Source organism: Subsaximicrobium wynnwilliamsii (genome assembly GCF_007997225.1).
Taxonomy (GTDB): Bacteria; Bacteroidota; Bacteroidia; order Flavobacteriales; family Flavobacteriaceae; genus Psychroserpens; species Psychroserpens wynnwilliamsii.
Map to the genome: position 1 here is coordinate 173,015 of NZ_VORM01000001.1, position 57,671 is coordinate 230,685.

48 protein-coding genes, 1 pseudogene and 1 CRISPR repeat array (2 of these 50 running past the window's edge) are annotated in these 57,671 nt (G+C 39.2%); of the genes and pseudogenes, 27 read left to right on the forward strand and 22 right to left on the reverse strand.

Annotated elements, in window-relative coordinates; all coding sequences use genetic code 11:
• From ESY88_RS00720 to ESY88_RS00750, 7 genes are all read right to left on the reverse strand, one after another.
• Positions 1-1,364, reverse strand: partial view of an amidohydrolase family protein gene (locus ESY88_RS00720; protein WP_147084934.1) — the 5' portion only. 85 nt of this gene lie to the left of the window's left edge; only the first 1,364 of its 1,449 coding nucleotides appear in the window; it begins with the start codon at positions 1,362-1,364; the stop codon falls past the left edge of the window.
• A 302-nt stretch (positions 1,365-1,666) separates the two neighbouring features.
• Positions 1,667-2,347, reverse strand: coding sequence for a hypothetical protein (locus ESY88_RS00725; protein WP_147084935.1), 681 nt, complete (start codon positions 2,345-2,347; stop codon positions 1,667-1,669).
• Between the two features lie 19 nt (positions 2,348-2,366).
• A complete protein-coding gene (locus ESY88_RS00730) occupies positions 2,367-2,738 on the reverse strand; it encodes a hypothetical protein (protein WP_147084936.1) in 372 nt (123 codons plus the stop codon).
• A gap of 174 nt (positions 2,739-2,912) precedes the next feature.
• Complete coding sequence (locus ESY88_RS00735; RefSeq protein WP_147084937.1) at positions 2,913-3,506, reverse strand: hypothetical protein; 594 nt, start codon at positions 3,504-3,506, stop codon at positions 2,913-2,915.
• A gap of 237 nt (positions 3,507-3,743) precedes the next feature.
• Positions 3,744-4,430: a DUF6090 family protein gene (locus ESY88_RS20805; RefSeq protein ID WP_189702478.1), complete on the reverse strand. Its 687-nt coding sequence runs from the start codon at positions 4,428-4,430 to the stop codon at positions 3,744-3,746.
• Between the two features lie 157 nt (positions 4,431-4,587).
• A complete protein-coding gene (locus ESY88_RS00745; protein ID WP_147084938.1) occupies positions 4,588-5,592 on the reverse strand; it encodes an App1 family protein in 1,005 nt (334 codons plus the stop codon).
• Between the two features lie 71 nt (positions 5,593-5,663).
• Positions 5,664-6,401: an SOS response-associated peptidase gene (locus tag ESY88_RS00750; protein ID WP_147084939.1), complete on the reverse strand. Its 738-nt coding sequence runs from the start codon at positions 6,399-6,401 to the stop codon at positions 5,664-5,666.
• 369 nt (positions 6,402-6,770) lie between these two features.
• Between ESY88_RS00750 and dtd the strand changes: the two genes are divergently transcribed.
• From dtd to ESY88_RS00785, 7 genes are all read left to right on the forward strand, one after another.
• On the forward strand, positions 6,771-7,220 hold the full coding sequence (dtd, locus tag ESY88_RS00755; RefSeq protein ID WP_147084940.1) for a D-aminoacyl-tRNA deacylase: 450 nt from the start codon (positions 6,771-6,773) through the stop codon (positions 7,218-7,220).
• A 138-nt stretch (positions 7,221-7,358) separates the two neighbouring features.
• On the forward strand, positions 7,359-7,685 hold the full coding sequence (locus tag ESY88_RS00760) for a nucleotide pyrophosphohydrolase (protein WP_147084941.1): 327 nt from the start codon (positions 7,359-7,361) through the stop codon (positions 7,683-7,685).
• A gap of 37 nt (positions 7,686-7,722) precedes the next feature.
• Positions 7,723-8,949 carry a 3-phosphoshikimate 1-carboxyvinyltransferase gene (locus ESY88_RS00765; RefSeq protein WP_147084942.1) on the forward strand — a complete coding sequence of 409 codons (1,227 nt, stop codon included), beginning with the start codon at positions 7,723-7,725 and terminating at the stop codon, positions 8,947-8,949.
• Positions 8,950-9,326: 377 nt separating this feature from the next.
• The gene (queA, locus tag ESY88_RS00770) at positions 9,327-10,376 is read left to right on the forward strand and encodes a tRNA preQ1(34) S-adenosylmethionine ribosyltransferase-isomerase QueA (RefSeq protein ID WP_147084943.1); all 1,050 of its coding nucleotides are present in this window, start codon (positions 9,327-9,329) and stop codon (positions 10,374-10,376) included.
• A gap of 379 nt (positions 10,377-10,755) precedes the next feature.
• Complete coding sequence (gene rlmN / locus ESY88_RS00775; RefSeq protein WP_147084944.1) at positions 10,756-11,796, forward strand: 23S rRNA (adenine(2503)-C(2))-methyltransferase RlmN; 1,041 nt, start codon at positions 10,756-10,758, stop codon at positions 11,794-11,796.
• A gap of 532 nt (positions 11,797-12,328) precedes the next feature.
• A complete protein-coding gene (locus ESY88_RS00780; protein ID WP_147084945.1) occupies positions 12,329-14,428 on the forward strand; it encodes an amino acid carrier protein in 2,100 nt (699 codons plus the stop codon).
• 1,140 nt (positions 14,429-15,568) lie between these two features.
• Entirely contained in the window at positions 15,569-16,411 is an 843-nt protein-coding gene (locus ESY88_RS00785) for a bacteriorhodopsin (RefSeq protein WP_147084946.1), read from the forward strand.
• Positions 16,412-16,711: 300 nt separating this feature from the next.
• On the opposite strand, the gene ESY88_RS00790 is transcribed toward ESY88_RS00785, so the two are convergent.
• The 5 genes from ESY88_RS00790 to ESY88_RS00810 form a co-directional block, all read right to left on the reverse strand.
• Positions 16,712-17,359 carry a DUF2459 domain-containing protein gene (locus ESY88_RS00790; RefSeq protein ID WP_147084947.1) on the reverse strand — a complete coding sequence of 216 codons (648 nt, stop codon included), beginning with the start codon at positions 17,357-17,359 and terminating at the stop codon, positions 16,712-16,714.
• Between the two features lie 411 nt (positions 17,360-17,770).
• The gene (locus ESY88_RS00795) at positions 17,771-17,962 is read right to left on the reverse strand and encodes a helix-turn-helix transcriptional regulator (protein ID WP_147084948.1); all 192 of its coding nucleotides are present in this window, start codon (positions 17,960-17,962) and stop codon (positions 17,771-17,773) included.
• Between the two features lie 67 nt (positions 17,963-18,029).
• Positions 18,030-19,298, reverse strand: a complete 1,269-nt coding sequence (locus ESY88_RS00800) for an MgtC/SapB family protein (RefSeq protein WP_147084949.1) — start codon at positions 19,296-19,298, stop codon at positions 18,030-18,032.
• Between the two features lie 174 nt (positions 19,299-19,472).
• Entirely contained in the window at positions 19,473-21,908 is a 2,436-nt protein-coding gene (locus ESY88_RS00805; protein WP_147084950.1) for a sodium-translocating pyrophosphatase, read from the reverse strand.
• Between the two features lie 117 nt (positions 21,909-22,025).
• The gene (locus ESY88_RS00810) at positions 22,026-22,553 is read right to left on the reverse strand and encodes an inorganic diphosphatase (protein ID WP_147084951.1); all 528 of its coding nucleotides are present in this window, start codon (positions 22,551-22,553) and stop codon (positions 22,026-22,028) included.
• 421 nt (positions 22,554-22,974) lie between these two features.
• On the opposite strand from ESY88_RS00810, the gene ESY88_RS00815 reads away from it, so the two are divergent.
• Positions 22,975-23,406 carry a DUF4174 domain-containing protein gene (locus ESY88_RS00815; RefSeq protein ID WP_147084952.1) on the forward strand — a complete coding sequence of 144 codons (432 nt, stop codon included), beginning with the start codon at positions 22,975-22,977 and terminating at the stop codon, positions 23,404-23,406.
• 3 nt (positions 23,407-23,409) lie between these two features.
• Here the strand turns inward: ESY88_RS00815 and ESY88_RS00820 are convergent, their stop codons facing one another.
• Both ESY88_RS00820 and ESY88_RS00825 read right to left on the reverse strand, forming a co-directional pair.
• Positions 23,410-25,920 (reverse strand): DUF5686 and carboxypeptidase-like regulatory domain-containing protein, encoded by a 2,511-nt coding sequence (locus ESY88_RS00820; protein ID WP_147084953.1) that lies wholly within the window; start codon positions 25,918-25,920, stop codon positions 23,410-23,412.
• Positions 25,921-26,002: 82 nt separating this feature from the next.
• Positions 26,003-27,025 (reverse strand): pyruvate dehydrogenase complex E1 component subunit beta, encoded by a 1,023-nt coding sequence (locus ESY88_RS00825; RefSeq protein WP_262713047.1) that lies wholly within the window; start codon positions 27,023-27,025, stop codon positions 26,003-26,005.
• A gap of 76 nt (positions 27,026-27,101) precedes the next feature.
• Here ESY88_RS00825 and ESY88_RS00830 point away from each other — a divergent pair, with 76 nt between their 5' ends.
• The 7 genes from ESY88_RS00830 to ESY88_RS00860 all read left to right on the forward strand — a co-directional run bounded on the left by ESY88_RS00830 (position 27,102) and on the right by ESY88_RS00860 (position 34,800).
• Complete coding sequence (locus ESY88_RS00830; protein WP_147084955.1) at positions 27,102-28,208, forward strand: T9SS type A sorting domain-containing protein; 1,107 nt, start codon at positions 27,102-27,104, stop codon at positions 28,206-28,208.
• A gap of 124 nt (positions 28,209-28,332) precedes the next feature.
• Positions 28,333-29,079 carry an electron transfer flavoprotein subunit beta/FixA family protein gene (locus ESY88_RS00835; RefSeq protein ID WP_147084956.1) on the forward strand — a complete coding sequence of 249 codons (747 nt, stop codon included), beginning with the start codon at positions 28,333-28,335 and terminating at the stop codon, positions 29,077-29,079.
• A 181-nt stretch (positions 29,080-29,260) separates the two neighbouring features.
• Positions 29,261-30,223, forward strand: a complete 963-nt coding sequence (locus tag ESY88_RS00840) for an electron transfer flavoprotein subunit alpha/FixB family protein (RefSeq protein WP_147084957.1) — start codon at positions 29,261-29,263, stop codon at positions 30,221-30,223.
• A gap of 207 nt (positions 30,224-30,430) precedes the next feature.
• Positions 30,431-31,039, forward strand: a complete 609-nt coding sequence (locus ESY88_RS00845; protein ID WP_147084958.1) for a bifunctional nuclease family protein — start codon at positions 30,431-30,433, stop codon at positions 31,037-31,039.
• Positions 31,040-31,161: 122 nt separating this feature from the next.
• Positions 31,162-32,916, forward strand: a complete 1,755-nt coding sequence (locus ESY88_RS00850; protein ID WP_147084959.1) for a nucleoside transporter C-terminal domain-containing protein — start codon at positions 31,162-31,164, stop codon at positions 32,914-32,916.
• Positions 32,917-33,285: 369 nt separating this feature from the next.
• Positions 33,286-34,137 (forward strand): thymidylate synthase, encoded by an 852-nt coding sequence (locus ESY88_RS00855; protein WP_147085067.1) that lies wholly within the window; start codon positions 33,286-33,288, stop codon positions 34,135-34,137.
• A gap of 213 nt (positions 34,138-34,350) precedes the next feature.
• Positions 34,351-34,800: an energy transducer TonB gene (locus ESY88_RS00860; RefSeq protein WP_189702479.1), complete on the forward strand. Its 450-nt coding sequence runs from the start codon at positions 34,351-34,353 to the stop codon at positions 34,798-34,800.
• 234 nt (positions 34,801-35,034) lie between these two features.
• Here ESY88_RS00860 and ESY88_RS00865 read toward each other — a convergent pair whose 3' ends face one another.
• A complete protein-coding gene (locus tag ESY88_RS00865; RefSeq protein WP_147084961.1) occupies positions 35,035-35,334 on the reverse strand; it encodes an isoamylase early set domain-containing protein in 300 nt (99 codons plus the stop codon).
• Positions 35,335-35,635: 301 nt separating this feature from the next.
• On the opposite strand from ESY88_RS00865, the gene ESY88_RS00870 reads away from it, so the two are divergent.
• The 5 genes from ESY88_RS00870 (at position 35,636) to lspA (ending at position 40,607) form a co-directional block, all read left to right on the forward strand.
• Entirely contained in the window at positions 35,636-36,565 is a 930-nt protein-coding gene (locus ESY88_RS00870; protein ID WP_147084962.1) for a dihydrofolate reductase, read from the forward strand.
• Between the two features lie 30 nt (positions 36,566-36,595).
• Positions 36,596-38,155 (forward strand): NAD(P)/FAD-dependent oxidoreductase, encoded by a 1,560-nt coding sequence (locus ESY88_RS00875; RefSeq protein WP_147084963.1) that lies wholly within the window; start codon positions 36,596-36,598, stop codon positions 38,153-38,155.
• Between the two features lie 418 nt (positions 38,156-38,573).
• Complete coding sequence (locus ESY88_RS00880) at positions 38,574-39,131, forward strand: sugar O-acetyltransferase (protein ID WP_147084964.1); 558 nt, start codon at positions 38,574-38,576, stop codon at positions 39,129-39,131.
• An 80-nt stretch (positions 39,132-39,211) separates the two neighbouring features.
• Positions 39,212-40,093 carry an ACP S-malonyltransferase gene (fabD, locus tag ESY88_RS00885; RefSeq protein WP_147084965.1) on the forward strand — a complete coding sequence of 294 codons (882 nt, stop codon included), beginning with the start codon at positions 39,212-39,214 and terminating at the stop codon, positions 40,091-40,093.
• A gap of 16 nt (positions 40,094-40,109) precedes the next feature.
• Entirely contained in the window at positions 40,110-40,607 is a 498-nt protein-coding gene (gene lspA / locus ESY88_RS00890) for a signal peptidase II (protein ID WP_147084966.1), read from the forward strand.
• 61 nt (positions 40,608-40,668) lie between these two features.
• Here lspA and ESY88_RS00895 read toward each other — a convergent pair whose 3' ends face one another.
• The 4 genes from ESY88_RS00895 to ESY88_RS00910 form a co-directional block, all read right to left on the reverse strand.
• Positions 40,669-40,860, reverse strand: a complete 192-nt coding sequence (locus ESY88_RS00895) for a hypothetical protein (RefSeq protein WP_147084967.1) — start codon at positions 40,858-40,860, stop codon at positions 40,669-40,671.
• Positions 40,861-41,020: 160 nt separating this feature from the next.
• Complete coding sequence (locus ESY88_RS00900; protein ID WP_147084968.1) at positions 41,021-42,307, reverse strand: metal-dependent hydrolase family protein; 1,287 nt, start codon at positions 42,305-42,307, stop codon at positions 41,021-41,023.
• 10 nt (positions 42,308-42,317) lie between these two features.
• Entirely contained in the window at positions 42,318-43,340 is a 1,023-nt protein-coding gene (gene galE / locus ESY88_RS00905; protein WP_147084969.1) for a UDP-glucose 4-epimerase GalE, read from the reverse strand.
• A gap of 6 nt (positions 43,341-43,346) precedes the next feature.
• A complete protein-coding gene (locus ESY88_RS00910; protein ID WP_147084970.1) occupies positions 43,347-44,501 on the reverse strand; it encodes a DegT/DnrJ/EryC1/StrS family aminotransferase in 1,155 nt (384 codons plus the stop codon).
• Between the two features lie 88 nt (positions 44,502-44,589).
• Here ESY88_RS00910 and ESY88_RS00915 point away from each other — a divergent pair, with 88 nt between their 5' ends.
• Positions 44,590-45,825 carry a 3-deoxy-D-manno-octulosonic acid transferase gene (locus ESY88_RS00915; RefSeq protein ID WP_147084971.1) on the forward strand — a complete coding sequence of 412 codons (1,236 nt, stop codon included), beginning with the start codon at positions 44,590-44,592 and terminating at the stop codon, positions 45,823-45,825.
• Between the two features lie 181 nt (positions 45,826-46,006).
• Positions 46,007-46,264 (forward strand): hypothetical protein, encoded by a 258-nt coding sequence (locus tag ESY88_RS00920; RefSeq protein ID WP_189702480.1) that lies wholly within the window; start codon positions 46,007-46,009, stop codon positions 46,262-46,264.
• Between the two features lie 322 nt (positions 46,265-46,586).
• On the opposite strand, the pseudogene ESY88_RS00925 reads toward ESY88_RS00920, so the two are convergent.
• Positions 46,587-47,087, reverse strand: a pseudogene (locus ESY88_RS00925) (ATP-binding protein); the annotation flags it as partial.
• A gap of 528 nt (positions 47,088-47,615) precedes the next feature.
• On the opposite strand from ESY88_RS00925, the gene ESY88_RS00930 reads away from it, so the two are divergent.
• On the forward strand, positions 47,616-48,617 hold the full coding sequence (locus tag ESY88_RS00930) for a type IV toxin-antitoxin system AbiEi family antitoxin (RefSeq protein WP_147084973.1): 1,002 nt from the start codon (positions 47,616-47,618) through the stop codon (positions 48,615-48,617).
• 37 nt (positions 48,618-48,654) lie between these two features.
• Complete coding sequence (locus tag ESY88_RS00935; protein ID WP_223270675.1) at positions 48,655-49,449, forward strand: nucleotidyl transferase AbiEii/AbiGii toxin family protein; 795 nt, start codon at positions 48,655-48,657, stop codon at positions 49,447-49,449.
• A 953-nt stretch (positions 49,450-50,402) separates the two neighbouring features.
• Here the strand turns inward: ESY88_RS00935 and ESY88_RS00940 are convergent.
• Entirely contained in the window at positions 50,403-51,224 is an 822-nt protein-coding gene (locus tag ESY88_RS00940; RefSeq protein ID WP_147084975.1) for a hypothetical protein, read from the reverse strand.
• Between the two features lie 3 nt (positions 51,225-51,227).
• The gene (locus tag ESY88_RS00945; protein WP_147084976.1) at positions 51,228-52,112 is read right to left on the reverse strand and encodes a DUF488 domain-containing protein; all 885 of its coding nucleotides are present in this window, start codon (positions 52,110-52,112) and stop codon (positions 51,228-51,230) included.
• 188 nt (positions 52,113-52,300) lie between these two features.
• Here ESY88_RS00945 and ESY88_RS00950 point away from each other — a divergent pair, with 188 nt between their 5' ends.
• From ESY88_RS00950 to cas2, 3 genes are all read left to right on the forward strand, one after another.
• The gene (locus ESY88_RS00950; protein ID WP_147084977.1) at positions 52,301-52,498 is read left to right on the forward strand and encodes a hypothetical protein; all 198 of its coding nucleotides are present in this window, start codon (positions 52,301-52,303) and stop codon (positions 52,496-52,498) included.
• Positions 52,499-52,749: 251 nt separating this feature from the next.
• Positions 52,750-53,634 carry a type II CRISPR-associated endonuclease Cas1 gene (gene cas1, locus ESY88_RS00955; protein ID WP_147084978.1) on the forward strand — a complete coding sequence of 295 codons (885 nt, stop codon included), beginning with the start codon at positions 52,750-52,752 and terminating at the stop codon, positions 53,632-53,634.
• Entirely contained in the window at positions 53,625-53,954 is a 330-nt protein-coding gene (gene cas2, locus ESY88_RS00960) for a CRISPR-associated endonuclease Cas2 (RefSeq protein ID WP_147084979.1), read from the forward strand. Before cas1 ends, cas2 begins: the two co-directional genes overlap by 10 nt.
• 105 nt (positions 53,955-54,059) lie before the next feature.
• Positions 54,060-57,671: direct repeats of the CRISPR family, unit length 36 nt; unit sequence AATATCGTGTCTTCTAATCTTTAATCAAACCACAAC; it runs 1,096 nt beyond the window's last position.

The window sequence follows — 57,671 nt, forward strand, 5'->3', positions numbered from 1 at the left end:
AGGAAATTGGCAATTTTGCCTTCGTTGATACTTCCGATTTTATTCTCCAATTTTAAAAATCTAGCAGGAGCAATAGTTGCTGAGCGAAGAACTTCTGCATTAGACATGCCCGCTTCTGACATAAATTGTAATTCCTTGTGTGCACTATATCCGGGAATGATTGAGGGGTTTCTCGCATCTGACCCCATGAGCACGTTGACACCTGCCTTATACATTGCCGTAAAGTTTTTAATGTTATTCTCTTTATGCAAATCCAGATCAATACCGTAACTACTAACCATCATTTGTCTTACGGGCCAGTTTTCAAGGCTGCGATTAGTTCTCTCAGAACTGTATTGCATCATAAAAGGATCCTCTAAAATTTCAGCAGAGCCAACATATTGAAAGATATACGCTACAGAAAGTGTAGGTGTGTAAAAGATAGAATCTCTGATCATTTTTTCTAAGAAAGGCTCAGCACCCGTTAGTAACTCATCTTCTACGGTATGAACAATAACATCTACGCCCGCATTCACAGCATCTTGCAAGTCGGCTATACGGGTTACATGGGCAAAAACGGGTAGATTGTATTGTGATGCTTTCTGGACGATTTTCCCTGTCAATTTATTTGATAATCGGGGTTCTTCTGAAGCACCACCTAAGCCAGATTCCACCATGACTTTTACGCCGTTGAGGCCAAGCTTTTTCTTTTTAGAAAATATAGCGTCTAAATCAGTTTCATCTGTAATAGTAAATATGCCTTGTTCATCAAGATCTATTTCATCTTCTGATAAGCCTGTCATACCAGATACAAATGGAATGGGATAACCACCTGGTGCCGTTAGTATACTTCCAGTTGCTAAAATCATTGGGGCTACAATTTTGTGCTTCCGTTGTTTTTCTTTCAGTTCTGTGGTGGTTTCCTCATTAAATCCGTGGCCTCCTAAAGTAAAAATTGTACTCACACCGTATCTTGCAAATTGCTCTAATGCCATTGGCCGAGTAGATTCGTCTGGCGGTAACAGCCCACCGCTATTCAAGTGGGTGTGCATATCGATCATTCCGGGCATGAGGTAACGATTTTTTGCATCTACAATTTCATACTTCGTTTTTAGGCTATCAGTAACTTGACCTTCAAAAATTAGCTTGAAAACACCGTCCTGTATGATTAGATTTTTATTTTTAAGGACTATACCAGCTTCAACATCAATAATATTTGCGTTGGTTATCAAATAACTATTGCCTTTCTCAGGGCTATAAACTTCCGAAGCTTGAAGTTTGAGGATGTGTTCTTCTGTATTATGGAACCAAAAGAAATAACTCGTTAAACCAATTAGTAAGAGGATACCTACTGCAATGCCAATAAACTTTAAGACTTTTTTCATATTTTTTTTGCTCTTTATTTCAAGTGGGTTATCACTTTTGTTATTTAATTGAATAAACTTTTTTCAATTTCAATTGATGAGTAATTCCAAAATTTGCCAACTACAGTATTCAGGTCGATCTTATCCTTTTCAATTCAGCTGTTAGTACAGAAAATTTACTAAAATTCTGATATTTTCATTGAACCCGTTCTTCAATGAATGCCAACGGGCCTTGAGTATGATTAGCGGCATGGCTAAGCAACGAATTTAGCAAAAATAGAACCAAGCAATTAATCATACACGGCTTTGTTACCTGCGTTTTTTTAAGAATCCTTTTTAAACACGATTAGCTTTAATGCTTTCTCCGAATCTTCTAAAATCCAAATTTTATAATGCTTCCATTCTATAGTTAGTGCCTTCTCTTCATGCTTATTTAGTGACATAAACGACACGGTTTTCTGCTTATCTTCTTCTGATAATGAAATAGTATATGAATTAAAGGCGTCTGTCTGATTTCCATTTATATCCTCTGACCTTTCTCCAACACAATCTTCAAACAGAATTTCAAGCTTACCAATAACTGCTGTTTGCCCTAAATCAATAAACATTGTTTTTCCAAAGTCTAATTTTTCAACAACTAACGCAACTTCCTCTTTATCAATTTTTAAATCAAAAGAGTAGTTTTGATATGCTTTAGGATAGTTTGCTTTTTCACTATCACTAGACGCATCATAACACCAGAGAAAAGTAGTGTATTTAGTGTTGTTTTCAAATACATTCAATTCTAGTTGAATATGTGGGGAGTCCTTGTTTATTGGTTTTGATTGAATGAATAGATTCGCAGGTTCTATAACTAATTTCTCAAATAGAGAACTAGGGTTTTTCCCAGTTTTTAGAGGTATTATAATAGAACTATTTATCATATTATGTTCTGATTGTGCATATCCTGTAAATTGAATAAATACAAGTAGTAGAATCGATATATTAGTTTCAAAAACCTTCATTATTCGGTATGATTTATCTTTAAAAAAGTCTGTCAAATTTAAATGCTAACATATAATAAAGCATTCCTGTTGTAGCCAATAAATGATTTCCAAATCCAATGAAATTTATGACTTTTACATAGGTTTTATTATGAAAACCTATAATAGCGTAGAAAGCGAATATCAAAATACAAGCTTCCAGACATATTACTAATAATTCTCTTAATTCAAAGTTATGTTGTTTTAAATTCGGGCTAGTGATCGCCCAAAAAACAAATATACCTATCACAATAACGGTATTTAAATAAGAAATTATTAAAGTTGTTTTTTGCATTTTATACCCGATGGCAATGGCTGCTAAATGGCTTATCAGGATAATGGTTATTGCTGTGCTTACGCATATATCATTCATAACTATGTTGCGGCATTTTCATTTTTTGTTACGGTTGTAGGTAACGTCTTATGTATTGAACCGTTGCGTGTCTAAAGGCACTAATTTAGCAAATAATGATAAACTAGGGAATCTGCCAGGATTTCCGTAGGCAGCTTTGCTTTACCAATTAATCATACACGATGTTAGCAAACGTTATTCTGTTTTTACATCCGGTAATTTAATTTCTTCAACTTTCTTTATCAATTCTTCTTTCAGTTTTTTTATTTCACTCAGAAATTTTATTTTTTCTTTATCATTCGATATATAATTCCTGTAAGAGTAGGAATATAAGACTAAATAATTTCCAGATTCATTATTTTGATTTTGATAACGATAAATATTCCATTCGTAGACACTTTTACCGTCACTCAAAACAAAATCAAGGATTATTTCATTGTTTTCTTTATTTTCAAATTTTTCATAATTCACAACTGGATTTCTTTTTTTTCTATTTTCTAATTCATTAATTTTTCCAGCTACTACATTTTTTGCGGGTATATTCCCTTTTACAGCTTCGACCATTATCATTTTTTCGTGTCTAGGCAGTTTGTCATCTTTCCTTAAGTATTCTTGTTTGTAATATTCATTTGATGGATGAGAACTCCATTTCAATTCGAAATTTTCTCCGTTAAATTCAATTTTATTCCCTACTGATAAATATTCAGTTGGTTCAGATTGAGCTTTTGTAGTTGAAATAAATAATAAACTTAAAAATCCTATTGTAAACAATCTATAGATGCTTTTCATTCTTTGCGTTTCGTTTTTTTATATTTGCTAACGTTTAGTGTATGAAACGTAGCGTTTAAAAATACGCTGACTTTTCGATTTAGCAAAAGCCAAAACTTTTGCATTTTGTTTTAATTTTTCACTCTAAAAGCTAAATCAAAAGATTTGGCGACTTTGTAAATAGACACGAACCTTTGGAAAAGCCTGAATTAGCTATGTTTTATACACGCTGTTGTGCTTTCGTTATTTTTTTCCGCTTTATTTTTCTACAATTATTTTATCAATTTCGGTTGTGGCTAACTTTAACTGGTTTAGATACCATTCCATTTGCACATAATGATGATATAAGTCATCAAGAAATTCAGTCAACTGTTCAGGTTTCATTTCTCGGAAATGTCCAGTTCTTCTCTCGTAACTATATTTTTTACTTAAAAAAGCCCACCTTTCGTCCAAAATTTGACCGTTATCAATTAATCTATCATATGTTGAATTATATAATTTAATAATCTTTTGTATTAATTTTTTATTTCTAAAAACAGTAATTTGATTTCCTGAAACCGCTGATTCATAAGAGCCAGATATCGGATAGAATGTGCGTTGACTTTTAAAATAATGATGAAAAATGACATCTAATGATTTTCTGTCATTATTATATAAATTCGGTAAGTCACTATTTAAGGCATTATAAGCTTCTATTCTTGGTTCTATAATTTCTACTATCAGTTGAATAAAAGCTTTATCTTGTTTGAGGTCATTTTTTACGCTAGTAATGAATTCCTTTTCTGATTTAGATTGTTTTCTGGTTTCGTTCCAATTATTAATGCTTAATGCAATTAAAATTCCAATAACAACAAGAATAATCTCACCAATTGCGTATTTCAGATACTTTCCAGTTTTTCCTTCTGAAAGTAAATTTTGACGAATTTTTCTATAAAATTTTATCATTGGTTATTGGTTGGTCATAATGAAGCACAACAACTTATATAAGCACTAAATATACTAATATCACTCCAAAATAGGACACAATTTTTAAGTATCTCAAACATCGACCCACCAATCCAACAGTTCACAATGGTCCTGCAATCCACTTCTTTCGCACACACTATTTTATAAACCCCTGCTCCCGAGCATGCGCAATGGCCTGTTTACTGCTCTCTACCATTAAAAACGCAGTTGTTTTATAATTTTCAACAAGGCCTTTTACCCGCAACATGCGCTTTTTATGTTTGACGCTTCTCAAGTAAATGGCTAAAATACGGTCTGGGAATTCTTCAGCGATCTCCATGTAAATATCGGGATCATGCTCGCCACTGTCCCCAATCAAAATGAAAGGCAATTTGGGATAGGTCTTTAGTAGATCTAGAATTTCCTTTTGCTTTTGGGGTTTCTCGCCCTCGGGTTTTTTCCGAAGAAAATTACTGAGACTTCGAAGCAAAATCGGGCCTTTCGGGAAATTGTTCTGCTTGAGAAACACTTCCAAATAACGGTACAGATTCCAAGGGCTGTGGCTCACATAAAAAATGGGATTCGCATTTTCGCCCGAAACACCTTGATGCAATTGCTGGTAGAAATCTGCAGCACCTTCTAAAGGCGTTCTGTTTTTGGCATTTTTAAAGATGGAATTATAGATGACCCGCCATTTGAGCAAAGACACAATACCTGTTTGTAAAATGGTGTCATCAATATCGCTGGCCACTCCAAATTGTGCAGTATCGGCAGGAATCAACAGCTCGCCAGGAAAGCGATTTTCGTTTTGAATGCTGCGCTTGATATTCACATCGTCGTAAGACAATTCATAGGCCAACCAACCTTGCTCGTTTGTTAGCGCTTCCAATGCTTTGAGATTGGCTTCTACTCTAAAATACCCATCGGCATCTGTGGTTGTTTTCAGGATTTTTCCGTTGGGCAGTTTGATGTTCACGCCCACATTTCTGATTTCGTCGGTCTTAAAGCGCTTCCAGGTATTGACTGCCAAATGCCATATTTTCTGGGATTCCAGGTCTATGGATTCGTCTTCCAAGGTTCTTCCGCGCGCAAAAAAATGAGAATCGGTTCCGTAGCTCTGAAAACTAATAATCTGTAAAGGATCCTTTTTGAACCAGCCCATAAGCAATGCATGTCGTTATATTAGATTTTAAATTTAACCAAAATAAATCACTTCACGGTTGAGCCCAGCGCCTATTGAAAACTAAGGAGCTCATCATAAACCACTTTATCGGTAATACTTTCAATGTTGCTATCTGTTTTAGGGCTGAATAAGGTTTTGCTAACCGAATAGGCCTCCAATTGCGATTCTGGAAAATTAAAACCAACAATGGTTTTAACGTCCGTTTCGGTAAGATCGGAAGACAACCAATTATGCGTCTGCACCTCGTCTAGAATGAGCGGCTGACGCTTTTTGAGATTGTGGATCTTTTCAAACAGAGGCGAAGCCGATTTTGTAAGAATGGCAAAAGTCACATAGTTTTCAATGACCGTGTAAATCCCGGCGAGTGCCATGGGCTCCTTGTTTTTTTGATGGATGTAAAAAGGGTATTTCTTGCGTTTATGGGTATGCGGTTCAAAAAAACCAGATACAGGGATGATGCAGCGTCGAGTCATGGCCGATTCGCGATATACAAAATGTTCAAACAATTTTTCCGATCGTGCATTTAAGCCGCCGCCAAATTTAACCGCCTCTTTTTGATAGGCCTTGATTTCATTGGCCAATTTATCTTGAGGCACAATGCCCCAAATTCCTGGAGCAAGCACATTCGACTTTTCCTGCGGAATAAGCAACACATTGGGATGCGCAAAGCCATTGAGATGATACTGAGCTTTACTGAATTGAGCTCTCAGCTGCTCATCATGCAACTTAACCTTGAAACGCCTTTCGGTCTTTTTTAATGGCAGCGCGATACTGGTATGAAAACACATAATTGGAAATTTAAAGGAGCTTCCCCAAAATTAACCATATGATTCCGGATTTCGAAAAAATTCTTGGCTGCGGAAATTGGCTGCGGAAAGTGTAGAACTTATAAACACAAGTTCTGAAGTTTTCAAATTACTGCGCTTTCTTCCGAAGAAAAACGCCGGAAGCATGATATATTTTTTTAGAAAAATCTCATTATCACATTAAAAATCCATAGCCTAGCACACCGTTTTCAAAAAGAATTCAATAAGCTCGAGGCATAAAACCCTCTGGAGAGATTCAAACTAAAACAAGCTTCTATTTTGAAAAGTCATTTTTTTGTTGAATCTTGAAAATTCGATCCAAATGCATCAAACCATTAAAATCCTTAGATCTTGAAAGCAGTACTCCAAAGAGTTTCAGAAGCCCGTGTTAGCATTCACAATGAGGAGGTCGCCTCTATAAAACAGGGTTTGCTCATCCTCATCGGAATTGTCGCCAACGACACGCCTGACGACATCAAATGGCTATCCAACAAAATCGTGAACTGTCGCATTTTTCCAGATGATGCCCAGGTCATGAACAACTCCATCTTGCAAAACCAGGGCGATATCATTGTGGTAAGTCAGTTTACCTTGCACGCCAACACTAAAAAAGGCCATCGTCCCAGTTACATCGCTGCTGCAAAGCCCGAAATAGCCATCCCAATTTATGAGGCGTTTATCAAACAATTGGAGTCCGATTTGGGCAAACCCGTTCAAACTGGAGCGTTTGGTGCCGACATGCAGGTGCAATTGATCAATGACGGCCCCGTAACCCTCATCATAGATACCGAACATAAATGACCATTTTAAACTGCGCGTCATTTTCCCAGGCTTAAATAAAACACTAATTTTACCTTTTGCAAAAACTTAATCTTTCAATGAAAACGCTTTGATCTCGGTTAGGGTCTTCGTGGAATTACACTTAAAAACAAGCTAAAGATGAACATAGAAAACTCCCAAAAAGCAGTAGACCATTGGATTAAAGAACACGGTGTGAGGTATTTCAATGAGCTTACCAACATGGCGCAGCTCACTGAAGAAGTTGGCGAGGTTGCCAGGATCATAGCACGTCGTTATGGTGAACAAAGTGAGAAAGAAAGTGACAAAGATAAAGATCTGGGCGAGGAACTTGCCGATGTGGTCTTTGTGGTGCTTTGCCTCGCCAATCAAACAGGCATCGATCTGCAGCAGGCCTTTGATAAAAAAATGGATGAAAAAACCAAACGTGATCACGATAGGCATCACAATAACAAAAAATTAAAATAAGCGCTGGTCTTTCTTTGCTGAAAACCGAACACCAATTATGACAATATCCCTACAGAAATCCAGTATCCATAAAACCAACAGTCTCACCATAACAGGATCTAAAAGTGAGTCTAACAGACTCCTATTGCTACAAGCCTTATTTCCTGAATTGACCATTGAAAACGTGTCCAATTCCGACGATTCCCATGTGATGCAACAGGCACTTGAGACGACTTCCGAAATTATCGATATTCATCATGCAGGTACGGCCATGCGTTTTTTAACCGCCTATTTTGCCAGCAAATCGGGTAGCGAAGTGGTCTTGACAGGTTCTCCTCGCATGAAAGAACGCCCCGTTGAGATCTTAGTCGAAGCGCTTACACATTTGGGCGCAGACATTGCATATCTCGAAACTGAAGGCTGCCCACCCTTGCGCATCAAAGGCAAACACTTAACGCAATCAAAGGTAAGCTTGAATGCCAATGTGAGCAGTCAGTACATTTCAGCACTAATGCTCATTGCAGCGAAGCTTGAAAACGGACTAGAGCTTACCTTAAAAGGAAAAATCACTTCAGTGCCTTACATCGAAATGACCTTGGCCCTTTTGAAGCAAGTAGGGATTGAGGCCAGTTTCAATGGCAACCTGATAAAGATCGTGCCGCAAGTCTCAACCCTCAACCCTCAAACCTTGGTGGTGGAGTCTGACTGGTCCTCGGCATCTTATTTTTACAGCATCGTTGCGCTAAGCGCTGTGGGAACCAACATCAGGCTTTCGTCCTATAAAAAGGATTCCTTACAAGGCGATTCGGTTTTGGCTTCCCTATATGAATCCTTTGGAGTAAGCACCGTTTTTGAAAACGAGCAAATTCAAATTAAAAAAGTTTCAGAAGCCATTAAGGAACCCATCAATTTTCAGCTCAACCATGCGCCAGATATTGCACAAACCATTGCCGTCACTTGTTTGGGTTTGGGAATATCATGTCACTTATCTGGTCTCCACACCTTAAAAATAAAAGAAACCGACAGGCTATTGGCCTTAAAAACCGAGATTGAAAAATTGGGCGGCAGCGTGCACATCACAGAAAACAGTTTGGCTTTAGAAGTCACAAAACACATCAATTTCGATGTTTCCATCGCTACGTATAATGACCATAGAATGGCCATGGCCTTTGCACCTATGGCGCTCAAAACCAAGTTAAACATAGAAGATGCCAATGTAGTTTCAAAATCCCATCCTAGCTTTTGGGACGACCTAAAAAACCTTGGTTTTAAAATAACTCAATAAAATAAGGCTATTTACTTGACAAAGCCTACTTTGAGGTTGTATATTTGCATCCTTAAAAACGACCTTAAATGAATCGAGCATGTTCAAAATTTCATAACCCAACGGAATGATTAACAGCGAACAGTACTTGCCTGCCGCCAGGCAGGTGTGTCGATAAAAAAACAATAAACATAAACACATGAATCGAGCATGTTCAAAATTTCATTACCTAACGGAATGATTAACAGCGAACACATGTGTCGATAAAAAAACAATAAACATAAACACATGAATCGAGCATGTTCAAAATTTCATTACCTAACGGAATGATTAACAGCGAACAGCACCTGCCTGCCGGCAGGCAGGTGTGTCGATAAAAAAACAATAAACATAAACACATGAAATTATCCCACTTCAGTTTTAAACTTCCAGAAGAATTATTGGCAGAACACCCCTCCGAAATCAGGGACGAATCACGCCTAATGGTATTGGACCGAAAAAATCAAACCATAGAGCATAAACTGTTCAAGGATGTCATAGATTATTTCAAGGAAGATGATGTGATGATTCTCAATAACACCAAGGTGTTTCCGGCACGTTTATTTGGTAATAAAGAAAAAACAGGCGCAAGAATCGAAGTGTTTTTGTTGAGAGAACTCAATGAAGAACAACGTCTTTGGGACGTTTTGGTAGATCCAGCGCGTAAAATTAGAATTGGCAATAAACTGTACTTTGGCGAAGACGAAACCTTAGTGGCCGAAGTGATTGACAATACCACCTCTAGAGGGCGTACGCTTCGCTTTTTATACGATGGCTCTTATACGGAGTTCCGTAGAAAATTGACCGAACTCGGCGAAACACCATTACCTAAATACATTCAACGTGACGTTGAGCCAGAAGATGCAGAGCGTTACCAAACGATTTTCGCTAAAAACGAAGGCGCTGTTGCGGCTCCAACGGCTGGTTTACACTTTTCAAAGCATTTATTGAAGCGTTTGGAAATCAAAGGCGTTCACTTGCCAGAAGTAACGTTGCACGTTGGTTTAGGCACCTTCAACCCGGTGGAAGTGGAAGATTTATCTAAACACAAAATGGACAGTGAAGAAATTTTCATCACCAAGCCAGCAGTAGACGTGATCAATAGAGGGATTAGAGAAAAAAGACGTGTTTGTGCTGTGGGAACCACTGCCATGCGAACCGTTGAAAGTTCGGTATCCTCAAATGGGATGTTGAATGAATTCTCAGGGTGGACCAATAAATTTATTTTCCCGCCTTATGAGTTTAGCATTGCCAATTGCATGATCACTAATTTCCACACCCCAAAATCAACTTTGTTGATGATGGTTTCAGCATTTGCAGGACACGATTTCATGAAAAGAGCTTACGAAGAAGCAGTCAAGGAAAAATACCGTTTCTACACTTACGGTGACGCCATGTTAATCATCTAAGCATCCCATTCATTTATAAAATTAAAGCCTTGTTTATGACGAGGCTTTTTTTGTTTTACTTCGGAAGGAAAAAGCATCAAGACCGTCCCACTGGGAATCAGGACTACTAAGACGAAACACTCCCGAAAATTTCGGGAATGTTTGCAACTATTTGTTTAGCTCAAACTTTCTTGTTTTATGTAGCCCAAATGGCCATACAGCACTAAGTCCCATCTATAATTTCATTTTTCTGTGGAAAAAATTTCAGGTTTGGATAGGCAAGTCTTGATACTCAAAGCGAAGCGGTCTTAATTCTTTGTACTCAATACTTAGCATTCAACACTAAAAGGGAAGCAGTCCTTCTACTTCTCCCAATACTTTGATTACTTTTGCAATATCTATGGAAATCAAAAAGAAAGACATACGCGCGTTAACCAAAGAGCAACTTAGAACGTTCTTCGAGACCCAGGGCGATAAAGCCTTCCGAGGCAACCAAGTCTATGAATGGCTTTGGGGTAAAGCTGCCCACAGTTTTGAGGACATGACCAATGTCTCCAAGGAAACCAGACAGATGCTAGAAGCGCATTTCGTGATCAACCACATTAAAGTGGACCAAATGCAGCGCAGTAGCGACGGCACGGTTAAAAACGCAGTGAGACTGCATGATGGTTTAGTGGTAGAATCGGTTTTGATCCCTACCAAAAGTAGAACCACCGCTTGCGTATCCAGTCAAGTGGGTTGCAGTTTGGATTGTCGTTTCTGTGCGACTTCGCGATTGAAGCGCATGCGCAACCTCAATCCTGATGAGATTTATGATCAAGTGGTTGCCATTGATAATGAAAGCCGACTCTATTTTGACCGACCGCTAAGCAACATCGTATTCATGGGCATGGGCGAACCCTTGATGAATTACAACAACATGATCAAGGCCATAGATAAAATCACGTCTCCAGAAGGTTTGGGCATGTCACCAAAACGGATTACCGTTTCCACTTCGGGCGTGCCGAAAATGATCAAAAAAATGGCAGATGATGAGGTCAAGTTTAAATTGGCGGTGTCTTTACACTCTGCGATTGACGAGATTAGAACCTCGATCATGCCTTTTAATGCGACCTTTCCCTTAGACGATTTACGGGAATCCTTAGAATACTGGTACGCCAAAACCAAAAACCGAATTACCTATGAATATATAGTTTGGGACGGCATCAATGATAAGAAATCTGATGTGGAAGCCCTGATAAAATTCTGCAAGTTTGCACCCAGTAAAGTGAATTTAATTGAGTACAATCCTATTGATGATGGCGAGTTTCAGCAGGCCAACACGGAAGCCTTAGACATGTATGTATCCATGTTGGAAGCCAATCACATCACCGTGACTGTTAGGCGTTCTCGAGGCAAGGACATTGATGCCGCTTGCGGACAATTGGCGAATAAAGGCTAATTTAGACCGCAATCAGGTTAATGTGCTCACCAGTGTATCACAAATAAAGCCATAGGCATTGCTAATCCTAGCATCGCGTTTGTAGAAGCTTGCAGCGCACATTCAAACTCAAAACACATAGAATAAAATAACCCAAATAAACCGCCAAAAATTGATCGGTTTATATGGGTTATTTTTTGACATGTGGTAAAGTTTCTTTTCTGAAGACTAGACTACTCCTCAAGTGCTTTAGCAAAAGCACTTGAGGCTTCGGTCACTTCTTCCAAAGCCCCCTAAAAGTGCTTCTCAACAACAAGAGTTTGACCGTTTTCCTGTGTGGTGGTGCTCACTTTAGCTTCCGCTGTGTTAGTGATAATTCCGTCTGCTTTGGTTTCCGTGGAAATGGTTCTTACTACAACGGCTTCCGTATTGGTTTGAGAATTTAGGCCTTACTAACTTTAAAAAAAGATATCTTGATTATCTTTGAAGGACTTGTATTAATTACTAATATTGTGATTATCCAATGCTTAATCGTGAATTTATAAATTGTTAAATGACAAAATCTAGACTTTTTGCCCTTTTAGCGCTGTTGCTCATTAACTTCACTAATTCTATCGCTCAAGTTCAGTCTAGCGGTAAAATGGAAGTTCACTTAGAACTACTAAATCCTTCTTCCGAAATTAATAATGGAACCGCAAAGGTGTCGATAGAAGGAGGTCTTGCTCCCTATCAATACAAATGGAGTAATGTAAACACGCCTTTAATTGCGTCAGAATCGGTTGGTTTGATTGAGGGGATGGAACATTCCGTACTTGTAAGCGATGCCAGCGGAAATAAGGTTTCGAAGACATTTACCATTCCTGCAAAATCAATAACCGAAATTTTCAACAGCAAAGTGCAACCGGCGGTAGATGTGCTAGGAGCCGTTCTATTTTGGGATGCTTTTGCTACACTTGGCATATATGATCCAGTAGTTTACACTTCTTATAAAAATATACCCCTTCCTCGAATCGAAGTATCTACCGATGAGGAATACCTCGTAAAAAAATGGTTGGCTCCAGAGGGAAGCCAGGTGAAAAAAGGTGTCGAGATTGCATTGCTGGAAGGCAATAATAATACAGCATTTTCTGTTTACGCTCCGGCCGAAGGAACTTTAGAACACGATACCAAAGAAGGATCTTTGATTTCCAGATTGCCCGAAACAGGTTCTTTCAATGCGCCGCTCCTTGGGATAATCCAATTTCAAGATCCCCAACCACTTTTACATCCCAACGGAGATGTAAAAACCAATAACATTCCTTTCATTGTTGTCTGGCTTATTTTGGGAAGTATTTTCTTTACGCTACGTTTAAAGTTCATAAACATTCGAGGATTTCGGCATTCTTTAGATTTGGCAAGGGGAAAGTATGACGATCCCGATGCTCCAGGCACGATAACGCATTTTCAAGCTATGGCCACGGCTGTCTCTGCCACAGTGGGCCTGGGAAATATTGCAGGGGTAGCGGTGGCGATTTCTCTGGGTGGTGCGGGCGCAACTTTCTGGATGTTTCTCGCAGGATTTTTCGGAATGTCCTTAAAGTTTGCCGAATGTACTTTGGGGGTGAAATATCGCTTTATTGATCACGACGGGCGCATTTTTGGAGGGCCTATGAATTATTTGCGCTATGGGCTGGAAAAGCGCAACCTTAAGAATTTGGGGAAATTCCTGGCAGTACTCTTTGCGGTTCTTGGAGTTGGAGCCTCATTTGGCGGTGGTAATATGTTGCAATCAAATCAGGCTTTTAAAATAGTGTCAGAGCAAATTCCCTTTTTACAAGGTCAGGGATTCTGGTTCGGAATTGGTTTCGCCCTTTTGGTAGGCGTAGTGATTATTGGTGGCATTAAAAGTATTGCTCAAGTGACCGCGAAAGTAGTTCCAGGTATGGCCATTTTGTACGTGTTGGGTTGTTTAATAGTGATAGGTTATCATTTTGAATATATTGGAGGTGCTTTTTTAGCCATTTATGATGGGGCTTTTTCTGCAGAAGCTTTGAAAGGTGGATTTATTGGCGTTTTGATCATAGGCTTGCAACGCGCTGCTTTTTCTAGTGAAGCAGGAGTAGGATCGGCCGCAATTGCTCACAGTGCCGCCAAAACCAATCACCCTATAGCCGATGGCTTCACTTCTTTGGTTGAACCTTTTATCGATACAATGCTGGTTTGTACCATGACTGCCCTAGTTTTGATTTTTACTGGAATGCATGAAACCAGTAGCGGACTGGGTGGCGTAGAACTTACCGCTGATGCCTTTGGAAGTGTAGTTTCATGGTTCCCCTCAGTTTTGGCGGTCGCGGTATTTTTATTTGCTTTTTCTACTATGGTTTCCTGGTCATATTATGGCATGCGCTCTTGGACTTTTCTCTTTGGAAGAAGTAAAAAAGTGGAACTGATCTACAAAGTAATGTATTTAGGTTTTGTAGTATTAGGTGCTTCGGTAAGTTTAGGTGCTGTTTTAAGCTTCGCCGATATGATGATCCTGGCCATGTCCTTTCCCAATATCATAGGATTGTATATTATGGCCCCTGAAATCAACGCCGACATGAAAATTTACTGGCAGAAATTAAAAGATGGGAAATTGTATATCAATCCAAGATTCTTAAAATCTGAAGATTAAGTTATCGTGAAATATAAATTTAGGGTGAGGCAGAAATTCTAAATTTTGAAGAAGTTATTCAGTCCATAGTTTTCCAATGGAATAGGTACGGGCATCACCTGCAATTTCGACTCTTGCGCCTTTGTTTCTGCACACAAGGCTGCCGCCACGATCAGAAAGCTGGCGGGCATGTAATTCCTGTTTTCAAGTTTTTCCCTGCTAACGCGAGCGTCCCGCTCGTGACGGTTTGAGTAAGAGCCGCTATAAAAACATTTACGGAACAAACAAGAGGCTTGCACTAGTAAAAAAAGCATGAGTTGAAACTACAAATTGCAGATCCCAACCGCAGCCTACTTTATAAGTTTTATCCGCAGCTAGATGTTTTTTATTGTGGAATTCATGCAATCACTTCGCTCAAGTGCAACGATGTATGGATTAGATATTATTTAACTCGGACAATTTATTTCAATGTTTTAGAAGAGCGCATAACCTACTGCAGAACTGAAAAAGGAATGAAAGTTTTTGCCCATTGTTTTATGCCATAGCTGAAACCTAACTGAATACAGATCATAAGGGAATGCGTTAAGGAATTATGAGAAAAACAGGAGACGACATTGTCTTGCGGGCACGGAGACGCTCGCGCTAGCGGGGTAACTGCCTGCTTTAAAATTAATGATTGCTTGGTTCAATGGGACATTTAATTTTTGATAAATTAATTTTGAAGACTGTTTCAGAATTTGAAGTTCTAACACTTTCAGTTCAAAACTGAGAAATCCATAAATTATTTTAGAGGTTTGAACTAAATCGATAATTTGAGGGGTTTTCTTTTTAAAGTCATCCAGTTTTTATTTATCGAATATCCCTAAATCCAGTATGGCATATCTTGAATATTTTATCTATAAATTAATTGGAAGGTGGAAATATCTCGGCTTTAGGTTATAGATAGGAATATAAATATGTGTTGCGTTTTTCTAGCCGAAACCATCTCCAAATCATTTGCTTGTTGGTAAAAATTCCAATTGAAATCAAGCTTCCTCAAGAACAATTTTGTAATAATGATATTTTTTATAAAAATATGTTTAATGTTTTATCAAAAATGTTAAACATATTAAAAAATTTATTAATTTTAGTGGAAAGAAAGTAAATCTAAATTATTTCGAAATGACACAAGAATTAGGAAATGCCAATTTTGAAAATTTCATTGGTGCAACAGAAGGCTTCTCAGAAATTGCCTATCAGTTTACATCGCACATTCTAACATTAGGTTATGCTGTAATGCTCGCGGGACTACTATATTTTATCTTGACGATAAAAAATGTAGCTAAAAAATATCAAATGTCCAATATATTATCTGCAGTGGTAATGGTTTCGGCTTTTTTGCTTTTGTATGCGCAAGCCGAGAATTGGACAACAAGTTTTACTTTTGATGGATCCAGAGGAAGGTATTTTTTAAATCCGGAAGGCGATTTATTTAACAATGGCTACCGCTACCTTAACTGGCTTATCGATGTACCGATGTTGCTTTTCCAGATTCTTTTTGTAGTAAGTCTAACAAAATCAAAATTTAGTTCTATACGTAATCAATTTTGGTTTTCTGGGGCGATGATGATCATTACAGGTTATATAGGTCAATTTTATGAAGTAAGTAATCTTACCTCATTTTTTGTTTGGGGAGCTATTTCGACGGTATTCTTTTTCCATATCCTTTGGGTTATGAAAAAGGTGATAAATGAAGGTAAAGAAGGTCTTTCGGCTGATGCTCAAAAGATTTTATCAAATATCTGGGTACTCTTCTTAGTCTCCTGGTTCTTATATCCGGGAGCTTATCTAATGCCATATCTTACAGGACTAGATGGCTTTTTGTACAGTGAAGATGGAGTAATGGCAAGGCAGTTAGTCTATACTGTTGCTGATGTTTGTTCCAAAGTAATATATGGTGTGCTACTTAGTAACCTTGCATTAAAACTGAGCAACAGCAAAGAAATGGTTGAAGTAACCAACTAGATACCTATTATGAATAAGTTTTTAAACAAATAATTAGAAAAAAATGTAGCATCTGGTCTGCCTTTGTAACCCAATTTAGTTAGACATCATTCCGAATCTAAGTGTTTGTGAATATGTATTTGCCAGTCAGGCCTGACCAAAATGTTGCTTATTGGTCTTAATTAGAGCAAGTAGCGTGGAGGAGGGACGGATCCCGGTGGCTATCGGGATTCTCGGCTTAATCGATTTCATTGTTGGGCTCTGAAGCATGACTTTTCAATGCAATAAATCCTATTTGCGATAACTGATGTTAGCAAAAGTTTATTTGTATTTATTTAAAAGTCCAAAATCGAAGGGTGTCCATAAACTAGATTTTAATCCACTTTCTTTAAATCCCCTATTTACCCAACTATTGCAGGTATTAAAACAAGAAAAACTACCCTTAGATTTATAAAAATCATCTGTCGGAGAGTAACCTTTGTTTTTGAGTAAAATTTTCATTCCATTTTCATCTGATTGAAAAGTACTGAATAGATAAGTATTCAGTTTTTGTAGTTCAAACTCATTTACTTTTATTTCAATCCAATCTGTGCGTTTCTGTTTGTAGCGGGTGACGTGCATTAATGTACTGCTTTTCAAAAACATTGCTTTGAATGCGTTGCTAAAAGTGAGATCACCCCAGGTTGGTGTGTTTAAATAAAAATTTTCATCTCCCCAACCGAATGACAAATAATTTTCAGTTTCGCTATGTTTCATTCCAGACAAGACTAAACTATCTATATCCTCCTTTGGTATAACAATATCTAAATGAACTCCGTTTGTGCTTAAATATATTGATTTATTGAAATTTTCATCATTCGCTTTTCTGTCAATTGTTATTACAGATAGAATTAAGGAAATAATTATATAGGTTACAGGAATCAGCAAAAAATATAAAATATATTTAAATATTTTCTTGGCTATTTTCATAGAGTTTGGCTCATATGTTTGCTATCGGTCTTATTAAATGCCCGTAACGTGGAGTACGGAAAAAGTTTTTTAGGATTAACTCTTTTGTTTCTTAGGAGCCTAAATTAATCTTTAATAATGGAATCCGTTATTTATGTTGAACCATTGTTTGCTAAAGTATTTTTCTCGCGGTTTTTTTGTCGTCTATAGCCACACAATATAATTATTACTCCTACACTTAAGAAGCTATAAAATAATTGAGTGAGTGAGGAAAAGTATTAGCATAATACTGTGAAAATTCAAGAAGTTCCCATGGTAAACACAGTAATTAGCCCAAGAACAGCCTTTAATAAAAAAGTTGGATTAATCGAAAGGCTAAAATTTAATGGTTTTATCTAAAATAATTAAATAGGTTATTGATTTTCGTCTTTGTTATTCATTCTGGAAAATCTCTTCAATACTCATTTTGAATAGCTTGGAAATTTTGAAGGCTAAGGGTAGACTGGGGTCAAATTTTCCCTTTTCTATCGCATTTATGGTTTGTCTAGATACATCCACTTTTACGGCAAGTTGCTCTTGAGTTAGCTCATGCTCGGCTCTAGGTGCTTTTATTTTATTTTTCATCGGTATCTTGAAATTCCAATTAGTACTCTTGCGGGCACGAGCGAGACGTTCGTGCTAGCGGGGGAATTTAAAAATACCAGGATTCAGGCCAGAGCCATAAGATTAACAAACCAGTAGCAATGGTAATCCCGAAAGAAACAGCAATCCATTTGGCAATCGATTTTGCGCCCAATACAATTGCCATTATGCCCTTAAATAGCATATTCGATAATCCAGCCAACAAAATCAATTTCCAGCCAAATGATGCCTCCAATGAACCTTCCTTTATTAATTGGGACAGGGATAATGTAATGGCATCAACATCTGTTAGGCCACTAACTATAGAAACGATATAAAGGGCATTATTCCCGAAGGTCTCCTTAGTAAAGGCCACCGCCAAAAGTATAAAACCGTACAACAAGCCGAATATTAGAGCGCTCTTAAATTGCGCAGGATTTTCAGGTTCGGGCATTTCCTCATCTTTAGTGTCCTCCGTATTAATGAAATAAAACAAGACTACACAAATCAATGCCATTACAAAAATAACCGCTGCAATTGGTAATGCGATAACACCAAACTTATCGGGTATCACTACACCCACTTCAAACAGTATCCTTACAAAAGACACAGCTGAGGCTGTTGTGATTACAAAAACGGCCAATTTACTAATTGAAGATGCTTCTGAAGTTTTACGTGCATAGCTTACGGTAGTAGCAGTACTACTAATCAATCCTCCTAAAATACCATTGGAAATGACACCAACCTTCCTGCCGAAAAACTTGTATATAAAGTAACCAAAGACACTAATCCCAACAATAAGCGTGACCATTAACCAGATGTTTCTTGGGTTTAGAACGTCAAAGGGACCAAAGGTTTTATCAGGTAAAATGGGTAAAATAATCAAACTTATGCCTACCAAGGTCATGATAGCCGACAAATCCTTAGGCTTCAATTTTTCGATAAAACCGTGCAAGTGTTCTTTTATATATAATAGGATTGCCATTGAAGCCCCAACTAGAACTCCAACTATCCGGTTTCCTAAAACAAGATAGGCTCCTATAACAAACATAAGTAAAACTGCCACTTCTGTTGTTTGCCCAACGTCTGCCTCATCAAACTTTTTCAGTTTAATATAATTCGCCATAATCAACATACCCGCTATGGCCAGTCCCAGGACAGGCAGAATGTAGGGGTTGTCATAGACTTTCGCCAAAAAACCAGCCATCACCCCCAAAATGGAAATGAGCATAAATGTGCGCACACCTGCCATGTGGTTATCAGTCCTTTCGCGCTGGAGACCAACAAGTAGTCCCAGTCCTAATGCAATCCCCAATGTTGTTAAATCTTGGTAGTTCATTATCAAAACCTAATTATAATTCTCTCGAAACTCAATGGGAAAATTAAACAAATTCTTTTACTTCTGTTGCCTTAATGGGCAGTTTGAAGAACTTTATTGCAGAATCCACCAAAGTTTAAAAACAAAAAAAGCCACGACAGGCGTGGCTTTTATACTTATAAAATGCTATATATTCTACTCCTTTTGTGCTTTAGCATAAGCACTTGAGGCTTCAGTCACTTCTTCCAAAGTCCCTTTAAAGAGCTTCTCAACAATAACGGTTTGACCGTTATTCTGTGTGGTCGTAGTCACTTTAGCTTCCGCTGAGTTAGTGATAATTCCGTCTGCATCGGTTTCCGTGGAAATGGTTCTTACCACAACGGCTTCCGCATTGGTCTGGGAAACTGCCATGCCCTCTTCCAAGCTGTGGCCGCCTAAAATAGGTGCGATCACCAAGCCAATCAAACAGGTCAATTTAATCAAGATATTCATTGATGGACCAGAAGTATCCTTAAACGGATCTCCAACCGTGTCACCAGTAACCGCCGCTTTGTGAGCTTCAGAACCTTTGTAGGTCATTTCGCCATTGATGATAACACCAGCTTCAAAGGATTTCTTGGCGTTATCCCAAGCGCCACCTGCATTGTTCTGGAAAATTGCCCAAAGCACACCAGATACCGTTACACCGGCCATATAGCCTCCTAACATTTCAGCAATCGCCAAAGGATCCATACCAAACAGCATAGGGAGAAAAGCAATGGCCAATGGAAAACAAATGGTCAGAAGACCCGGTAAAATCATTTCCCTAAGGGAAGCCTCTGTGGAAATTGCGACACATTTATCGTACTCTGGCTTTCCTGTACCTTCCATAATTCCGGGGATTTCCTTGAACTGGCGACGCACTTCCTGCACCATTTCCATGGCTGCCTTACCAACAGCATTCATGGCCAAGGCCGAAAATACCACTGGCACCATTCCACCAACAAATAACATGGCTAAAACTGGTGCTTTAAAAATATTGATGCCGTCGATGCCCGTAAAGGTCACATAGGCCGCAAATAAAGCCAAGGAGGTCAATGCTGCCGAAGCGATTGCAAATCCTTTTCCTGTTGCAGCAGTGGTATTCCCTACAGTATCCAAAATATCGGTACGTTCCCTTACAATGGGTTCTTGCTCACTCATCTCGGCAATACCACCTGCATTATCAGAAATTGGCCCAAAGGCATCAATTGCCAATTGCATGGCCGTGGTCGCCATCATTGCAGAGGCCGCTAGAGCCACGCCATAGAATCCTGCAAAAGCGTAGGAGCCCCAAATGGCACCAGCAAATAGCAACACTGAAGGAAATGTGGACATCATCCCAGTTGCCAAACCAGCAATGATGTTGGTTCCTGCTCCAGTGCTGGACTGTTGCACGATTTTAAGGACAGGTTTTTTACCCAATCCTGTGTAGTATTCGGTTACCGAAGAAATGGTTGCGCCTACAACTAAACCAACAAGAGTGGCATAAAACACGCGCATGGAACTAATCTCAACCGGTTCAACCAAGCCGAAAAAACGCATTTGCATGGTTTCTGGTAACATATAATGACACAAGCCAAAACAAGACACGGCCACCAAAACAATGGAGGTCCAGTTCCCAATGTTCAAGGCGCTCATAACCTGATCTTCCTTGGCATCGTTGCTTTTTATTTTTACCAACAGCGTTCCTATAATGGAGATGATAATCCCAACACCAGCAATGGCCATTGGCAATAGGATAGGGCCAATCCCGCCGAAACCGAATTCTGAGATATCGCCTCCCATATCCTTGATCACATAATTACCAAGCACCATGGCGGCAAGCACTGTAGCCACGTAAGAACCGAATAAATCGGCACCCATACCGGCCACATCACCTACGTTGTCACCAACGTTATCGGCAATGGTTGCTGGGTTACGAGGATCATCTTCTGGGATTCCCGCTTCTACCTTACCTACCAAATCGGCACCTACATCGGCCGCTTTGGTATAGATTCCTCCACCTACACGCGCAAAAAGTGCAATGGATTCCGCACCCAATGAAAATCCTGCCAATGTTTCCAAAACAACGGTCATCAATTCTGTAGGGCTATAATTTCTACCATTAATTACCTGAGCAGCCCAAGTGCTGTCCATAAAAAAGTAAAAGAAGCCTATAAAAAATGTGGTCAATCCCAATACTGCCAATCCAGCAACACCAAGACCCATTACGGTACCGCCGCCAAAAGAGACCTTTAGGGCGTTTGGTAAACTGGTACGAGCGGCTTGCGTGGTTCTGACGTTAGTTTTTGTAGCGATTTTCATCCCAATATTTCCAGCAAATGCTGAGAAAAAAGCACCAAATATAAAAGCGACCACAATAAGAATGTGGGTGGTTGGCACTACAAACGAAACAATGGCTAAAAGCACACTTACTATGACCACAAAAATGGCCAAGAGTTTGTATTCTGCCTTTAGAAATGCCAAGGCGCCTTCATAAATGTGATCTGAAATTTCTTTCATTTTGCCATCTCCGGGGTTCTGTTTCATAACCCAAGATTGCTTGACAAGCATAAAGATTAAGCCTAAAATTGCCATGGCAATTGGCATGTAAATCATTAATGATTCCATATTTAACGTTGTTATTTATTTGTTAATTAGCTGGGCAAAAGTAGTGAAATCCCTTAAAACTAAAAAGACCCTTCAAGTTTTATACTGAAGGGTCTTATTTTCATGGCCTTAGGGCTCTTAAATAGAGAAATGTCCTGTTTTATCCTTGTCACTTTTTTCGTAGCGCTCAATACAACTGTTCAAGATTTCGTAAGCTTTATCGGCATTACCCCAACCACCTACATCTACTTTTTTCTTTTCAAGATCTTTATAGACTTGGAAGAAGTGTTCGATTTCCTTGATTTGGTGCGGATTCATATCCGCCAGATCATTGAGGCTATTCCAGATGGGATCTGATACGGGCACGCAAATCACTTTCTCATCAGGCCCTTTTTCATCGGCCATATGAAATACACCAATGGGCTTAACCTCCATCACGATCATGGGGAAAGTTGGCTCGCCACCCAATACCAAAACATCCAAGGGATCGCCATCCAAGGCTAAAGTTTCTGGGATGAAACCATAATCTGCTGGATACATCATGGATGAAAAGAGCATACGATCAAAACGTATCTTTTTGAGATCAAAATCGTATTCGTATTTGTTTCTGCTCCCTTTAGGGATTTCTATTAACACATCGAAGGTTAATTTTCCGTTTGCTGTCATTTTATTCTTATGTTTTATTCCTATTAAATAGGCGTTTGGGTATTTCTAAATCTTTGTTTTTGAGGGCTGCAAAGATAGGCTAAACTTTAATTTTTAGCAATTAAAAATGCCTTGAGTTTCTTAAAGTGGCTTGTAGGCGCTACGCTTTTGAAGGTTTTTTTAGAACTTCGGGTTAGAAGAATAAATCCACTATACTGAACTATGTGATTGCCACATCCAACTTACCATAACCTAAGACATCATTGAATTCACTCAAGTTTTAAATTCACTGGCACAGAACTGTTGCTGAAAAACACCAACTATGGCAGCGCAGAAAAACAGCCTATTCGTAAGATGGATTTGACAGATAAAAACCTCATCAAAAATTACTATCTTAATCTTCTGAATAAGTTAAAACTGAATATTTGAAATGCTTTAACAAATGAAACTAAAAACCATTATTTTACTAATGCTCATAAGCACTGCAAACTTCATGGAAGCCCAAGATCTCAAAAAACACCGATGGAGACAGCGCGTCATTATCATCTTGACTGAAAATCGCGACAACGCATTATTTAATGAGCAAGTTTCAGAATTGGAAAAACACCTCAACGGACTCGAAGCCCGAAAGCTCATCGTCTATCAGTTAAGCCCGAAATCTTATAAGATCAATTTTTCCGAAGCAAATCAATGGATTGAAAATACGTCACTCTACGAGAATTTCAGCAAAACCGAATTACCATTTCAGGTGCTTCTGATTGGTTTGGATGGTAGTATCAAATTACGACAGGCGAAGTTGCTTTCCGCAGCATCACTTTTTGAAACGATTGATGCGATGCCAATGCGACGCACGGAGATGCGACGGAAGGACTGAGATCTAAAAACTAAACCCAAAACTACCGGTAACCCCAAAAGGTCTGGCTTCTGGCGCATCTAGGTAATTACCCCTAAAGTTGAAATCGATACGCAAAATCTTAAAGATATTGCCCACGCCAACGCTATACTCGTAATAGACTTCATCGGTAGGTGCGATTAATGGAATTTCCACAGGATTCCCAGTGGTGCTCAATGCGATATTCTCGTCTGATAACTCGCCCCAAACACCCCTTACACCAACAATAGCGCGTAAGTTATATTTTTTAAGAAACGGGACTCTTGAAAATATGCGACCGTTGAAATTATGTTCCAAATGCATGGACGTATAGGTATCGGTAACAAACTCGTAAAAATCCAATTGGGGAAAGGTATTGTAGATCGAAAAATACGATTGATTCCCTGGCACCACGCTCAACAATCCCAAAGGCACAGCTCCAAAAGTCTTACCAGCTTCGACCGTTGTGGTCAATCGGCCATAAGCCCCTAATAGCCACGGTTGGATGTAGGAAAACTGGACTTTTGTATAATCAAAATCACTTCCAAAAACACCTTCGTCGCCTCGTGTTACCTGCGCAAAAAGTGTAGCAAACCCATCATTTGCGACCCGACGCTCTACCCCATATCCGGTCATTTTTCGATTCGGATAATAGGAGAATGACAGCGCGGTTTCATACTGCTGAATATCTGAAGACACGCCACCTACTGCCTCTGGATCATTGTAATCTAAACTAAAAGTGGGGGATGCCGATTCTAAAGTGCGGTAAGTGCCGCTGGTTCTTACCACAAAGTTTTTACTTGGTTCTAACTCAAAACCAAGTGTGGTAAGATTGATACTGGTCAATTTATCGTTGATACTTGTACCTATCACTGCTGAAGAGGCCAAACTACGTCCCAGAACATCGGTGGATGAGGTTAAATTAGCACCAATTTGCTCAACATCACGTCTGTTTCCGCCTGAAATAATAAGCCGGTTTTTAATATCCAACAAGGCCTTGCCCGAAATCCCGTATTTGAACTTATCGTCTCGAAATCCGTAGGCCACATAGCCTTCCACCCGCCACAAATCGTTGGGTCCAAAATAAGTCCTACCGCCGCCGCGAACCCGAACGCCCTCCACTTCATTAAAGCCAAATACCGAAAATATTGGGCCAATATCTGTATTGATGCTTGAGACTTCTATATAACCGGAAGCCAAAATGCTCCCTAAACTGTAAAGGTTCTTGAATTTCTTGACCGTCTTGAGTGTATCCAACATTTTATAAACGCCCCTCTCGTCTTGACTGAGTGATTCCATTCGGTTTTTATCCCAAAATTCGTCATCTCGATTGTAGGCATCTTCGTTGTAACTGTAGACTTTCTGACTATAAAAATCAGAGTCTTTAGGCTCGTCAAACACGTAATTGTTATACAAAGTGGTACGCTTTCCGTAAACACCACGGGACTTTTCCTTTTTATTGAGCGCAAAGTCAGATAACATATAATCCCGTTTTAGCAAGAAGACCGAGTCATTGACCACCTCAAATTCCTGCTCTATATAGATTTCCTTAACCCAGTTAATGTTGGCACTTTTTGAAGCCTGAAGGTTGATGTCCTTAATGGCATAAGTGGAATCGTTGACCCAAAAGTCGCCTTTAAACGTAAGCTCGTTCTTGCGACGCGGATAATAAATAATATTGTAGCACCACTTATTGTCGATAAAAGCACTGTCTGAAAGCACATAATTATAAGTATTAACACCTGTTTTAGACAAAGGGCTTGTAAAACTCTTATCAAAAAACTTGAGGTAATTGTCGTAGATATCGAAATCGGCGTACAAATCGTCCACAAATTCAATGATGATTTGATTATTGCTGAACCCAGAGTTTTTATTGCCCTTCAAATCTTCCTTTTCCTCATTGAGCAGATTGTCGCCATAGACTTTGCTTATCGCTTCGTTAATAAAAATAGGAAGGTAGGTTTTACCGGTTACTTTAGAGGTATCCACCTTATCAAAGACGAACTCCATACCCTTGAAAATTCTGCTTTTTATAAGCGCGCTATCAATGGTATTGAGATCAAACTCTACTTTTTCATACTTGTCGTATTGGTATTGATCAAACTGTCGCAGGCCGTTTTTTCGCTTGCGCTCCCATATTTTCTTGAGAATGGCGATGGCAGGATTTTCGGAGGCTTTTTTGGATTGGTTTCCGGTGACAATAAGCACTTCATTTAAGGCGGCTGCTTCTTCCTTCAATATAAATTTCAGCTCGTAAGTGACCCGCTTTTCTAAAAGGATTTCTTGAGTCTCGTAGCCCAAAAAGGACACCGCCAAGGTTTTCCAAGTACTGTCTGATTCTAAATAGAACTTACCTTCCTCGTTAGAAATGGTGCCTTCCGTAGAACCTTTAAAAAGTATGTTGGCGTAAGCAACCGGCTGGTCAAATTCGTCAAACACATAACCGCTTACTTTGGTTTGTGAGAAAACGGAAAACATGCCGAAGAAAAAAAATAAGATGGGGAGCTTTAGTTTCATACACACAAAAAACTTCATCGACCATCGCATGTATTGGTTTGCTCAGGGTAGATGAAGTTTATATAACGTGATTGTTGTCTAATTATTTATAAAGTACTTTTTTTACTGCTTTAATGACTTCGTCCTTGTTAGGCAACCACTGCTCAAACAATACAGGAGAATAAGGCGCAGGAGTATCGGCAGTGTTGATTTTCACTATTGGGGCGTCCAAGTAGTCAAAAGCTTCAGACTGTACCAAATACGCTATGTCTGTAGATACATTGCCAAAAGGCCAAGCTTCTTCCAAAACGACTAGGCGGTTGGTTTTCTTGACCGATTTAAGAATCGCTTCACGGTCTAAAGGGCGTACGGTGCGCAAATCAATGATTTCGCAGGAGATGCCTTCTTCCGCCAATTCTTCGGCTGCTTTATAGGCTTCCTTGATGATTTTCCCAAAAGACACGATGGTCACATCTGTGCCTTCACGCTTCACTTCAGCAACCCCCAAAGGAATGGTATATTCACCTTCTGGCACTTCGCCTTTATCGCCATACATTTGCTCGCTTTCCATAAAAATAACGGGGTCGTCGTCACGTATGGCCGATTTCAGTAAGCCTTTGGCATCGTAAGGATTAGAGGGTATCACCACTTTTAAACCTGGTGTGTTGGCAAACCAACTCTCAAACGCTTGGGAGTGTGTTGCGCCCAATTGCCCTGCAGAACCGGTTGGCCCACGAAATACGATGGGGCAATTAAATTGGCCTCCAGACATTTGGCGAATCTTGGCTGCGTTGTTGATGATCTGGTCAATACCAACCAGTGAAAAGTTGAAGGTCATGTACTCCACGATGGGGCGGTTGCCCGTCATGGTAGAACCAATGGCGACACCGGTAAAACCGAGTTCCGAAATAGGTGTGTCGATAACCCGTTTAGGGCCAAATTCGTCCAACATGCCTTTAGAAGCTTTATAGGCTCCATTGTATTCGGCCACTTCCTCACCCATTAAGTAAATGCTTTCGTCTCTGCGCATCTCCTCGCTCATGGCTTCGCAGATAGCTTCTCTAAATTGAATCGTCTTCATTACAGTGTTTTTTTTCGAGTAGCAAAAATAAGGATTATTGCGTATTAAATCACATCATTTTTAATTTGAATAGAGATAAGCTTCTAAGTTTTGCTATATTCATAATCTAAAACGAAATACAATGCAGAAAAAGGACTTGATTTACGCAATTTTATTGCTCTTCTCATGCACTGCGATTGCTCAAGAAAACCTGTTGTGTCCCTTGCTTGTTGATGTAGTTAAAATTCAACAGCCGGCTTACATTCCCATTATTACAAACAACACCGATGGCACAGTTGCCTTGTCGTTTCCAGACCAGGCCATTACCACTATTTTTGCGGCATATTCCATTTATGATTTTTATCAAAGCTATCCCAACTCCAATCCTGATGGCGAACTGTTTAAATACTACAGTATTGCCCATGACAACAAAAATCTTATCACTGAGTTAGATACCAATGTGGCATCGGATATCTTTACTTTCGACTTGTCCTATTCCACTACGCCAATAAGCGCAAACCTCATTGATTTACTTGATGGTAAGACTTACGAATTAATGCAATATTGCAATAATTCTACCGAGTCGGGCGAAAACTGCGAGAATAGCACGTACAATGTGCCCGAAGGTTTTGAACTCCAAATTGATTTTGGATATGATTCGGAAAATGACATGATAACTGCGGCAACCAGTTCCCTTTCCCCCTGCGGAAATGCCTTCGCGATAGGTATGAAAGGCGGTTTTGATGACAGCAGTGCTGCGCTTGACAACACCCTGCAATTATGGACTACAACTGAAGGTACTTCAAGTGCGTCTGAATCTTCTGATCCTTGTTTTCAAATCGAACTCATGTTATACTCCATGCTTGATATTGGGTGTATCGCATATAACTACGGAAACTTAAGCGTGAATCAAAACGATGAGAATGGTCAAGTAATTTTGGAGCGTGAAAATGGGACGTTTTCAACCGATTATATGATTTTTGAAGAAGCCAATCTTTCCGTAGCAACCGAAACATTTTCAAAAATGACTCCATTTCAAGCCGAAGGCAATCCCTACCTCCAAATCCGCAATGCTGAAAACCAAGCCCTGAATATCGAAATATTTGATCTCTCAGGCAAACGGGTTTTAGCCGAAACAGGTTTTGAAAATGATAAGATCAATCTGTCAACTTACACAAACGGACTTTACTTCATAAAACTCTCTAATTTGAACAATGCCCAAAAAGTCTTCAAATTTTTGAAAAATTAACAGTCTTAGTGCTTTCTACTGAAATTTTTGCATAATTTTATTATGCACGCATAGTAAAATTAGAATTATTATTTTTATCTTCGTACGACTAGAAGTAAAGACAATTAAAATCAAATAATTCGATATGAAAATATTAGTATGCATCAGTCATGTGCCTGATACGACTTCAAAAATCAATTTTACCGACGATAACACCAAATTTGACACCAATGGTGTTCAGTTTGTTATCAACCCGAACGATGAGTTTGGGCTTACACGTGCCATGTGGTTCAAAGAAAAACAAGGAGCCAGTGTAGATGTGGTCACCGTTGGTGGGCCTGAAACCGAGCCAACGTTAAGAAAGGCATTGGCCATTGGCGCAGATAGTGCGATTAGAGTCAATTCTGAAGCTAAGGATGGCTATCAAGTGGCCAAAGAACTAGCCAAAGTGGTCAAAGACGGCGGTTATGACTTGATCATTGCTGGTCGAGAATCCATCGATTATAATGGTGGGATGGTACCTGGTATGTTGGCAGCCTTGATTGACGCCAATTTTGTGACCAACTGCATCAATTTGGAAATTGATGGCGACAATGTCAAAGCCATGCGAGAAATTGATGGTGGTAAGGAAACCGTTTCCACGAGTCTGCCATTAGTTATTGGCGGTCAAAAAGGATTGGTTGAAGAAAGTGACTTGCGTATCCCAAACATGAGAGGGATCATGATGGCGCGTAAAAAGCCAATGAATGTTTTAGAGCCATCAAATGCCGAAACTGAAACCGCATCTGTGAAATTTGAAAAACCAGAACCTAAAGGACAAATTACTTTGGTAGATGCCGATAATTTAGACCAATTGGTGGACTTGCTTCATAATGAGGCGAAAGTAATATAAAATCATCCCCTAGCCCCTCCAAAGGAGGGGAACTAATAGTGGAGAGGTGCTCATTAAAATGAGCTTTGTTAACATAGTGCTTTCCTGCGGAAAGTTTTGAAATTGAAAATATAATTATAACCAAAATCTTGAAAGCCCCTCTCCTTGGGAGAGGGGCTGGTAAGAGGCAAAATTTAATATTATGTCAGTATTAGTATATACAGAATCAGAACAAGGAAAATTCAAAAAGGTTGCTCTTGAGGTAGCCTCCTACGCCAAAGCTGTGGCAGACCAAATGGGAACCAGCGTGACCGCAATTACCATCAACGCCGATGATATTTCGGAGTTGGGTAACTACGGTGTCGACAAAGTGCTCAAGGTCAATTCCAGCGATTTGGAGAAATTCAATGCCAACAGCTATGCCAACGTCATCAAACAGGCTGCGGAAAAAGAGGACACCAAAGTGGTTATTGTGAGTTCAAGTGCCGATAGCAAATATCTCGCGCCATTATTGGCAGTGGGACTGGAAGCTGGCTATGCGTCTAACGTGGTTGAGGCGCCTTCTAGCGCTTCGCCATTTACCGTGAAACGAACGGCGTTTACCAATAAAGCCTTCAATATGACTACCATCGATACCGATGTTAAGATTGTTGGGGTTTCCAAGAATGCCTTCGGATTAAAAGAACATAAAGCCGATGCTGCTGCGGAAGACTTTTCGCCTTCAGTTCCAGAATCTGGTGTGCATGTAGAGTCGATTGACGTTGCCACAGATAAAGTCACTATCGCTGATGCGGAAATCGTGGTTTCTGCTGGTCGCGGACTCAAAGGCCCAGAGAATTGGGGCATGATTGAAGAATTGGCAGACGTTTTGGGTGCAGCAACCGCTTGTTCAAAACCTGTTTCAGATTTAGGATGGAGACCTCACGGCGAACACGTTGGGCAAACAGGAAAACCTGTAGCCTCCAATCTATATATTGCCATTGGGATTTCTGGAGCCATCCAGCATTTGGCTGGCATCAACGCTTCCAAAGTAAAAGTGGTCATCAATAATGACCCAGAAGCTCCCTTCTTTAAGGCAGCAGATTACGGTGTGATTGGCGATGCTTTTGAAATCGTGCCAGCACTCATTGAAAAATTAAAGACATTTAAGGCACAAAACGCCTAGATTTTTTATAAATTGTAGCTTCTAAAGGGCTGTTTAAATTGGAATTTTATCTATAAATCTGCCTTTGGTAGTTGGTAAAGTCCTATTTTAAACAGTTCTTTGCTTTTTGCCTTACCCGTATTTCTAAATCTTGGAATAGGGCCTTTCCAAAAGAAAGGTAGTTGAGGACACCTCAGCACGAAGTGTTGCGGAATTTAGTTTAAAAATATGAGCTTAGTTCGACTAAATATAAAAGGGATATCATACAGCCAGACTCAAAACGGCGCCTATGCCCTTATTCTAAATGAAATGGATGGCGACCGCAAATTGCCAATCGTTATTGGTGCGTTTGAAGCCCAATCCATTGCCATTGCGCTAGAAAAGGAAATTAGACCCCCACGCCCACTTACCCACGATTTATTCAAGAATTTTGCCGATCGTTACGATATTACCGTAAAACAGGTCATCATTCATAAATTGGTAGATGGCGTCTTTTATTCCAGCCTCATTTGTGAGCGCGACAAAATCGAGGAAATCATAGATGCTAGAACCAGTGATGCCATTGCATTGGCCTTACGTTTTAAAGCACCGATCTTTACCTATAAGAATATTCTAGATAAAGCTGGCATTTACCTCAAGGTCAACCCGAATAAGGAAACTGAGGAACAGGATTCCATTCTGGTAGACGATATGGTGGTCGAGGAAATTGAGACCAGCATAAAAGATAGCTATAAAGACAAGTCCCTAAAAGAACTCAATACCTTATTGGATGAAGCGGTCGCAAACGAAGACTACGAAAAGGCTGCCAAAATAAGAGACGAGATTTCCAAACGATAATACTTTTTTTCTCATGAAACGAGCGTGTTCAAAATTTTATCACCCAACGGAATGATCAGTAGCGAACAACCCCTGCCTGCCGGTAAGCAGTTGTGTCCATGAAAAACAATAAATACAAACACATGAAACATTTTTTACTGGCTGTTACAGCTATTTTTTTTGCAATCAATTTGAACTTTGCGCAAGAATTGGAAAAAAAATGGCAGATTGAAGCGGTAAAAAACGATGCAGGTGTCAATCTATATGATATTGACAGCAGCGATGAGTTCCAGCTAAAAAACGGCAATTTCAATTACGACATCAAATCGGCCGATAGCTTAGGCGAATTTAGCGGCAATTACCTCTTTCAGAATACATTATTGGTGCTCTACTACGACACACCAACAGAAAAGACCGAACGCTTCAACATTTCAGAATTAACAGATTCCACGCTTGTTTTTGCGAATAAGGAAATGAGTTTTAGTTTTAAAACGCCTTCAAAAAGCAGTGCTCCTTTAATGGCAGACGGCGTCAACGAAGGTATTGTGCCAAGTCAGGGCTTTTCACTGGGAAGTCTGTGGCGCGGGCTTTTGGGCATGGTATCGCTTATTTTCATCGCTTTTTTATTCAGCAGCAATCGCAAAGCCATCAACTGGAAAACGGTTGGGATTGGCTTGGCATTTCAACTCATCATCGCGGTTGGCGTTTTAAAGGTGGAATTTATAAAAAGCGCTTTTGAAGTCGTAGGCAAAGGTTTTATTGCCATTTTAGGTTTTACCCAAGCCGGAAGTGAATTTCTGTTTGGTGGCATCCTCAACGTGAATTCCTTTGGTTACATCTTTGCTTTCCAGGTCCTTCCAACGATTATCTTCTTTTCAGCATTGACATCGGTGTTGTTTTATTTAGGCGTCATTCAAAAAGTGGTCAAAGGGATGGGCTGGTTGTTGTCTAGGGTCTTGGGTATTTCTGGAGCTGAAAGTCTAAGTGTCGCGGGAAATATCTTTTTAGGCCAAACCGAAGCTCCGCTGCTCATCAAGGCCTATTTGGAAAAAATGAACAAGTCGGAAATCCTATTGGTCATGATTGGTGGGATGGCGACCGTTGCAGGTGCGGTGTTGGCAGCATACATAGGCTTTTTAGGCGGCGAGGACGAAGCCCTACAGTTATTCTACGCCAAGCACCTCTTGGCAGCATCGGTCATGGCTGCTCCTGGGGCGATTGTGATTTCAAAAATATTATACCCACAAACTGAGCCCGTAGATACCGACGTACACGTGTCTCAAGAAAAAATAGGCTCCAACATTTTAGAAGCCATCGCCAATGGAACTACGGAAGGCTTAAAACTTGCGGTCAACGTTGGTGCGATGCTATTGGTATTTGTTGCCTTCATCGCCATGTTTAACGGGATCATTGGTGGGATCGCAAGTTTTGACGGATTCACAATTGGCGTTCTCAACATCGATTGGCACTTTACCTCACTCAATCAGGTCATCGCTGATAACACGCCTTACGATTCCCTGTCCTTGGAATTTATTTTGGGTTATCTCTTTGCGCCTTTGATGTGGCTCATTGGCATCGCTCGCGAGGATATGGCACTCATGGGACAGTTGTTGGGCATTAAATTGGCAGCCAGCGAATTTATTGGTTACATCCAATTATCAGACCTTAAGAACGTCGCCAACCCCATTCATTTAAAATACGAAAAATCGGTTATCATGGCCACTTACATGCTCTGTGGCTTTGCAAATTTTGCATCCATTGGGATCCAGATTGGTGGTATTGGCTCCTTGGCTCCAGGCCAGCGTAAGACACTTTCCAAGTTTGGAATGAAAGCCTTGATTGGCGGCACAATTGCTTCCTTGATTTCGGCTACTATTGCAGGGATGATCATTGGGTAACCCATTCCTGCGCACCTGTCTGCCATTTGGTAGAGGCAGGAATCTCATGATGCTAAAGTTCAAATTTCAAATCAATAACCTCGGAGCAAGCCCACAGGTATGAATTGAAAGATGTTCTTCGTATTTCGAGGCAAGCCTCGGGGAATAAAACCCTCTGGAGGAATTAAAATCAGGAATAAGATCTATCTTACCATTCAAATAACGATAAGGTCAAGACCCATGTGAAAACATTCTCGTTGATAACTTTTGATATTTTTCGTTACACATTAAAGCGTCTATTCGCCATTTTCTTTACATTCGTTTTCAATGATCTATAAATAAATTATAATATAAAACAGTTTCTTCCCTTTGGGAAGACGGAAAATGCACATGAAGCAATACCACGATTTAGTAAAACACGTCTTAGAAAACGGAACCCAAAAAGGAGACCGCACCGGCACTGGTACCAAGAGTGTATTTGGATACCAAATGCGCTTTGATTTGAGCGAAGGTTTCCCGATGGTTACCACCAAAAAACTACATTTAAAATCCATTGTTTACGAATTGTTGTGGTTTTTGAAAGGAGATACCAATATCAACTACCTCACTGAAAATGGAGTTCGCATTTGGAATGCTTGGGCAGACAAGAACGGCGACTTGGGTCCGGTTTACGGTCAGCAATGGCGCAATTGGAACAGCGACGAGATCGACCAAATCAAGGAAGTGATAGATACCCTAAAAACCAATCCCAATAGCAGACGCATGCTGGTTTCTGCCTGGAATCCTTCCGTGTTACCCGATACTTCAAAATCTTTTGACGAGAATGTCGCCAATGGCAAAGCAGCTTTACCGCCCTGCCATGCGTTTTTTCAGTTTTATGTGTCCCCTCCTGACCAATCCAAAGGAGAAAAGAAAGCAAAACTTTCGTTGCAATTGTACCAACGTAGTGCCGATATCTTTTTAGGCGTGCCTTTCAACATTGCCTCCTATGCTTTGTTCAGCATGATGGTGGCGCAAGTTTGTGGTTATGAAGCCGGCGAGTTCATCCATACTTTTGGCGATGCCCACATTTACAGCAATCATATAGAACAAATGGAACTGCAAATATCCAGAGACCCTAAACCACTTCCTAAAATGCTCATCAATCCTGAAATAAAGGACATCTTCGATTTTAAATTTGAAGATTTCAGTTTGGAAAACTATGATCCACATCCGCATATTAAGGGGAAGGTTGCTGTTTGAAGTTTCAATTGAACACGCATCATCAATCAACACTACTTACTATTATTTGATTTAGTACGTAATACTCCTTTTTTCAAGGCTGAAAATTAGCTCATGCTAAATTTATAAAATGGAGCATTCATGTTCCCTTTAGAGCGAGAACAATCAAAAATTCGATGGCCTGACGAAATTTTCAATGCTTACGATTATAAACCGCCATACAAAAATATAATTATGAAAAATCTACTTGTTCTGTTTATCCTGTTTTCGGGAGTTAAATTTTTTGCCCAGGAAAATACGCTCCATTCAAATCCAAAAGAAGACATTCAGATTACTGGCGAGACTGTCCCTGTTTATAAAGGCTGCGAAAACAACACCTCCAATAAGGATTTGAAACAATGCATGTCTAATGAAATCAGTCGGCATTTTCAAAGAAATTTCAGGACCTCAAGACCACCAATTTCTAAATTAAAAAAAGGAACCTACACTATTAAAGTGATCTTCAAAATTGATAAAGAAGGAAAAATAACATCAGAGAGGGCGAAAGCTAAAACTTCTGATTTGGAAAAGGAAGCTTTGAGAGTGGTTGCACTCATTCCGCAAATGGTACCAGGCAAAAGAAATGGCAAACCAACTGTGGTGCCTTATTTCGTTCCTATAAATATTCAAATTGGCGGCAACTAGTTGGCGTCTAGTAAACAGGCTTGAACGCTGATGCGTGAAGATACTTGTTGGTAGATAAGCAATGCATAAGCCCATTTTTTATGGCAAGTTGCATCTTCAGACCAGGTTCTTAAAATCAATCAGCTCGGGGCATAAAAGCCTCTGGAGGGATTTAAAACCCAAACCCTTTCGAAGAAAATACAAAAAAAATAGCCCCAAAAAAAGGGGCTTTAATTTCTTAAATGAGTAGAATCCTTAGAGATTCAAAACGCTGTTTTCCGCTCCAGCGAAATCGTTCCAGGCCAAAGCATCTGCTTGCTCATCGTTGGTAAAGGTACCGTCAACCAAATAGCGAAACTCGTAGGACTTGTCTTTTTCCAAATTAACAGCACCTCTAAAAGAACCGTCTTTTAATTTTTTCAATTTAACAGCCTTTTGCTCGTCCCAGTCGTTGAAACTTCCTAATACAGATACAGTTTTAGCACCTTCTGTAGGAACCGTGAATGTTACCTTACAAACAGGCTTGCTTTTTAGGTATTGTTTTGTAATTGCCATAATATATAATGAATTAATTTCTTCACAAATGTATAAAAGAAAGCCTCAAAACCAAATGATTAAGGCTTCTGAAATGGTATATTTGCGATTTTACCACTTTTAGCATCTTCTAACTATTGATTAATCTGAAAATTTTTGACATTATTGGGAAATCCGCAAGAAAACAATTAAAGCTTAGCGATTGATTGTCAAAAACTTAAGCACTACAAGGTTTTCGTATTTTTAAATTTTTCCAGTAAAGCATCTATTATAGCGTTTGCGCAAAAAATCAGTAACTTTACCTCGACTAAATGACCATACCATGTTCGGAAAAAAGAAACCCATTCCCCAGATAGATAAAACGCAACTCGCGCTGATTAAAAATGCGGAAAGACGCATCAAACAGAAAAAGCGACTTTACATTCATTTTGTGATTTTCTTGATTGGATCTGTACTACTTATTGTCGCTAACACGGTGCTTAATATTGGCCAAGAATTTAAAATTTTTGGTCTCGATTGGTTTGTCATTGCCATCATTGTATGGTTTGTGCTTTTTATTTACCATTTCATAAGTGTTTTTATCATCAATAAATTTATGGGTAGGGATTGGGAAGACCAACAACGCGATCTTTTGGTGGCGAAACAAGAGGAACGTATTGAAAAGCTGAAACAAGAGTATTTGGCCAAAGAAAGCAAGGTTGCAAAATCCCAAGCCTTTGATGCATCTGCAAAATCAAGTGCGCCATTTCAAAAAAAAAAATCTGAGCTAACACTCATCGCAGCGGCCGGCGAAGATAATGGCATCGGCAAAGATGGCGACCTCATTTGGCATCTTGGCGATGATCTAAAACGCTTTAAAAATTTAACCAGTGGGCACTGCATCATTATGGGGCGCAAAACCTTTGAAAGTTTTAAAAACCCTTTGCCCAATCGTACGCATATTGTGATTACCAGACAGGATAATTACGCCGTACCTTCTGGTGTGATTGTGGTGCATAATCTCGATGATGCTCTAGATGCCGCTCGAAAAGATGCCCAGCCCTTCATTATTGGTGGCGGTGAGATTTACCGACAAGCAATAGGCATGGCCGATAAAATCGAACTCACGCGCGTACACGGAAACTTCCCTACTGCCGATACGTTTTTTCCTGAAATTGACGGCTTTATCTGGAAAGAAACCCATCGCAAGGAACATTCTAAAGACAACACGCATAACTACGCTTTTAGCTTTTTGACCTATGAGCGTAAGTAATAGCAGCCTGTTTAGGCTTAATTTCCCATCATGATAAAAGCATTACAATTACGCATCACGCTTGAGGAAGAAAAGCAATCCAATATTTTGCTAAGCAAAGCTTCCCAGAACCTCAACCTGAAACTTAGTGATATTTCCGCAGTAAAAGTGCTTCGGAAATCCATCGACGCGCGTAAAAAACAAATCATGCTCAATTATAAGGTCGAGGTTTATATCAATGAACCCGCACCTGAAAATTCGGCCTATACTTTTGATTACAAAGATGTTTCTGCAGCCAAACCCATTCACATCATTGGTTTTGGGCCCGCTGGCATGTGGGCCGCCTTACGTTGTATTGAGTTGGGCTTCAAGCCCATTGTTTTGGAACGTGGCAAGAATGTGCAAGATAGACGTCGCGACTTAAAAGCCATCAACCAGGATCACGAGGTCAACGAAGATTCCAATTACTGCTTTGGCGAGGGTGGCGCTGGCACTTATAGCGATGGCAAATTGTACACCCGAAGCTTGAAACGTGGCGATGTGCGCAAGATTTTTGAAAACTTGGTCTATCATGGCGCGACCGATCAAATTTTGGTCGATGCCCATCCACATATCGGCACCAATAAATTACCTAAAGTGGTGCAAAATATTCGTGAGACCATTTTAAATCATGGCGGCGAGATCCATTTTGAAACGCGAGTGGTTGATTTTGGTATTAAAAACAAACACATCAACAGCTTGACACTCCACAACGGAGATGAGTTGGCGGTTGACAAAGTCATTTTGGCAACTGGGCATTCCGCACGGGACATGTTCTACCTGTTGCAAGCAAAAAATATTGAGTTGAAGGCAAAATCCTTTGCGATGGGCGTTCGTGTGGAACATCCACAGCAAATTATCGATGGCATCCAATACCATTGCAAAGGCGAAAATCGCGACGAACTTTTGCCCGCCGCGTCCTACAGTTTGGTAGAGCAAGTGCGCGATCGTGGCGTGTATTCCTTTTGCATGTGCCCTGGCGGATTTATAGTTCCCGCTGCCACCGCAAATGGCGAGGTCGTGGTCAATGGCATGTCGCCTTCTAAACGGAACAACGCATTTGCCAATTCTGGGATTGTGGTGGAAATCAATGCGGAAAAGGACCTCTACAAATACGAACAGTTTGGAGCGTTGAAAGGCTTGGAATACCAAAAAGATTTAGAACGTCTCGCTTTTACGGCCGGTGGAAGAAACCAAACAGCACCCGCACAACGTCTTACCGATTTTGTGGAAGGTAAATTGTCGGCCGATTTGAATCCCACGTCATACCAGCCGGGCCTGAATTCCGCCCCCTTACATTCGCTGCTACCCAAATTGATTGGTGGTTCTCTGCGGAAGGGTTTTAAGGCTTTCGGCGAAAAAATGCATGGGTATTATACTGCCGAAGCCAACGTTATTGGCGTAGAATCCCGAACCTCCTCGCCTGTGAATATTCCGCGAAATGAAAACCTCGCACACCCGGAAATCGAAAATCTGTTTCCCTGTGGCGAAGGTGGCGGGTACGCTGGCGGCATCGTTTCCGCTGCAATGGACGGCGAACGTTGTGCAGAAGCGGCCTGTGAGATGGGATAGGACTTCGAAAAAAACGAATTTGAATTTGAACTTGAAATTGAAATTGAACCTGAAGTTGAAATTGATGCCGGTAGCTTTCGGGAGAAGATGAAGACGATCCCGATAACTATCGGGACGAAGATGAAGATGAAGATGAAGATGAAGATGAAGATGATCCCGATAACTATCGGGAGAAGACGAAGATGATCCCGATAACTATCGGGAGAAGATGAAGATGAAGATGAAGATGAAGATGAATAATATCTAAAGTTCAAAGTCCTCTGTTGCATTATGGATCAAGGTTTAAAGTTTAATCTCATGAAAATAACAAATGGCAAGGGTGTCAAAAGTCCCCTTTGAGGATTTAGTGGAGAGTTTAAGGTGGTAAATCTAGCAGCCAACTCAACAACTTCGCAACTCAACAACTTCACGATAAGAAATGACTGAAAAAGAAAAAATGATCGCTGGTGAGCTATACCGTCCCAAAGATGCGCAACTTGTGGACGAGCGTCAAGAGGCGAAATTGCTGTTTCAGCAATTCAATGCGATGGACGAAAGCCAAAAGGAAGTCCGCAATCAATTGCTCTATGATTTGTTTGGCAAGGCCGAAGAACATCTTTGGATTGAACCACCGTTTTATTGTGATTATGGTTACAATATCAAAATCGGCAAGCATGTATTCATCAATTACAATTGCTGCATCCTTGATGGCACATTGGTTAAAATAGGCGACAATTGCATGTTTGGGCCCAATGTGCAAATTTATACCGCCACGCATCCCTTAGAATATGAAGCGAGAAATAGCGGACAAGAATTCGCCAAACCCATTAGTATTGGCAACAATGTTTGGATTGGAGGCAATGCCACCATCTGTCCCGGCGTTACTTTAGGCGATAATGTTGTAGTTGGTGCTGGGGCCGTAGTCACTAAAGATTTCCCGGAAAATGTGGTCATTGCTGGCAATCCTGCCAAGGTGATTAATAGAATCGCTAATTAATTGCTATTTTTACAGCCTAATAGGATCACAGTACATAAAACAACTGGTTTTTCTCAGAAAGACCATTATAAAGATAACACATGAACGCATACATTTTCCCTGGTCAAGGTGCCCAATTCACAGGAATGGGACTTTACCTTTACGAGAACTCCCACTTAGCCCAAGATCTGTTCGAAAAAGCAAATTCCATTTTAGGATTCCATATTACCGATATCATGTTTGAAGGTACTGCTGAAGCTCTTAAAGAAACCAAAGTGACCCAGCCTGCTATATTTTTGCATTCGGTCATCTTGGCGAAAACTTTGGGTGGCACATTTATGCCCGATATGGTAGCCGGTCATTCTTTAGGTGAATTCTCTGCTTTGGTTGCCAACGGAACCTTGACCTTTGAAGACGGTCTCAAGCTCGTCTCCCAACGCGCGCAAGCGATGCAAAAAGCCTGTGAGGCACAACCAAGCACTATGGCCGCGGTTTTGGGATTGGAAGATGCCATTGTTGAAAAAATATGTGCTCAAACCGAAGGGCTTGTAGTACCCGCAAATTATAATTGCCCCGGCCAACTGGTCATCTCTGGAGAAGTTGCGGCCATTGAAAGGGCCTGTGAGGCCTTGAAAAATGCAGGTGCCCGTCGCGCCATGATCCTGCCTGTTGGCGGTGCGTTTCACTCGCCTTTGATGGAGCCTGCTCGTGAGGAATTGGCTGCAGCTATTGAAAACACTACGTTCAGCAAGCCTAATTGTCCCATCTATCAAAATGTGACGGCTTATGAGGTTACTGATGCGAACAGTATCAAAAAAAATCTGATGTCACAACTTACAGCTCCTGTAAAATGGACCCAGTCCATACAACAAATGGTTGCAGATGGTGCCACGCATTTTGTTGAAGTTGGCCCAGGAAATGTATTACAAGGTTTAGTGAAAAAAATCCATAAAGCTGCTGAAACTTCTTCGGCTAATTTATAAAGCAACGCATAGATTTATGAAGTTATCTAGAACCCTAAGAATTGTCTTGCTCATTGTGTTCAATATTGCCATTGATCAAATCTCAAAATTCATGGTTAGAGCAAGCATTGATCCAGGCGAGCGCATTAAAGTGGTTGGCGACACCTTTTTAATGATGAATGTTGAAAACGAAGGCGCTTTTTTAGGAATGGGATCTGATATGAACCCAACCCTCAAGTTGCTGTTTTTACTCATTTTGCCAATCGCGGTCTTAAGCTACCTTTTGTATTACATCCTAAGCAATAAAGCCTTAGATAAGGTAAGTGTGTTTGCACTGAGTTGCATTGCAGGTGGGGGGATTGCCAATATTTACGACCGTATTGTGTATGGATCGGTTACTGATTTCTTTTATCTGGATTTTGGTGGGGTGTTTCATACCGGAATTTTCAACGTCGCAGATATGTCGGTTACCTTTGGAATGATTGTGCTATTTTACAGCAGTTTCTTTCTCAACAAGAATGCATCAAAGGCATAACCACATAAAAAAAACCTCAAGCTTGAGGTTTTTTTTATTTATAAATTTTGCGACAATCAAGTTATTTTGACAATTTGCATTCTTCGCAATCCTTGACTTTTCCGTAGTAAGTCTCCCTGTATTTGTGGAGGGTGGCAAACGGAATACTTAAAAAATGTTTCTTAATGTAAGTTACATTTGTTGTAAAGGCTCCCATTTTTTTGGTAAAACGTCCTTCCGTCTTCGTGAATCTTTTAATACCTATCAGTTTCATTGGTTTTCAGTTATCATTAGCTACAAAGAAACGATTTTTTTACTTAAATAGCAATTTTAATTAGTTAACTGGTTGTTAACCATGGTATTAAATGCGATTTTATAGATTAATATCCGTATTTATTAACATATTTACAATCATAGCGTGTCTCCTTTAGGGATTATTCAATTGCATTCTTGTGAATTTTACCAGCTTTCATCACAAAAACCACGTTTTCCATGGTTGAAATGTTTTGGGTTGGATCCTCGTTTACTGCTACGATATCGGCTATAAAACCTTCCTTTATTTGCCCTAACTCCTGCTCCATTTTGAGCAACATCGCATTGGTAATTGTAGCGCTTTGAATCGTTTCCATGGCTGGCATTCCTGCTTCAACCATATAGCCAAATTCTTTTCCGTTTTCGCCATGGGTAAATACCGCAGCATCGGTTCCAAAGGCGATCCCGACCCCTTTTTTGTAGGCGCTTCCAAAAGTATCCTGAATTTTAGGACCGATGTCCAAAGCCTTGGGAACGATGACCTCTGGGTAATAACCAGGAATCTTGGCTTTTTCGCTTACCGATTTTCCCGCAGTGATCGTGGGTACTAAATACACATCGTACTGTTTCATGAGTTCCATAGTTTCATCGCTCATCAAAGTACCGTGCTCAATGGTCTTCACGCCCCCTTTAATGGCGCGTTGCATGCCTTCATCGCCATGTGCATGCGCTGCAACGTGAAAGCCATAATCTTTGGCCGTCTCGCAAATGGCCTTGATTTCTTCAAGCGTAAATTGCGGGTTCTGACCGCTCTTGGCCATGCTGAGCACACCACCAGTAGCGGTAATCTTTATCAAATCGGCTCCATTCTTATAACGTTGCCTAACTGCCTTACGCGCATCGTCCACTCCATTTACCACACCTTCCTTTGGCCCGGGGTCGCCCATAAGCACTCGTTTGCTTCCGTTGGTTGGGTCGGCATGACCGCCTGTTGTTGCCAACGCTTTTTCCGCAGTGAAAATTCGTGGTCCATCCACTGTGCCAGCGGCAATCGCATTTCTCAAAGCCACATTAACGCCTGTGCCGCCCAAATCACGTACCGTTGTAAAACCACTCATCAACGTGACGATGGCATAATGTGCCGCCTTGAATGCCTTGTCGGCCTCATTTAGCGTGTAAGTCTCCAAGTAGGCTTTGGGATTGGTCTCGCTTTCAATGTGCACATGCAAGTCTATTAAGCCAGGCATCGCGGTTTTCATCTTGAGATCAACCACTTCATCTTGTTCTGATTTTGGTTGCACATATCCATTTTCGACGGAAGTGATTCTACCATCTGAGACAATGATCGTTTTTTCAGTTAAAACCTTACCCGTCTTGGTGTCTATTAACTTTCCGCAGTGCAAATAAGTACTCTGTCCAGTTACTGAGACACTCAATAAAAGGATTAAAATTTGAAGTGATTTTTTCATTGTGATGATATTATAGATTTCTAATCTTTTGCTCCCAGTCCCAAGCAGAACGCATGGCATCATCCAAGCTTGACTTTGCTTTCCAGCCTAAATCATTATTGGCTTTTTTGGTATTGGCATAAGCAGAAATGACATCCCCTTCACGTCTTGAGACAAACTTATAGTTGAGATGTTTTCCCGAGACCCGTTCAAAAGATTCAATGACCTCCAATACCGTGCTGCCTACTCCTGTGCCCACATTGAAGGTTTCAAAGTTAGCATCGTTATTCTTGTTAATCAATCGTTTAAGTGCGATAACATGCGCTTTTGCCAAATCAACCACATGGATGTAATCTCTTACACATGTGCCGTCGGAAGTTGGATAGTCCTTCCCATAAACCGAAAGGCAATCCCTTAAGCCTGCCCCCGTTTGAGTGATGAATGGCACCAAATTTTGTGGCACGCCAATAGGCAATTCTCCAATTTTTGCGCTGGGATGCGCACCAATGGGATTAAAATAACGCAGCGCAATCGCATTGAGTTTCTCAGTCACTTTACAGGTGTCGGCAATGATTTCCTCTCCAATTTGTTTGGTGTTTCCGTAAGGGGATTCGGCTGGTTTTACTGGAGCGCTTTCAGTAATAGGCATTTCATCAGCCTGACCATATACGGTGCAGGACGAACTGAAAATCAAATTCGAAGCGTCCAAATTCAATAGTTCCTGTAACACATAAACCAAGGTATTGATGTTGTTTTCGTAGTATAGCAATGGGTTATTAACACTTTCACCCACCGCTTTACTGGCTGCAAAATGGATGACACCCGCAATATCATGATGCTTTTCAAAAAAGCTGTGCAGTGCATTTTTATCTTTCATATCCAATTTCTCAAAAATTGGAGTGGTATTGGTTATGCTAGCAATGCCATCTAAAACCGCTTCTGATGAATTGGAAAGGTCATCTATAATGACCACTTCAAAACCTTCATTTTGAAGTTCCACCACAGTATGGGACCCAATAAAACCGAGGCCACCTGTAACTAATATTTTTTTCATGATGTGTTAAGCGTTTATAAAATTCTTAAGCGTGGCCGCAATAAATGCAATTTGCTCATCGTCCAACTCCGTGTGCATGGGCAGGGAAATCACTTCAGCAATCAAGCGGTTGGTCACCGTAAAATCTGATTCGATGTAGCGCGAATCTGTATAGGCTTTTTGCAGGTGCAAGGGAATTGGATAATAAACGCCACAAGGGATGCCATTTTCATTCAAATGTTTGACCAAGGCATCGCGCTTACCATTGAGAATGCGCAAGGTATATTGATGAAACACGTGGCAGTCACAGGTATCGCAAATGCCAGAGCACACGTCTCTGCCCGTTGGGATTACGATGTGTTCTTCATTTTTAAAAGCCTTATTATAAGCTCTCGCTGCGTTTTGACGTTTCTTGTTATAGGTGTCTAAATGTTTCAGTTTGATATCCAAAATAGCGGCCTGTATCGAATCCAATCGTGAATTCACGCCCACCACATCGTGATGGTAGCGCTCGTACATGCCATGATTGACAATGCCTCTTATGATATGCGCCAAATCATCATCGTTGGTAAAAATCGCACCGCCGTCACCATAACATCCTAAATTTTTCGACGGAAAAAAAGAGGTAGAGGCCACATGACCAATCGTTCCCGATTTCGACTTTTTACCGTTGCTCCAGGTATAATCTGCACCAATGCCTTGGGCGTTGTCTTCAATCACAAATAGATTGTGCTCTTTGGCAATGGCCATAATCGCTTCCATATTGGCGCACATCCCAAAAAGATGCACAGGCACAATGGCTTTGGTCTTTGGCGTGATTGCTTTTTTGATGGCATCAATATCGATATTGAAAGTGACTTCATCCACATCAACCAGAACCGGTGTTAACTGCAACAGCGCTATGACCTCAACCGTCGCAGCGAAAGTGAAATCGGCCGTGATGACCTCATCGCCTGGTTTTAGGCCGAGTCCCATCATGGCGATTTGCAATGCATCGGTACCATTGGCACAAGGAATGACATGTTTGACGCCCAAATAGGCTTCCAGATTTTTTTGAAATTGATGAACCTTAGGTCCGTTGATATAGGCGGTGGAATCCAAGACTTCTAAAACCGAAGCGTCCACGTCTTCCTTTATCTTGCTATATTGACCTTTGAGGTCAACCATTTGAATTGTTTTCATACCAGACGAAATTACGAAAATCATTGTCATTTAACAATGAAATTATTTGAAAGTACTGTATTTTCGCAGGACACTAAGACGCTGTGGCTTGTACACTTTTGGAATCTACATATTTCGATTCATTTTAAAATCACTTTCCTTTTTCAATGAAAAAATCAAAAAAGGGGTGGTTGGAAGACGAGACACGTTTGCAATTTTAGAAGCTGCTATTTCTAAAACCGACCAAACGCTTTGGTTTCACTGTGCCTCTTTGGGCGAATATGAACAAGGGCTGCCGGTGTTTGAATTGCTGCGGAAGGATTTTCCAGATCACAAAATTGTACTCAGTTTTTTTTCCCCTTCCGGCTATGAGATTCGTAAAAACAGCGCCATTGCCGATGTTGTGGTTTACCTGCCCATAGACACCCCCGTAAATGCCAAACGTTTTATGGATTTGGTGCGCCCCTCGCTCAGTATTTTTGTGAAATATGACATTTGGCCCAACTATTTAAAGGCCTTAAAAAAGGACCATCGCAGCGCGGTTTTGATTTCAGCAAGATTCAGAAAAAAGCAGATTTATTTTCAATTTTACGGCAGCGTGCTTCGGAAGGCACTATTTGCCTTTGAACATATTTTCGTTCAGGATGAACAGTCCAAGCAATTGCTGAAAGCGATCAACTATAATCAGGTTAGCATTTCCGGCGACACACGTTATGACCGGGTTTCCAATCAATTGCAAATTAACAATCAATTGGATTTTATTGCAGCATTTAAGGCTCAAAGCACTTGTGTGGTCATTGGCAGTTCTTGGCCAGAAGACGAAGCTGTTCTGCTTCCGTATATCAACGACAATGCTTCCGAAGCCTTAAAATTCATCATCGCCCCACATGAGATAAAGAAAAATCACATCCGTGACATTCTCAAGAACCTAAAAGTCAAAACACTACTGTTTTCAGAAAAGGAAGGGAAAAACCTTTCAGAATACTCCGTATTGATCATCGACAGCATTGGCTTACTCACTAAAATTTACAGTTATGCCGATCTGGCTTATGTGGGCGGTGCGATGGGCAAGACTGGCTTACACAACATTTTGGAACCCGCGGTGTTTGGTACACCAATCATCATTGGCCATAATCACACAAAATTTCCAGAAGCGGCTGCCATGATTGCTGAAGCCGCTGTGACTTCAGTAAAAAATAAGCATGACCTCAAAACGGTATTGGACCGCTTTTTAAGTTCAAAACCTGTAATGGCTTCGGAAGGCAAAAAGAATGCCCATTACATTGAAGCACACAGTGGCGCTGTGGAACAGATTATGGCATACCTGCGACTAGAGGGCAGATGAAAAGGGAAAACTTTCAAATTCCAAATACCAAATTCCAACCCTGAATTTTGAACCTTGAATTTTGAACCTTGAATTTTGAATTTTGAACCCTAAAGAAGCTGTTAATAAATGTTAATTTTTATTATTTAAATCGCGAAGAAGTGATTACTTTCGCGGCATAAAACAACCTAAAATTACAATGATGAAAAAATTAGTTTTAAATAGCGCTTTGGCTTTGGCACTTTTGGTATCTGTTAGCTCTTGCAGAGAAACTGAAGAAAGTAACGACAATGCTGCAGATGCTGTTGAAAATAGTGCAGAAAACGCAGCAGAAGCTACCGAAGGTGCTTTAGAATCGGCTGGAAAAGCGATTGACAATGCAGTCAATGAAACTAAAGAAGCTGGAGAGGCTGTAGGAGAGGCTGTTGATTCTCTTGACAAACAAGATGACAACAAATAATCCATAAGAATTCTATTGTTAAGAAGCTCGGTACGTTGTATCGGGCTTTTTTTATATATGGGTTTTTACATATCCTCACGTTTGACCAGAGCACCCAAGACGAGTCTAAACTCCTGATTTATTTAGCTATGGAAATGACTGTTGCAGCAAAAACCTTACAAATTCACGGCAGGCTAAAATCAAAATTTATATATTTATTCTTCCCTTAATAGTCTTTAATAGCAAATTTCATTTTAATTAAACATGAAACTATGCTTAAAAAAACGCTTTTTTTTACGAACAAATGTGCCATTATCGTGTCTTCTAATCTTTAATCAAACCACTACCTGGGTGGTACCAAGCGTTGTTCGAGTGTTAAAAATCCTTTATTCTTAATAGCTGTAATATGTTTGCCAACAGCAGATTCATTTATACTTAAAGCTTCAGCTATTTCAGTATAAGTAATAGCAGTATTGTTTGCAATAAGTTTGAGAACTTCTTTTTGTCTTTTAGTCAGAGCATCAGTTGTATCGATTGCACCACCCGTTGCACCACCTCTTACACCACCTTCTTTGTCATCTGCTTTAACAGTAGGTTCATCAGTAACTTCATTAGCAATAAGAGTCATTCTAAGAAAGTTATCTGAAAAACTAAAGCTTTCTTTGCCATAGTGTTCCAAAATACGAGGAATACCAGAACCCAACTGCTCTACCAGTTCCAAATCTTTAAAAATTCGCATCAGTTCCTTGCTTCGTGGAACTGAAAAGCCCTCGAAAAATTCTTGTTTGCTCAATCCTTCCGGCAAACCACCTGCCGATGTGATTTCAATTCTGTCGGTAAAGATATTCGCAAAGCCCAAAAGCTCAAAAACAAACTTCAAATTAATTGATCAAGACATGAAGGACGATGTAGCTTGGGTAAAATACTCCACAGCCTATGATAAGACTCCTGGAGTCTTTAAGCTTGTGAAGTTGGATGGGAGATGGAAGGTTACTGTTAGAACGCCAAGGGAGCTGGCTCCATTTTAGATTCCAACAAATCATTGTACAACTTACACCTTAATTAGTATTTATAATCTTAAACTTTATTAAATTTATAAACTAAATAACTATGTGATATTCTTAAATGGCATTTACACACTTCACTGTAAAAAACTCATTGTCCGATAAGACAAAGCTTTTTTTATTGAACATTGAATTATGTTCTTTTAGCGTATTCTTACTCTAATATTTCATAAACTTTTAAGCATCTAATAAATCATAACCTGCCTTTCATCAAATTTATTTACTCTTACTTTGCTTATTTCAAATTGTTCATTATATTTGAATGTTCATTGTCACTGAACAACGTAAAATAATGAACACAAAGTGTTATGTACCGTAATAATGACTTTATCTACGAAGCTACTTCTAAACTAGAAGAACTTATCAATATCCCTATACAAATAGATAGTAATAAGGACAATTATCATGCGCTCCTAACTATAGGCAATGCGCAATTCTTGGTAGAAACAAAGTCTGCAATTAGAACATCTAATCAAGGCTTTATTTTATCTCAATTGGAAGAAATTAAAAATAATAATAGCAGACCTATTATTTTAATCGCCGAATATATTTCTAAAAAAGCAACGGAAGAGCTTAAAAAACGTGGTTTTAACTATATAGATGTCGCTGGCAATGCCTTTATAAAATATAAATATTTAGCCATTTTTGTTGAAGGTCAAAAAAATAATAAAAAGGATAAAACCAACCAATCACGAGCTTTTCAAGAAACAGGACTGAAAATTATTTTTCATTTATTAAATAAACCTGAACACCTTCAAGATTCTTATAGAAGAATAGCTGAACAAAGCAATGTTTCTGTTGGATCAGTAAGTAATGTAATGGCAGAGCTAGAAGAGCTAAACTATCTTCTAAAAACAAACAATAAGCGAATTCTCAAAAATAAGACAGAACTATTAGAACGCTGGGTGGTCGATTTCAATGCTACACTAAGACCTAGAATCTTAAGAAAGCGTATGCGGTTTATAGATCCAGATCATCAAAAAAAATGGCGAGATATAAATTTACATTCTGAAAACGGTTCAATTCTTTGGGGAGGTGAGCCTGGTGGCGCACTTTTGACAGATAATTTAAGACCCGAGCAATTTACCGTTTTTACAGATTTAGAACTTTCTCAAGTAGCAAGTAAGTTACACTTGGCACCAAGTGAAGATGGCAACCTTGAAATCCTCCAAAAATTCTGGAAGAATAATTTAAACAACAATCAAGTGGTACCATCACTTTTAATATATGCAGATTTAATTAACAGCGGTTTTGGTAGAAATATCGAAACTGCTAAAAAAATACTAGAGAATGAGCTACAACATATCTAGTGCAAATTTCTCACACCCCTTATTGAAGCCGATTCTTTTGGAACTTACCGCATACTGCAAAGAAGCCGGCATTTCTTTTTTTGTCATAGGCGCAACGGCTAGAGACATTATGATGGAAATGCATAATGCAACGTCTGGCCGCTTAACGTATGATTTAGATATTGCAATCACGGTTAATGACTGGGAGCAATGGAAAAAAGTAGAGGAAGAAATAACGAATCTCAAAAATTTCAAGAAAGATCCAAATCAAAAACAACGCTTCTTATATCGTGAAAAATTTCCACTAGATATTGTGCCATTGGGTGACATAATGAAAACCAATCACAAAATATTCTGGCCTCCTAATGAAGAACTGGCAATGTCTGTTCTAGGATTTACCGCTGCCGGTGAATCCGCGCTAAAAGTAAAAATCGACAATGAAACCGAAATCAAAATCGCCTCCCTCACTGGCATTTTCATATTAAAAATAATTGCTTGGAAAGACCGAAACCAGACTAACAATAAGGATGCAGATGATATTGGGTTTATTCTAGGAAATTATTTATCCATTCACGAAGAAAGAGCTGCCACCACCTATTATGAAGAAGTATATGCAGCCGAACCATTTAAAAGCACCACAGCAGGTGCGGTTCTGTTAGGAAAGGACATCAATGATCTACTTAAAAACCATCAAGAAACAATAGCACCAATTTTAGAAATCCTAAATGAAGCACTAAACAACAAAGAGGAAAGTAAACTCATTAACCAAATTATTGAAACACATAAATCCCTGAACTATGAAGAAGTGCTGCAAAGCATTCAAAACATAGTTGATGGGCTAAGGCAAAAATAGCAACTTCCCTATTAGATCCTTTACTTTCAATTCTCCTTCCTAACTACTCCACTCCCAAACTACCCTTCGATCCTAAGCATTTCAACAACAAACGCAATTTAAATTCAATTCAATTCAGATAATGCTAGAGCCATGTCACCCCAGAATTGATTTTTAATCCTTATATCATAGGTTTCAATTTGAATCTTAGTAGAATTTATTCTAAAATAATCTTTCTCATCAAGACAGCCTATCCCTAATTTTTTTAGCTCCAGACTCCCGTAACAACAATTTCAAATCAAACGCATAATTAATCTTCAAGGGAATTTGTTTTACTCTTCGGAACTGTTAAGCGTAAAAGAGGCTGTCGAAACAAATTTTAATGCAAGAAAGATGCAAATCCGGCTGTCGGAAGAGATTGACCTAAAACTCAACATTGCGGACGCAAAAATCCTTATGGCAGTTCATAATGCTATAGCACTCAACTTTGATGGTATTTATTCCATAGACCGTCAGGGAGCTTTTAAAAAGTAGATACAGAAAACTAATATGTATCGGAATAAGCAGTTTTATAGAAGGCTGAGATTGGGTAAGGTTGCATACGTTTGAATCATCCTATTCTTAAAACTTGGATGGAGTTTATTCAATATCACTTTTAATGGGATATTCTCAACCGTGAAAGAATTTAATCTCCAGGCTTATGCTTATGAGGTTTTAGTTCAGGATGCTTTTGTTTGCTTGGTGGAGTTACTCTCCTCCTCTTATCTGGAGTGCCATCTTCTTTTTTTTGGCTTAGGTCCGGGCTTAATTGCTTTAATCGAAATCATAGTTGTTATTGTTTAATTCTTGAATATATTTATCACATACTATCCCTTTTGTAAGCATCAAATCCTAATTACCCAAAGATTTAGAAATTACGTATTGAACACTTTTGGAATCACTAGAGTCTTGCTTACAGAAAATACAAATCATAATTAAAAGAGAGAAGTCTGAGTTTCTATATTTGGCGTAAATGTGCCTATAATCATAAAAGGGTTTTTAGATCGATAATGAAAAGCTTTTGTAGTTCCTAAATACAGATACAAATCTCTTTTAAGTGCAAAATAATCGAAATATTTTTCTTTTACTTTTTGAACAGCGATTGCTTCATTACCTTCAGCAGCTGCCAATGTATTTCTGTATAATTGTCCAATCTCCCAATCTTCAATCATCATAGTACTAGAAACACCATTTTCATCTTCAATCACATATGAAAACTTATATGGTAGTTTTTCTACAACTTCAAACGGTAATTCTTCCATTTCAAAAAGGTTACCTTGGTCATTAAGAGCTTTTTGTTGATCAATCTTTTTTTTATCCCATTCCGAGGATACTTTTTCAATTTTGAAGTCTAATACTTTTGTTGGTTTAAAAACTGCAAGTGAGGTGCAGATTTCTTTGTCATGTGCTTCGTCAATAAGTGCTTTTATGTCCTTATGAACATTCTTGAGGGCAATTTGCTTCCGCTTATACCAGTTTCCTTTGGTGTCAATAGTATCTAATAGAGTTATAGGTGTATCGATGGTAGCTGGTCTAAAACTTTCCGGTCTAAAATCTTTATTGTTTTTAACTATATCTAGTTCAATCCATTGATACTTCTTATACTTTTCATCGTACTTGAGTTTTCTAAAAGGAATTGGGTAGAGTCTCATCCAAGTTCCATCTTCAAGAAATCCTGCAGTACAGACTAACTCTCCATATCTAGCTGAAAGTGAAGGATAGGTCTTTACTGTTATAAGCACTTTTGTAATCGCCATTCATTAAATGTGTTGTAATTTATATTTAAATGTAGGCAATCTTTTTATTTTTTCAGCTAAATGCGTTCTATGACACTGGCAAGTATCCGCTTCAAAACAAGTGAGTGCTATTCTTTTATGTTTTTTTAACAGCCTCAATATATAATCTTGACTCTCTATTGTTTCTTCAAGTACTGTTTTATTGTAGTCATCGAATAAGATATCGTAATCCTTTTGAGTATTCAATTCCCTTCTTTTGCTTGAATCAATACCAACCTCTGGAATATGCAGATATTCAATACCTAAATTATTACAGAAACTGCTTAATAGCTTTTTACTAAAACCATACTTTTGACTTAGTGGATTTCTCCTAACATCTACCAAGAGCTTTACATCATTCCTTATTAATCTATTAAGATACTCCTCTAAGGATATACCTTCATACCCAAGAGTAAATAATATGGTTTCCTCAGTTTTAGGTTTAGCTTCTTGAACAAGTAGATAATATTTTTCAGGCAAAATATCACTTGCGATGGTACTATTAATAGCGTGATAAGGAAAATTTAAATAAGTATGCTTAGTTATTTGTTCAGTATTCATTTTCCCATAAAGTGAGATTGTATCATCAACAATTTTTTTATCGTCTGAACGCAGCTCATTGTAATATTTATTTTCAGTTTTTAACTCATAACCTCTTTCAGAAATTGTAATCCAATCTCTTTTTATCATTGCTTGTAAATCTGCTTTTAAAGAGTATGAATAACACCCAAAGCGATAAGGAACAAAATCGTAATTAGGATTTTTTTGCTTTTTAGTTAATAAAAAAACTAATTTTTGAAGACGTGTCTTTTCAAGACCGTTTTCAAAATTCTCTAATAAAGCAAACACCAATTTTCTTCTATAAAACATTCTACAAAATTATCAATTAAAAGTGCCATCTAACAATTTTTATCGGGTTATCCATCACTATCTGTTATAACCACTCTGCTTATTAGCAGATATAAAAACTATTATCCCCTCGCACATCTGCCACTTATGCCCACAATCCGTGATGACCTTTACCCAAAAATCATCCTTTTTGGAAAAATGAGAAAATTATGTTTACATACCGCTGGGAACGTTCATTCGAATTGTTTGTGAAAAAAATACTGCGTAATTATAAGGCAATGAAGGATGACGATCAAATGGTTGATGCTGGAAAAGCGATTGACAATGCAGTCAATGAAACTAAAGAAGCTGGTAAGGCTGTAGGAGAAGCTGTTGATTCTCTTGACAAACAAGATGACAACAAATAATCCATAAGGATTCTATTGTTAAGAAGCTCGGTACGTTGTATCGGGCTTTTTTTATATATGGGTTTTTACATATCCTCACGTTTGACCAGAGCACCCAAGACGAGTCTAAACTCCTGATTTATTTAGCTATGGAGATGACTGTTGCAGCAAAAACCTTACAAATTCACGGCAGGTTAAAATCAAAATTTATATATTTATTCTTCCCTTAATAGTCTTTAATAGCAAATTTCATTTTAATTAAACATGAAACTATGCTTAAAAAAACGCTTTTTTTCACGAACAAATGTGCCATTACCACCGCCCATGAGCAGCTAGTCATTATTGCAAATAACAAAGAAAGAACCATACCCATTGAAGACATTGGTTACGTTGTTATTGACCATAACGAAGCTTATATAAGCATGCCAGCCCTCAATAAATTGATCCATAACAATTGTGCCTGTATCATCTGTGACGACAAGCATTTGCCAAATGGCATGTTGCTCAATCTCAATAGCCATCACGTGCAGCAAGAACTCTTCAAGCATCAAATAGAAGCAAGTGTGCCATTAAAAAAGCAACTTTGGCAGCAAACCATAAAAGAAAAGATTAGGAATCAAGGTATTCTACTCGAACAGATAACCGCCAAAAACAATAAGTTTGAGTACTTGGAAAGCAAGGTTTTGAGTGGCGATACCACAAATATGGAAGCGGTTGCCGCTAATTTTTATTGGAAATCTTTTTTTGAAATCGATTTCAAAAGAGAGCGCTTTGGCAATTACCCCAATAATTTTCTCAATTACGGCTACGCCATATTGAGAGCCGCCACCGCAAGAGCCTTATCTGGAAGCGGCTTGTTAAATACTTTGGGCATACACCATAAGAGCAAATACAATGCTTTCGCCCTAGCCGATGACATCATGGAGCCCTTTAGGCCCGCTGTAGATGAAATTGTAAACTTTATCATGCAAAATTATGATGAGCAAGAACTCACTACTGAGATAAAATCTGAATTACTCCAAGTACTTACAAGAACCGTTTATTTCAAAACCGAGAAAAGCCCACTCATGGTAGGGCTGCAAAAAACAGCAAGCTCCTTGCAACAGTGTTATACCGGCGAGCGGAAAAAAATCAAATATCCAAAATTATGGAACTAAACGCCTATAGAATTATGTGGTTATTTGTATTTTTTGATTTACCTACCAACACAGCTAAAGACCGACGCAACGCTGCTGGCTTTAGAAAAAACCTCCTGAAGGACGGTTTCACCATGATGCAATACTCGGTGTACATGCGGCATTGCGCAAGCAGTGAAAGTGCCGATGTGCATGAGAAACGCATCAAACGTTTACTGCCGCCTTTGGGAAAGGTTAGCGTTCTCAGGATTACCGACAAACAATTTGGCAATATCATGAACTTTTGGGGCAGGTCCGAAGTGCCAAACGAGCCACAACCCTCACAACTGGAACTGTTTTAAAACAAAAAAACGCTTCAATCTTGCCTTATCACTGCAAGAAAGAAGCGTTTTTTTAAACGATATTTCACTTTAAATGCATGACTACCAGAAGGCAAGAGGCCAACTAATATCGTGTCTTCTAATCTTTAATCAAACCACAACAAGGCACCGACACAATTAAAAACTCACATGAATATCGTGTCTTCTAATCTTTAATCAAACCACAACGCCGGGCTTGGCCGCGATCATCCGTTGCTAATATCGTGTCTTCTAATCTTTAATCAAACCACAACGCATCAAAGTAGTGTGCTTTGTACGTATTTAATATCGTGTCTTCTAATCTTTAATCAAACCACAACGCAATATTCAAACAATCCGATGAGATCCCTAATATCGTGTCTTCTAATCTTTAATCAAACCACAACCTGGGATTGAAAGGTTAGAACCACGGTTCTAATATCGTGTCTTCTAATCTTTAATCAAACCACAACTGGGTGCTATTAGCGCAAATGCGGTATAATAATATCGTGTCTTCTAATCTTTAATCAAACCACAACGTTATAAGCATCAATGACCACGTAGATGAAATATCGTGTCTTCTAATCTTTAATCAAACCACAACCAGCAACATTAAATGGAGATTACGATGTGAAATATCGTGTCTTCTAATCTTTAATCAAACCACAACTTGTCAAAGCTATAAAATGGCAGTCTCAAGAATATCGTGTCTTCTAATCTTTAATCAAACCACAACGTATTCCCAGAGTTTGAGTATGCCGAGATAATATCGTGTCTTCTAATCTTTAATCAAACCACAACTAACGCTAATAACGTTGTGACCGGGAGCTTAATATCGTGTCTTCTAATCTTTAATCAAACCACAACTATAGTGCTATTATTAAATTGTACCATTTAATATCGTGTCTTCTAATCTTTAATCAAACCACAACGGTACTAATGAATATACTATTACTACTATAAATATCGTGTCTTCTAATCTTTAATCAAACCACAACTAAATACGTATCAGTCGCTATGTGGTAGTGAATATCGTGTCTTCTAATCTTTAATCAAACCACAACCTATATAATATCATCATAAATATATATTATAATATCGTGTCTTCTAATCTTTAATCAAACCACAACCTAAAAACGCCTAGTTATAAACGTCTTATGAATATCGTGTCTTCTAATCTTTAATCAAACCACAACGTATTCATCGTAATAGGTTTTTTAAAAGCAAATATCGTGTCTTCTAATCTTTAATCAAACCACAACTGAAGATCGAGCCGATGTATTTTATTGCCGAATATCGTGTCTTCTAATCTTTAATCAAACCACAACAACTCGGTCGCCTGGTGTTGCATTTAGGAAATATCGTGTCTTCTAATCTTTAATCAAACCACAACAACGCGGTCGCCTGGTGTTGCATTTAGGAAAATATCGTGTCTTCTAATCTTTAATCAAACCACAACCCCATTGCCGTAAGAATAAAACATCTTGCGAATATCGTGTCTTCTAATCTTTAATCAAACCACAACCGTAGGTAGATATTAGTTAATTAATCCAGAAATATCGTGTCTTCTAATCTTTAATCAAACCACAACCGCATCCTCTCCAAGTTTGTGAAAAACCAGAATATCGTGTCTTCTAATCTTTAATCAAACCACAACACATTATAATGCCGTTAAAACAGCTTTAGAATATCGTGTCTTCTAATCTTTAATCAAACCACAACCACCTTCCAATCGGGATGGCGCTCCTGTAAATATCGTGTCTTCTAATCTTTAATCAAACCACAACCTGGGACTTGAAGGCTAGTATTTCGGTTCCAATATCGTGTCTTCTAATCTTTAATCAAACCACAACCAACCATGACATTTTACGCTTCAGCGTTCAATATCGTGTCTTCTAATCTTTAATCAAACCACAACTGGGCTTTTTTAAATCAAGAAAAGGCTAATAATATCGTGTCTTCTAATCTTTAATCAAACCACAACCCCATCACTAATTGAAATTCGTAGGGGATTAATATCGTGTCTTCTAATCTTTAATCAAACCACAACGCAGAATGCTTGGATGCAACCGGCTTGAGAAATATCGTGTCTTCTAATCTTTAATCAAACCACAACGCAGAAACTGCGACCGAGTTTTTTAAGGAAATATCGTGTCTTCTAATCTTTAATCAAACCACAACCGTCAACAGCTGCCGGTGTCCTGGGTATTGAATATCGTGTCTTCTAATCTTTAATCAAACCACAACCAACCTCGTGCTATTAATGCATTTCTAGCTAATATCGTGTCTTCTAATCTTTAATCAAACCACAACCTGGTGCGATTGTCTTTAGATGCATTGCCAAATATCGTGTCTTCTAATCTTTAATCAAACCACAACCACAAGAGTGGCCATGCCCAACCAAATACTAATATCGTGTCTTCTAATCTTTAATCAAACCACAACTAGGTACGTATCAGTCGCTATATGGTAGTGAATATCGTGTCTTCTAATCTTTAATCAAACCACAACACTGTGTCGTGTGAATTGCTACAGTTACAAAATATCGTGTCTTCTAATCTTTAATCAAACCACAACTACATAACCGAAGACGATTTAAAGACCGAGAATATCGTGTCTTCTAATCTTTAATCAAACCACAACCAATTTGCGTGCAGGGTCTTTGGAATAAAAAATATCGTGTCTTCTAATCTTTAATCAAACCACAACTATTTCCTTAAACACTTTGCCTTCCGTAATAATATCGTGTCTTCTAATCTTTAATCAAACCACAACACGCACCAGCGCCACCAGAAAACCAATTTTAATATCGTGTCTTCTAATCTTTAATCAAACCACAACGCTTCGTATGGCTCAGGATCCTTGATGGGCAATATCGTGTCTTCTAATCTTTAATCAAACCACAACCTAATAAATCCCCTGTCGCAGTATCTTCTTAATATCGTGTCTTCTAATCTTTAATCAAACCACAACATCATCCCTGAACTTATTCGGATTTATTCTAATATCGTGTCTTCTAATCTTTAATCAAACCACAACAAATAATAGCCGATACCACGATGGTCGCACAATATCGTGTCTTCTAATCTTTAATCAAACCACAACATCTCTTAAAAGGTTTAATCAGATGCCAAAAATATCGTGTCTTCTAATCTTTAATCAAACCACAACACAAAACAGCTCATTGAAATAAAGGGTTTTAATATCGTGTCTTCTAATCTTTAATCAAACCACAACTAAGAACAACAAATTTAAATTAAAACAATAAATATCGTGTCTTCTAATCTTTAATCAAACCACAACAAAAACGATCCTCAATCAGAAATAACCCAAAATATCGTGTCTTCTAATCTTTAATCAAACCACAACCCTAAAATGTTTCTTTGTGGTTTCTAATGGAATATCGTGTCTTCTAATCTTTAATCAAACCACAACGCCAGTACTAAAATTAGCGGTTCAGATATTAATATCGTGTCTTCTAATCTTTAATCAAACCACAACCGCTAGGTAAGATTCAATAATTTCTTCTATAATATCGTGTCTTCTAATCTTTAATCAAACCACAACCACCCTTACAATATTCCCATTTAGTGGTTGAATATCGTGTCTTCTAATCTTTAATCAAACCACAACGGAATGCGTCCAAGCGTTTCAAGGCACAAAAATATCGTGTCTTCTAATCTTTAATCAAACCACAACCTTACCATGTTAGTGATCGCT

Coding starts and splice junctions, on each gene's coding strand:
- ESY88_RS00730 (WP_147084936.1), bottom strand. CDS start 2,738: ATGAATGATATATGCGTAAGCACAGCAATAACCATTATCCTGATAAGC.
- ESY88_RS00780 (WP_147084945.1), top strand. CDS start 12,329: ATGACAAAATCTAGACTTTTTGCCCTTTTAGCGCTGTTGCTCATTAAC.
- ESY88_RS00820 (WP_147084953.1), bottom strand. CDS start 25,920: ATGAAACTAAAGCTCCCCATCTTATTTTTTTTCTTCGGCATGTTTTCC.
- ESY88_RS00880 (WP_147084964.1), top strand. CDS start 38,574: ATGACTGAAAAAGAAAAAATGATCGCTGGTGAGCTATACCGTCCCAAA.
- ESY88_RS00875 (WP_147084963.1), top strand. CDS start 36,596: ATGATAAAAGCATTACAATTACGCATCACGCTTGAGGAAGAAAAGCAA.
- ESY88_RS00895 (WP_147084967.1), bottom strand. CDS start 40,860: ATGAAACTGATAGGTATTAAAAGATTCACGAAGACGGAAGGACGTTTT.
- ESY88_RS00855 (WP_147085067.1), top strand. CDS start 33,286: ATGAAGCAATACCACGATTTAGTAAAACACGTCTTAGAAAACGGAACC.
- ESY88_RS00735 (WP_147084937.1), bottom strand. CDS start 3,506: ATGAAAAGCATCTATAGATTGTTTACAATAGGATTTTTAAGTTTATTA.
- ESY88_RS00835 (WP_147084956.1), top strand. CDS start 28,333: ATGAAAATATTAGTATGCATCAGTCATGTGCCTGATACGACTTCAAAA.
- ESY88_RS00945 (WP_147084976.1), bottom strand. CDS start 52,112: ATGTTTTATAGAAGAAAATTGGTGTTTGCTTTATTAGAGAATTTTGAA.
- ESY88_RS00940 (WP_147084975.1), bottom strand. CDS start 51,224: ATGGCGATTACAAAAGTGCTTATAACAGTAAAGACCTATCCTTCACTT.
- ESY88_RS00795 (WP_147084948.1), bottom strand. CDS start 17,962: ATGAAAAATAAAATAAAAGCACCTAGAGCCGAGCATGAGCTAACTCAA.
- ESY88_RS00725 (WP_147084935.1), bottom strand. CDS start 2,347: ATGAAGGTTTTTGAAACTAATATATCGATTCTACTACTTGTATTTATT.
- queA (WP_147084943.1), top strand. CDS start 9,327: ATGAAATTATCCCACTTCAGTTTTAAACTTCCAGAAGAATTATTGGCA.
- ESY88_RS20805 (WP_189702478.1), bottom strand. CDS start 4,430: ATGATAAAATTTTATAGAAAAATTCGTCAAAATTTACTTTCAGAAGGA.
- ESY88_RS00870 (WP_147084962.1), top strand. CDS start 35,636: ATGTTCGGAAAAAAGAAACCCATTCCCCAGATAGATAAAACGCAACTC.
- ESY88_RS00845 (WP_147084958.1), top strand. CDS start 30,431: ATGAGCTTAGTTCGACTAAATATAAAAGGGATATCATACAGCCAGACT.
- ESY88_RS00745 (WP_147084938.1), bottom strand. CDS start 5,592: ATGGGCTGGTTCAAAAAGGATCCTTTACAGATTATTAGTTTTCAGAGC.
- galE (WP_147084969.1), bottom strand. CDS start 43,340: ATGAAAAAAATATTAGTTACAGGTGGCCTCGGTTTTATTGGGTCCCAT.
- ESY88_RS00840 (WP_147084957.1), top strand. CDS start 29,261: ATGTCAGTATTAGTATATACAGAATCAGAACAAGGAAAATTCAAAAAG.
- ESY88_RS00830 (WP_147084955.1), top strand. CDS start 27,102: ATGCAGAAAAAGGACTTGATTTACGCAATTTTATTGCTCTTCTCATGC.
- cas1 (WP_147084978.1), top strand. CDS start 52,750: ATGCTTAAAAAAACGCTTTTTTTCACGAACAAATGTGCCATTACCACC.
- rlmN (WP_147084944.1), top strand. CDS start 10,756: ATGGAAATCAAAAAGAAAGACATACGCGCGTTAACCAAAGAGCAACTT.
- fabD (WP_147084965.1), top strand. CDS start 39,212: ATGAACGCATACATTTTCCCTGGTCAAGGTGCCCAATTCACAGGAATG.
- ESY88_RS00805 (WP_147084950.1), bottom strand. CDS start 21,908: ATGGAATCATTAATGATTTACATGCCAATTGCCATGGCAATTTTAGGC.
- ESY88_RS00785 (WP_147084946.1), top strand. CDS start 15,569: ATGACACAAGAATTAGGAAATGCCAATTTTGAAAATTTCATTGGTGCA.
- ESY88_RS00930 (WP_147084973.1), top strand. CDS start 47,616: ATGTACCGTAATAATGACTTTATCTACGAAGCTACTTCTAAACTAGAA.
- ESY88_RS00920 (WP_189702480.1), top strand. CDS start 46,007: ATGAAAAAATTAGTTTTAAATAGCGCTTTGGCTTTGGCACTTTTGGTA.
- ESY88_RS00900 (WP_147084968.1), bottom strand. CDS start 42,307: ATGAAAAAATCACTTCAAATTTTAATCCTTTTATTGAGTGTCTCAGTA.
- ESY88_RS00750 (WP_147084939.1), bottom strand. CDS start 6,401: ATGTGTTTTCATACCAGTATCGCGCTGCCATTAAAAAAGACCGAAAGG.
- ESY88_RS00810 (WP_147084951.1), bottom strand. CDS start 22,553: ATGACAGCAAACGGAAAATTAACCTTCGATGTGTTAATAGAAATCCCT.
- ESY88_RS00910 (WP_147084970.1), bottom strand. CDS start 44,501: ATGAAAACAATTCAAATGGTTGACCTCAAAGGTCAATATAGCAAGATA.
- ESY88_RS00790 (WP_147084947.1), bottom strand. CDS start 17,359: ATGAAAATAGCCAAGAAAATATTTAAATATATTTTATATTTTTTGCTG.
- ESY88_RS00850 (WP_147084959.1), top strand. CDS start 31,162: ATGAAACATTTTTTACTGGCTGTTACAGCTATTTTTTTTGCAATCAAT.
- ESY88_RS00765 (WP_147084942.1), top strand. CDS start 7,723: ATGACAATATCCCTACAGAAATCCAGTATCCATAAAACCAACAGTCTC.
- ESY88_RS00860 (WP_189702479.1), top strand. CDS start 34,351: ATGAAAAATCTACTTGTTCTGTTTATCCTGTTTTCGGGAGTTAAATTT.
- lspA (WP_147084966.1), top strand. CDS start 40,110: ATGAAGTTATCTAGAACCCTAAGAATTGTCTTGCTCATTGTGTTCAAT.
- ESY88_RS00815 (WP_147084952.1), top strand. CDS start 22,975: ATGAAACTAAAAACCATTATTTTACTAATGCTCATAAGCACTGCAAAC.
- ESY88_RS00865 (WP_147084961.1), bottom strand. CDS start 35,334: ATGGCAATTACAAAACAATACCTAAAAAGCAAGCCTGTTTGTAAGGTA.
- ESY88_RS00760 (WP_147084941.1), top strand. CDS start 7,359: ATGAACATAGAAAACTCCCAAAAAGCAGTAGACCATTGGATTAAAGAA.
- cas2 (WP_147084979.1), top strand. CDS start 53,625: ATGGAACTAAACGCCTATAGAATTATGTGGTTATTTGTATTTTTTGAT.
- ESY88_RS00800 (WP_147084949.1), bottom strand. CDS start 19,298: ATGAACTACCAAGATTTAACAACATTGGGGATTGCATTAGGACTGGGA.
- ESY88_RS00950 (WP_147084977.1), top strand. CDS start 52,301: ATGTTTACATACCGCTGGGAACGTTCATTCGAATTGTTTGTGAAAAAA.